At 50.5% G+C, this 56375-nt stretch carries 63 protein-coding genes and 1 riboswitch (2 of these 64 cut by a window edge); of the genes, 21 read left to right on the top strand and 42 right to left on the bottom strand.

The genetic code is table 11. The features are described from left to right. Window positions 1-179, bottom strand: partial view of an ATP-binding protein gene (locus P40081_RS35290; protein WP_042140490.1) — the 5' end (the start) only. 1060 nt of this gene lie to the left of the window's left edge; 179 of the gene's 1239 nt are visible here — the first part of the coding sequence; its start codon is at window positions 177-179; its stop codon lies beyond the left edge, outside the window. A gap of 216 nt (window positions 180-395) precedes the next feature. Here P40081_RS35290 and P40081_RS35295 point away from each other — a divergent pair, with 216 nt between their 5' ends. The 3 genes from P40081_RS35295 to P40081_RS35305 all read left to right on the top strand — a co-directional run bounded on the left by P40081_RS35295 (window position 396) and on the right by P40081_RS35305 (window position 3360). After that, a complete protein-coding gene (locus P40081_RS35295; RefSeq protein WP_039296152.1) occupies window positions 396-1193 on the top strand; it encodes an AIM24 family protein in 798 nt (265 codons plus the stop codon). Window positions 1194-1257: 64 nt separating this feature from the next. Next, window positions 1258-2757, top strand: a complete 1500-nt coding sequence (locus P40081_RS37125; RefSeq protein ID WP_063779815.1) for a GNAT family N-acetyltransferase — start codon at window positions 1258-1260, stop codon at window positions 2755-2757. Window positions 2758-2781: 24 nt separating this feature from the next. Continuing rightward, complete coding sequence (locus P40081_RS35305) at window positions 2782-3360, top strand: class I SAM-dependent methyltransferase (protein WP_042140491.1); 579 nt, start codon at window positions 2782-2784, stop codon at window positions 3358-3360. Between the two features lie 75 nt (window positions 3361-3435). On the opposite strand, the gene P40081_RS35310 is transcribed toward P40081_RS35305, so the two are convergent. Both P40081_RS35310 and hprK read right to left on the bottom strand, forming a co-directional pair. Further along, window positions 3436-3720, bottom strand: a complete 285-nt coding sequence (locus P40081_RS35310) for an alpha/beta-type small acid-soluble spore protein (RefSeq protein WP_039296148.1) — start codon at window positions 3718-3720, stop codon at window positions 3436-3438. 64 nt (window positions 3721-3784) lie between these two features. After that, the gene (gene hprK / locus P40081_RS35315) at window positions 3785-4702 is read right to left on the bottom strand and encodes an HPr(Ser) kinase/phosphatase (RefSeq protein WP_039296145.1); all 918 of its coding nucleotides are present in this window, start codon (window positions 4700-4702) and stop codon (window positions 3785-3787) included. Between the two features lie 149 nt (window positions 4703-4851). On the opposite strand from hprK, the gene P40081_RS35320 reads away from it, so the two are divergent. From P40081_RS35320 to P40081_RS37130, 3 genes are all read left to right on the top strand, one after another. Continuing rightward, window positions 4852-6516 (top strand): histidine kinase N-terminal 7TM domain-containing diguanylate cyclase, encoded by a 1665-nt coding sequence (locus P40081_RS35320; RefSeq protein ID WP_052422163.1) that lies wholly within the window; start codon window positions 4852-4854, stop codon window positions 6514-6516. Between the two features lie 169 nt (window positions 6517-6685). Continuing rightward, complete coding sequence (locus P40081_RS35325) at window positions 6686-7609, top strand: phosphotransferase enzyme family protein (RefSeq protein ID WP_042140492.1); 924 nt, start codon at window positions 6686-6688, stop codon at window positions 7607-7609. Window positions 7610-7712: 103 nt separating this feature from the next. Then, window positions 7713-9119 (top strand): S-layer homology domain-containing protein, encoded by a 1407-nt coding sequence (locus P40081_RS37130; RefSeq protein WP_063779816.1) that lies wholly within the window; start codon window positions 7713-7715, stop codon window positions 9117-9119. Window positions 9120-9237: 118 nt separating this feature from the next. On the opposite strand, the gene P40081_RS35340 is transcribed toward P40081_RS37130, so the two are convergent. Beyond that, a complete protein-coding gene (locus P40081_RS35340) occupies window positions 9238-9741 on the bottom strand; it encodes a GNAT family N-acetyltransferase (RefSeq protein ID WP_042140493.1) in 504 nt (167 codons plus the stop codon). Window positions 9742-9886: 145 nt separating this feature from the next. Between P40081_RS35340 and P40081_RS35345 the strand changes: the two genes are divergently transcribed. Then, window positions 9887-10255 carry a DUF1304 domain-containing protein gene (locus P40081_RS35345; RefSeq protein WP_042140494.1) on the top strand — a complete coding sequence of 123 codons (369 nt, stop codon included), beginning with the start codon at window positions 9887-9889 and terminating at the stop codon, window positions 10253-10255. A gap of 23 nt (window positions 10256-10278) precedes the next feature. On the opposite strand, the gene P40081_RS35350 is transcribed toward P40081_RS35345, so the two are convergent. After that, window positions 10279-11100, bottom strand: a complete 822-nt coding sequence (locus P40081_RS35350) for a methyl-accepting chemotaxis protein (protein WP_042140495.1) — start codon at window positions 11098-11100, stop codon at window positions 10279-10281. Between the two features lie 219 nt (window positions 11101-11319). Here P40081_RS35350 and P40081_RS35355 point away from each other — a divergent pair, with 219 nt between their 5' ends. Next, entirely contained in the window at window positions 11320-12027 is a 708-nt protein-coding gene (locus P40081_RS35355) for a DUF4386 domain-containing protein (RefSeq protein WP_042140496.1), read from the top strand. Here the strand turns inward: P40081_RS35355 and P40081_RS35360 are convergent. The 5 genes from P40081_RS35360 to P40081_RS35380 form a co-directional block, all read right to left on the bottom strand. Beyond that, window positions 11984-12580: a Crp/Fnr family transcriptional regulator gene (locus P40081_RS35360; protein WP_042140497.1), complete on the bottom strand. Its 597-nt coding sequence runs from the start codon at window positions 12578-12580 to the stop codon at window positions 11984-11986. The genes P40081_RS35355 and P40081_RS35360 overlap by 44 nt on opposite strands. 63 nt (window positions 12581-12643) lie before the next feature. After that, window positions 12644-14020 (bottom strand): amino acid permease, encoded by a 1377-nt coding sequence (locus P40081_RS35365; protein WP_042140498.1) that lies wholly within the window; start codon window positions 14018-14020, stop codon window positions 12644-12646. A gap of 150 nt (window positions 14021-14170) precedes the next feature. Beyond that, a riboswitch (glycine riboswitch) is annotated at window positions 14171-14250 on the bottom strand. A 465-nt stretch (window positions 14251-14715) separates the two neighbouring features. Beyond that, window positions 14716-16140 carry an L-arabinose isomerase gene (gene araA / locus P40081_RS35370; protein WP_039296120.1) on the bottom strand — a complete coding sequence of 475 codons (1425 nt, stop codon included), beginning with the start codon at window positions 16138-16140 and terminating at the stop codon, window positions 14716-14718. Between the two features lie 40 nt (window positions 16141-16180). Further along, window positions 16181-16876, bottom strand: a complete 696-nt coding sequence (locus P40081_RS35375; RefSeq protein ID WP_042140499.1) for an L-ribulose-5-phosphate 4-epimerase — start codon at window positions 16874-16876, stop codon at window positions 16181-16183. Between the two features lie 3 nt (window positions 16877-16879). After that, window positions 16880-18493, bottom strand: a complete 1614-nt coding sequence (locus P40081_RS35380; protein WP_042140500.1) for a xylulokinase — start codon at window positions 18491-18493, stop codon at window positions 16880-16882. A 281-nt stretch (window positions 18494-18774) separates the two neighbouring features. Here P40081_RS35380 and P40081_RS35385 point away from each other — a divergent pair, with 281 nt between their 5' ends. Further along, window positions 18775-19860, top strand: a complete 1086-nt coding sequence (locus tag P40081_RS35385) for a GntR family transcriptional regulator (RefSeq protein ID WP_042140501.1) — start codon at window positions 18775-18777, stop codon at window positions 19858-19860. A 2-nt stretch (window positions 19861-19862) separates the two neighbouring features. Here P40081_RS35385 and P40081_RS35390 read toward each other — a convergent pair whose 3' ends face one another. From P40081_RS35390 to P40081_RS35400, 3 genes are all read right to left on the bottom strand, one after another. Further along, entirely contained in the window at window positions 19863-20585 is a 723-nt protein-coding gene (locus tag P40081_RS35390) for a hypothetical protein (RefSeq protein ID WP_042140502.1), read from the bottom strand. A 95-nt stretch (window positions 20586-20680) separates the two neighbouring features. After that, entirely contained in the window at window positions 20681-22060 is a 1380-nt protein-coding gene (locus P40081_RS35395) for a sensor histidine kinase (protein WP_231575255.1), read from the bottom strand. Window positions 22061-22077: 17 nt separating this feature from the next. Beyond that, window positions 22078-22776, bottom strand: a complete 699-nt coding sequence (locus P40081_RS35400; protein ID WP_042140503.1) for a response regulator transcription factor — start codon at window positions 22774-22776, stop codon at window positions 22078-22080. A 220-nt stretch (window positions 22777-22996) separates the two neighbouring features. Here P40081_RS35400 and P40081_RS35405 point away from each other — a divergent pair, with 220 nt between their 5' ends. The 6 genes from P40081_RS35405 to P40081_RS35430 all read left to right on the top strand — a co-directional run bounded on the left by P40081_RS35405 (window position 22997) and on the right by P40081_RS35430 (window position 27677). After that, the gene (locus tag P40081_RS35405) at window positions 22997-23254 is read left to right on the top strand and encodes a GlsB/YeaQ/YmgE family stress response membrane protein (RefSeq protein ID WP_039296107.1); all 258 of its coding nucleotides are present in this window, start codon (window positions 22997-22999) and stop codon (window positions 23252-23254) included. Window positions 23255-23420: 166 nt separating this feature from the next. Beyond that, window positions 23421-24146 (top strand): lantibiotic protection ABC transporter ATP-binding protein, encoded by a 726-nt coding sequence (locus P40081_RS35410; RefSeq protein ID WP_042140504.1) that lies wholly within the window; start codon window positions 23421-23423, stop codon window positions 24144-24146. Beyond that, entirely contained in the window at window positions 24130-24858 is a 729-nt protein-coding gene (locus P40081_RS35415; RefSeq protein WP_042140505.1) for a lantibiotic immunity ABC transporter MutE/EpiE family permease subunit, read from the top strand. The genes P40081_RS35410 and P40081_RS35415 overlap by 17 nt, the downstream gene beginning before the upstream one ends. A gap of 1 nt (window position 24859) precedes the next feature. After that, window positions 24860-25618, top strand: a complete 759-nt coding sequence (locus P40081_RS35420; protein WP_042140506.1) for a lantibiotic immunity ABC transporter MutG family permease subunit — start codon at window positions 24860-24862, stop codon at window positions 25616-25618. 29 nt (window positions 25619-25647) lie between these two features. After that, window positions 25648-26310, top strand: a complete 663-nt coding sequence (locus tag P40081_RS35425; RefSeq protein WP_042140507.1) for a response regulator transcription factor — start codon at window positions 25648-25650, stop codon at window positions 26308-26310. Continuing rightward, complete coding sequence (locus P40081_RS35430; RefSeq protein ID WP_042140508.1) at window positions 26298-27677, top strand: HAMP domain-containing sensor histidine kinase; 1380 nt, start codon at window positions 26298-26300, stop codon at window positions 27675-27677. The genes P40081_RS35425 and P40081_RS35430 overlap by 13 nt, the downstream gene beginning before the upstream one ends. A gap of 60 nt (window positions 27678-27737) precedes the next feature. On the opposite strand, the gene P40081_RS35435 is transcribed toward P40081_RS35430, so the two are convergent. Continuing rightward, window positions 27738-28292, bottom strand: coding sequence for a TetR/AcrR family transcriptional regulator (locus P40081_RS35435; RefSeq protein WP_042140509.1), 555 nt, complete (start codon window positions 28290-28292; stop codon window positions 27738-27740). A 165-nt stretch (window positions 28293-28457) separates the two neighbouring features. Between P40081_RS35435 and P40081_RS35440 the strand changes: the two genes are divergently transcribed. Beyond that, a complete protein-coding gene (locus tag P40081_RS35440) occupies window positions 28458-29933 on the top strand; it encodes a DHA2 family efflux MFS transporter permease subunit (RefSeq protein ID WP_042140510.1) in 1476 nt (491 codons plus the stop codon). A 64-nt stretch (window positions 29934-29997) separates the two neighbouring features. Here the strand turns inward: P40081_RS35440 and P40081_RS35445 are convergent, their stop codons facing one another. The 5 genes from P40081_RS35445 to P40081_RS35465 all read right to left on the bottom strand — a co-directional run bounded on the left by P40081_RS35445 (window position 29998) and on the right by P40081_RS35465 (window position 33685). Next, entirely contained in the window at window positions 29998-30888 is an 891-nt protein-coding gene (locus P40081_RS35445; protein ID WP_042140511.1) for an NUDIX domain-containing protein, read from the bottom strand. A 27-nt stretch (window positions 30889-30915) separates the two neighbouring features. Then, complete coding sequence (locus tag P40081_RS35450) at window positions 30916-31929, bottom strand: AAA family ATPase (protein ID WP_042140512.1); 1014 nt, start codon at window positions 31927-31929, stop codon at window positions 30916-30918. Beyond that, window positions 31926-32603, bottom strand: coding sequence for a nicotinamide riboside transporter PnuC (pnuC, locus tag P40081_RS35455; protein ID WP_042140513.1), 678 nt, complete (start codon window positions 32601-32603; stop codon window positions 31926-31928). The genes P40081_RS35450 and pnuC overlap by 4 nt, the downstream gene beginning before the upstream one ends. A 200-nt stretch (window positions 32604-32803) precedes the next feature. Further along, the gene (locus tag P40081_RS35460; protein ID WP_042140514.1) at window positions 32804-33217 is read right to left on the bottom strand and encodes a VOC family protein; all 414 of its coding nucleotides are present in this window, start codon (window positions 33215-33217) and stop codon (window positions 32804-32806) included. 45 nt (window positions 33218-33262) lie between these two features. Next, on the bottom strand, window positions 33263-33685 hold the full coding sequence (locus P40081_RS35465; RefSeq protein WP_042140515.1) for an Lrp/AsnC family transcriptional regulator: 423 nt from the start codon (window positions 33683-33685) through the stop codon (window positions 33263-33265). Between the two features lie 161 nt (window positions 33686-33846). On the opposite strand from P40081_RS35465, the gene P40081_RS35470 reads away from it, so the two are divergent. Beyond that, window positions 33847-34323, top strand: coding sequence for a VOC family protein (locus P40081_RS35470; RefSeq protein ID WP_042140516.1), 477 nt, complete (start codon window positions 33847-33849; stop codon window positions 34321-34323). Here the strand turns inward: P40081_RS35470 and P40081_RS35475 are convergent. After that, a complete protein-coding gene (locus P40081_RS35475; RefSeq protein WP_042140517.1) occupies window positions 34316-34822 on the bottom strand; it encodes a hypothetical protein in 507 nt (168 codons plus the stop codon). The two genes, P40081_RS35470 and P40081_RS35475, sit on opposite strands and share 8 nt — an antisense overlap. A gap of 153 nt (window positions 34823-34975) precedes the next feature. Between P40081_RS35475 and P40081_RS35480 the strand changes: the two genes are divergently transcribed. Then, on the top strand, window positions 34976-35623 hold the full coding sequence (locus P40081_RS35480) for a glycosyltransferase (protein ID WP_197074312.1): 648 nt from the start codon (window positions 34976-34978) through the stop codon (window positions 35621-35623). A 132-nt stretch (window positions 35624-35755) separates the two neighbouring features. On the opposite strand, the gene P40081_RS35485 is transcribed toward P40081_RS35480, so the two are convergent. Continuing rightward, window positions 35756-36763 (bottom strand): phosphotransferase, encoded by a 1008-nt coding sequence (locus tag P40081_RS35485; RefSeq protein WP_042140519.1) that lies wholly within the window; start codon window positions 36761-36763, stop codon window positions 35756-35758. A 41-nt stretch (window positions 36764-36804) separates the two neighbouring features. Next, a complete protein-coding gene (locus P40081_RS35490) occupies window positions 36805-37386 on the bottom strand; it encodes a TetR/AcrR family transcriptional regulator (protein WP_042140520.1) in 582 nt (193 codons plus the stop codon). A gap of 246 nt (window positions 37387-37632) precedes the next feature. Between P40081_RS35490 and P40081_RS35495 the strand changes: the two genes are divergently transcribed. Further along, a complete protein-coding gene (locus tag P40081_RS35495; protein ID WP_081970592.1) occupies window positions 37633-38787 on the top strand; it encodes an MFS transporter in 1155 nt (384 codons plus the stop codon). 63 nt (window positions 38788-38850) lie between these two features. On the opposite strand, the gene P40081_RS35500 is transcribed toward P40081_RS35495, so the two are convergent. Next, a complete protein-coding gene (locus P40081_RS35500) occupies window positions 38851-39795 on the bottom strand; it encodes a hypothetical protein (RefSeq protein WP_042140522.1) in 945 nt (314 codons plus the stop codon). After that, a complete protein-coding gene (locus tag P40081_RS35505; RefSeq protein ID WP_042140523.1) occupies window positions 39792-40349 on the bottom strand; it encodes an RNA polymerase sigma factor in 558 nt (185 codons plus the stop codon). The genes P40081_RS35500 and P40081_RS35505 overlap by 4 nt, the downstream gene beginning before the upstream one ends. A 461-nt stretch (window positions 40350-40810) precedes the next feature. On the opposite strand from P40081_RS35505, the gene P40081_RS35510 reads away from it, so the two are divergent. Further along, window positions 40811-41356 carry a MerR family transcriptional regulator gene (locus P40081_RS35510; RefSeq protein WP_042140524.1) on the top strand — a complete coding sequence of 182 codons (546 nt, stop codon included), beginning with the start codon at window positions 40811-40813 and terminating at the stop codon, window positions 41354-41356. 76 nt (window positions 41357-41432) lie between these two features. Here P40081_RS35510 and P40081_RS35515 read toward each other — a convergent pair whose 3' ends face one another. The 13 genes from P40081_RS35515 to P40081_RS35575 form a co-directional block, all read right to left on the bottom strand. Beyond that, on the bottom strand, window positions 41433-41813 hold the full coding sequence (locus P40081_RS35515) for a hypothetical protein (protein ID WP_042140525.1): 381 nt from the start codon (window positions 41811-41813) through the stop codon (window positions 41433-41435). Window positions 41814-42016: 203 nt separating this feature from the next. Then, complete coding sequence (locus P40081_RS35520) at window positions 42017-42727, bottom strand: ABC transporter permease (protein ID WP_042140526.1); 711 nt, start codon at window positions 42725-42727, stop codon at window positions 42017-42019. Beyond that, window positions 42724-43569: an ABC transporter ATP-binding protein gene (locus P40081_RS35525; protein WP_042141821.1), complete on the bottom strand. Its 846-nt coding sequence runs from the start codon at window positions 43567-43569 to the stop codon at window positions 42724-42726. Before P40081_RS35525 ends, P40081_RS35520 begins: the two co-directional genes overlap by 4 nt. Before the next feature lie 104 nt (window positions 43570-43673). Beyond that, the gene (locus P40081_RS35530; protein ID WP_042140527.1) at window positions 43674-44609 is read right to left on the bottom strand and encodes a LytTR family transcriptional regulator DNA-binding domain-containing protein; all 936 of its coding nucleotides are present in this window, start codon (window positions 44607-44609) and stop codon (window positions 43674-43676) included. A gap of 103 nt (window positions 44610-44712) precedes the next feature. Then, the gene (locus tag P40081_RS35535) at window positions 44713-45102 is read right to left on the bottom strand and encodes a hypothetical protein (RefSeq protein ID WP_042140528.1); all 390 of its coding nucleotides are present in this window, start codon (window positions 45100-45102) and stop codon (window positions 44713-44715) included. A gap of 177 nt (window positions 45103-45279) precedes the next feature. After that, a complete protein-coding gene (locus tag P40081_RS35540) occupies window positions 45280-45702 on the bottom strand; it encodes a VOC family protein (protein ID WP_042140530.1) in 423 nt (140 codons plus the stop codon). Window positions 45703-45778: 76 nt separating this feature from the next. Then, window positions 45779-46831, bottom strand: a complete 1053-nt coding sequence (locus tag P40081_RS35545; protein ID WP_269323286.1) for a sigma-70 family RNA polymerase sigma factor — start codon at window positions 46829-46831, stop codon at window positions 45779-45781. Next, window positions 46807-47367 carry a DUF4303 domain-containing protein gene (locus P40081_RS35550; protein WP_042140532.1) on the bottom strand — a complete coding sequence of 187 codons (561 nt, stop codon included), beginning with the start codon at window positions 47365-47367 and terminating at the stop codon, window positions 46807-46809. Before P40081_RS35550 ends, P40081_RS35545 begins: the two co-directional genes overlap by 25 nt. Window positions 47368-47409: 42 nt before the next feature. After that, the gene (locus tag P40081_RS35555; RefSeq protein ID WP_042140533.1) at window positions 47410-48156 is read right to left on the bottom strand and encodes a hypothetical protein; all 747 of its coding nucleotides are present in this window, start codon (window positions 48154-48156) and stop codon (window positions 47410-47412) included. A gap of 14 nt (window positions 48157-48170) precedes the next feature. Beyond that, complete coding sequence (locus tag P40081_RS35560; RefSeq protein WP_042140534.1) at window positions 48171-49181, bottom strand: hypothetical protein; 1011 nt, start codon at window positions 49179-49181, stop codon at window positions 48171-48173. 68 nt (window positions 49182-49249) lie between these two features. Beyond that, window positions 49250-49822, bottom strand: coding sequence for a hypothetical protein (locus tag P40081_RS35565; protein WP_042140535.1), 573 nt, complete (start codon window positions 49820-49822; stop codon window positions 49250-49252). A gap of 31 nt (window positions 49823-49853) precedes the next feature. Next, window positions 49854-51062, bottom strand: a complete 1209-nt coding sequence (locus P40081_RS35570; protein WP_042140536.1) for a hypothetical protein — start codon at window positions 51060-51062, stop codon at window positions 49854-49856. Continuing rightward, entirely contained in the window at window positions 51052-51495 is a 444-nt protein-coding gene (locus tag P40081_RS35575) for an SMI1/KNR4 family protein (RefSeq protein WP_042140537.1), read from the bottom strand. The genes P40081_RS35570 and P40081_RS35575 overlap by 11 nt, the downstream gene beginning before the upstream one ends. A gap of 151 nt (window positions 51496-51646) precedes the next feature. Between P40081_RS35575 and P40081_RS35580 the strand changes: the two genes are divergently transcribed. Beyond that, on the top strand, window positions 51647-52276 hold the full coding sequence (locus tag P40081_RS35580; RefSeq protein WP_231575256.1) for a pentapeptide repeat-containing protein: 630 nt from the start codon (window positions 51647-51649) through the stop codon (window positions 52274-52276). Window positions 52277-52457: 181 nt separating this feature from the next. On the opposite strand, the gene P40081_RS35585 is transcribed toward P40081_RS35580, so the two are convergent. The 5 genes from P40081_RS35585 to mqo all read right to left on the bottom strand — a co-directional run. Continuing rightward, the gene (locus P40081_RS35585) at window positions 52458-52823 is read right to left on the bottom strand and encodes a GntR family transcriptional regulator (protein ID WP_042140539.1); all 366 of its coding nucleotides are present in this window, start codon (window positions 52821-52823) and stop codon (window positions 52458-52460) included. Next, window positions 52820-53476, bottom strand: a complete 657-nt coding sequence (locus tag P40081_RS35590; RefSeq protein ID WP_042140540.1) for an ABC-2 transporter permease — start codon at window positions 53474-53476, stop codon at window positions 52820-52822. The genes P40081_RS35585 and P40081_RS35590 overlap by 4 nt, the downstream gene beginning before the upstream one ends. Next, entirely contained in the window at window positions 53469-54323 is an 855-nt protein-coding gene (locus P40081_RS35595; RefSeq protein ID WP_042140541.1) for an ABC transporter ATP-binding protein, read from the bottom strand. The genes P40081_RS35590 and P40081_RS35595 overlap by 8 nt, the downstream gene beginning before the upstream one ends. A gap of 104 nt (window positions 54324-54427) precedes the next feature. Next, a complete protein-coding gene (locus tag P40081_RS35600) occupies window positions 54428-55684 on the bottom strand; it encodes an acyltransferase family protein (RefSeq protein ID WP_042140542.1) in 1257 nt (418 codons plus the stop codon). 146 nt (window positions 55685-55830) lie between these two features. Then, window positions 55831-56375, bottom strand: the final stretch of a protein-coding gene (gene mqo / locus P40081_RS35605; RefSeq protein ID WP_042140543.1) for a malate dehydrogenase (quinone). Its footprint extends 979 nt past the window's final position; the window shows 545 of its 1524 coding nt (coding positions 980-1524); its start codon lies beyond the right edge, outside the window — the gene reads right to left on this strand; the stop codon is at window positions 55831-55833.

Genomic DNA, 56375 nt, shown 5'->3' on the forward strand with positions numbered 1-56375 from the left:
TCAAAGATAAACCCCGTCTCCAGCCGGATCGGCTTGGCGATACACAGGATCATGGTTATAGCTGTGAGCAGCACAAGAATCTTCCGGTTATAGGCGTGCGGCCTATTCTCAAAGAAGATCAGAAAGATAAGTACCGGAAACAGCATAAACAAGAAATTAAGAAGCAACGTCTCAAACAAGGTTAACTTCCTTTCGGCTCCAATACTGGTATGGTATCTGCATTTGTGTTCTGTGCACTATACTAAGAACATTACGCTAATCTATTATTATAAGTAAAGCTAAACCAGATTACTATTATAATCTTCTATGATTTTCCATTATTTTACCACATGTTATGGACTCTGCTATAATCAATGGACATGCCTAAATAACTGCATCTCAGGGGAGGAAGCATTATGGCTTTTACCATTAATAATCTGAAGGATAACCCTAATGTTGTGATTAAAGAACAGCTTGGCGGATTCTCGGTCATTGAATACAAGGAGGATCTTAGCAGCACCTCCATGCTGGAAGCCCAGGCCAACTTCTTCATGAGCAAGAGCAATATGCGCAACAAGCAGCTGATGATTGAGCTTACGAATAGCGAGGTTATGCTGAGCGCAGGCGCTATGCAGTATATGATCGGCAATATCGAGATGACGTCGGGTGTCAAAGGTGTCGGCGGCCTGATGCGCAATATAATATCCAGTGCAGCAACCGGCACGAGTGCCATCAAACCGCTCTATAAAGGAACTGGGACGATTATGCTCGAAACCACCTACAAATATCTCTGGCTGATTGATGTCGACAACGACCATATCGTGATTGATGACGGCATGTTCCTGGCCTGCGAGACTACGCTGGATATTGCTGTCGCTGCACGCAAGAATGTATCCTCAGCCGTCCTCGGCGGAGAAGGGCTGTTCAACCTGAGCGCACGGGGTAAAGGGATTATCGCCCTTGAGGCTCCTATTCCTTCCGAGGAAGCCGTGGTGGTCGAGCTGCAGAATGACGTGCTGAAGGTAGATGGCAATTTCGCGTTGATGTGGTCGAACTCGCTTGACTTTACCGTAGAGAAATCAGGGAAGACCCGCATGGGCTCTGCCGTTTCCGGCGAAGGCCTGGTCAATGTCTACCGGGGAACCGGTATGGTCTGGCTGGCACCGCTCATGAATTACAAGAACAGCCTGTTTCAGGCTGCACCTACCTCCTGATTCTGACGCCACTTGAGGCAATGCTCCATCCAACCTAAATTCATCTAAAGGACGGGCCATCCGTATGTCTATTCAAGCTGTACTATTTGATTTCGACGGAACACTCGCAGATACGCTGCCGTTATCCTTCCATGCGTTCCAGGCCGTATTTCAGCAATATGATCATAGAGAAGTCACCCGCGATGAACTTGTCGCCATGTTTGGCCCCACCGAGGAGGACATCATTGGCGGCAATTTCGCTGACCCGTCTTCCGTTCCGCAAGCTATAGAGGATTATTATTCGTTATATGAGCAGGGGCATTTCGGAGAATTCCAGAATGATGGGCACATTGTAGAATTACTTCAAGCGTTGAAGTCGCAAGGCATGAAGCTTGGAGTCATTACCGGCAAAAGCAGACGGGCCTATCAGATATCGGCCGGGGCGCTGGATCTGGAGCGCTTCTTCGATATCTCCATCACCGGAGATGATGTCGTTAAGCCTAAGCCTGATCCCGAAGGCATTCTCTCCGCGCTGCGTACACTTGGCATTGATTCATCCAATGCTGTATTCGTAGGGGACAGTAATGCGGATATTCTCGCGGGCAAGGCTGCCGGACTGCCGACCTACGGTGTCCGCTGGCTGTCCACCTTCCAGAGCCAGGCTTACGATGTCCCGCCGGATGGTGTGTTTGACAGTGTTGATGAGTTCCGGAAGCTTCTCAAGTTAAATAACATCATTGCAATGACGTACCATTCCAAGCAGCAAGCGGCGGACATTACTGTACTGGAGCAGCAGTGCAGCCACGCGGACTCGCTCCAATTAAGCTCAGATCTTGAGCATCTCGTCAAAGAGGATGGCGACCATGCCCTGCTCTGCTATCGCGGAAACCAGCTCATAGGTTTGCTGAGCTGGTTTGCTACCGAAGGCGATTATGCGCAGATTAATGCCATGGTCCATCCGGAATACCGCCGTGAGGGCGTATTCCGCAGTCTTGTGCAGCGGGCCAAGGAAGATATTGCGCCTCTCGCCGTACACAGGCTCAGCTACAGGGTTCCGAGCCGCTCACAGGCAGGACTCCGCGCGGCCCAGGCTATCGGTGCTGATTATGACCGCTCTGAATACTCGATGTCATATGCCCATACAGAGTCCGGCAGAGAACAGGCTCCGGCAGATTTGCGTCTGCTGCCTTCCTTGCCGGAGGACCTCGAATTCATGGTCTCCTGCTCGGCCCGGGCCTTCGGAGACTCCGAAGACGCCACCCGGGAGTATTTCCTGCAGACGAATGAACCGGAGCGTATCACCTATATTGCCTGGGCGGGCAACCAGCGGATCGGCCTGATCCGGGTGAATTACGTGAATGAGGCAACAGCGTTTATCCATAATTTCTGCATATTGCCCGCTTGCCAGGGCCAAGGGTATGGCGGGAAGGTGCTCCGGCAGACTGTTGATCTCCTGCTGCAGAAGAACTATTCTTCGATCCGTCTAGGTGTTGTGACCGAGAATGAGCGGGCTTTGACCCTCTACCTCAATGCCGGCTTCAAGATCAATTTCGAGTATAAATATTACAGCGGCAGCCTGGAGTAAGCACAGATTAAGAAGGAGCGATATATGCCCGTTACCGAGAGTATTCCCTGGATTGCCGCATTTCTCATTCTGCTATCCGTAGTCTGGATTGTGCTCGTAAGCTGGAAGAACGGAATATCGCCGATGCCCGCGTCTAGGGCTGCAAGAGCGGCAGTAGCCGGGGAGGTGAACCGTATCCCGGGATATGCCAATGTTCTGGAGGCAGGGTCGGGCTGGGGAACGCTGGGCCTGGAAGTGATCCGCCGCTGCCCCGGCAAACGGCTGACCGGCATAGAGAACTCAAGGCTTCCCCTATGGTTCTCACAGCTGTTTGCGGTAGTATGCACACGATTCCTGCCAGTGAAGGGCGAACGGGAGCGGCTGCGGGGCAAGGTCATTTTTAGGCGGGGCGATATATATAGAAGCTCTTATAGCGATGCCGATATTGTGCTCTGTTATCTGTTCCCCGGTGCCATGGAACGGCTTGCTCCCAAGTTCAGGCAGGAGCTGCCGCCGGGCGCAGCCGTGATCAGTGTCTGTTTCGCTCTGCCGGACAAGCAGCCGGTCCGCATCATCACCTGCCCGGACCGGCTCCGGACGAAGGTGTATGTCTACATTTTCTGAATATCAGCTGCGTAGAAACTGCAAATAGCCCAAAAGCATGCCGCTGCCTTGGGCCAATGGAGGGACCGCGTATTTCTAGGATTTGCCCTTATCCGCTAACTGCTCCTGTGCCAGGCGGACCATCTCCCGGACCATGGAGCCTCCGATTCTGCCGCCAATCTGCCCCGCAGATTCCGTGGTCAAATTGCCGTTATTGCCCGCCTGCAGCGGGATACCGAGCTCCTTAGCCACCTCGTATTTCACATCGTCCGGATGATTCGGATCCACATGGTATCCTTCCTGCTTCATGACCTCTGCTTTGAAGGTCTGCATGCCCTGGGCTGACCCGGGCACCGCATATTTCCTGTTTCTTCTCGCCATTTCGGATACACTCCTCTGCTGTCTTTTATCTAAGTTGCCCTGGAGTGTATGGGATTATCCCGCCTTAAGACTGCATCCCGTCTTCAATCCGCTTCATGAAGTCTTCTACCGCGCTGTATCCAAGCTGCTTGAGATACCAATTATTCGCAGCAGCTTCGATCAGGCCGGCCACATCGCGCCCCGGCTGAAGCTGAACCTCGATATGCGGGATTTGAACGCCGAGATATTCCGTGAACTGGGGAACCAGCTCCAGGTCATTGTTGAGTGAATTCTCCTGCCACGGTGCCAGCTCGATATCTAATACAATCCGCGTCTCATCCTGGAAGGCCCTGCGCCCGTACTGGCGTACGACATTGATCAGGCCGATGCTGCGCAGCGCCAGGAATTCGCGGGTCGTCTCATTATGCGTCCCGAGCAGCGTTGCCGGCCCCAGCTTCTTGAGCACTACAATATCATCGGCCACGAACCGGTGGCCCCGCCGGATGAGCGTATGCGCCGTTTCGCTTTTACCGATCCCGGACTTGCCCCGAAGCAGAATCCCGATGCCCGACACATTGACACATACCCCGTGAATCGACAGCTCCGGCGCCAGCGTTTTTACCAGATAGCTGTCCAGCTTGGCAATAAACTCCGTGGTCACCTCTGGTGTCCGCAGCAGCGGAATGCCCTCCTGATTACAGTATAAGGTGAGGTAAGGGATCTCTTGCTGGCCGCTCGTTACAATGAAACAAGGCGGATGATATTTGACGATATTGCCGATGTGCAGCATGCGTTCCTCTACACTCAGCGTCAATAAATAGTTGATCTCCTTGCGGCCGAGTACCTGCACCCGCGCCATCGGAAAGAAATCGAAATAACCGACGAACTCAAGCCCGGGTCTGTGCGTCCGTGGACGGGTAATGACGCGGTCCATGCGTTCCGCCCCTGCCAGCACTTCCAAATGAAACTTGTCCGTAAGATTCTGAACGGTGATAGATTTCATATTGTTCTCCTCCCAACCATATTCTTCCGATAGAATCACTTAAAAATCTTGTAATCTGCACACGCTAATTATATATTAAAATCAATATATAAGACCTTTGACCCAGAAAAATCAATAAAACACTAAATATATCAAGAAGGTGTAGTATATTGGCCTTGGAGTCTTGGATTGATCTGATGATGTGCTTTGTCTTGTTCCTTTTGTTTATATACATATTTGCTTCTGTAGGTACGATAACCAATTTGCACAAAGTCTACCTTGGTTTTCATTTCTCCATGATGATCTGGCCTTACTGCCAGTTTGCCATCCGGACCGTTGATGATCCAATCTATCAGCTATTCTATGTGAAGCTTGCCTTTATCGATGCCTCCCTGCTGACTACGGGCTGGATCTTCTTCACCATTCTGCTCTCTGGCCAATCGCAATTTCTTAACCGCAAAATATTAATCGCCCTGCTCGTTCCGGCATTCCTGTCGTCGCTGGGTGTGGTGCTGAATCCGAACGGCTGGTTTGTTCTTCCGGTAAACGGCGGATATGTTGAGCGGATCTACGGACCTATTTTCTGGATCAACATGTCTATTGTTATTCTACACGCCATCGTATCGCTGTATATCATTTATGTAGCTCTGGTCTCCGATCAGGCGCCGCGAATCAAGAATCAGATCATGTATATGCTAAAAGGGATTCTTGCCGTCTGTGTCTTCCTGATGATCGATGTGTTCCTGAACGTAGTGCTGGACAATTATCTGCCGGTCATTCCGGGCTTTACTTCGCTAGGCATTGTCGTGTCAGCTACCTTCTTCGTGATTACCATTCACCAGGACAAAGTGTTTGATATTGTAACTATCGCCCACCAGGATATTATCAATACGATGGAATACGGAATTCTTGTCCTCGACGATCAAGAACAGGTGGTCGAGATCAACCAGGCTCTGCTTCCCCAGATCCGGCTGAATCCCGGGCAGAGGTTCGATATGGCCCGCCACCTGCCCGGCGCCAATATCGTGAAGACTGAACAGTTCCTGCAAACCTACCATGACCATCCGCTTGAGGTAGCCGAGACAGAACTAATGTATCCCGCACTCCAAATGTACATCAGCATTCATGCCGCACCGATTATGGTGAGCGGTGTGAGGGTGGGCCGGATTGTCACCTTCCAGAATATAACCGAGCTTCGGCGCCTCATTGATGAGACGAACCAGCAGAACACCATTCTGCAGGAGCGCAATTCCGCCTTAATCAAAGTCCAGGAAGAGCTATTCCAGACGAACGCCAAGCTCCGGAAGATGGCCATCACCGACAGCCTGACCGGCTGCTACAACCGCCATTATCTCATGCAGCAGCTGGAGAATGAATTAATGAAGGACCGGGATCCCAGGGTCCCTTCGACCATTATACTGATCGACATCGATTATTTCAAAATGGTCAATGACCGCTACGGCCACCTGGCCGGAGATGAGGTCATTTGCAGTACGGTAGAGGTCCTGCAGCGTAATCTGCGCCACTCTGATATTCTGTCCCGTTATGGCGGCGAGGAGTTCCTTATCTACCTGCCCGATACGGAAGAGGATGAGGCGTATGTGCTGGCAGAGCAGCTTAAATCAAGCATTGAGTCCAACCAGATCAGAATTGATCATATAGACGAGCCTATATCCATCACCATCAGCATAGGAATGCTCAGCATCGGGGAATTCAAGGTCACACCGCCCATGAGCACAACAACTTACTTGAACGATTTGTTCAGATCGGCAGACAAAGCCTTGTACGCAGCCAAGCATCAGGGCCGCAATCAGATTGTTTCCGTGAAAAGATAGCGAATGCACATAAGCCACCCGGCTCAGGAAACGGGTGGCTTAACTTTTGTCCGCGGGGCTGTTCCCTACTGTAACTTTAATTATAGCTAAGCTTTCTCTATACATCCGGTTTCGCCAAGCAGGATAATGAATAACAGTTAGAACAATTCGTTAAAAGGGGATACAGCCGATGGATTATGATCATCTTATCCGCGAGATTAACCGCTCCTACCCGCTCCATATTGAGCAGATCCGGCTTCACCGGGAGATGATCGGCGGGGTGTATTTCGCAGAGGGCGAAGGTAAGCGTTATGTACTCAAAATATACCGCAGCTTCAAGACAGCCGATGCCCTGCAGTCCGTTCGTATTCTTGATTATTTAGAGGCTCATTCTTATCCTGCCGTTACTGTTCTGCGGACGGCGGGGCAGGAGAGTCATATCCTTCTTGAAGCTCAGGATGGCTTGCAGGCAGCGGTGCTCTTCCGCTATGCCGAGGGGGCTACGCCCGATGGGATAGCCGAAGCAGAGGTTATCGGTCAACAAACCGGAGAATTGCATCAGCTCATGCAGGGCTACCCGGATGAACTGATCCACCGGACAAAAACCGACTACATCGGTGACTATCTCTCCATTATGCGCGAACTGGACTGTGCTTCCGAGTCCGTTGCTGCGCTCGAACACTATGGCAATGAACTATGGAGCCGTATGTCAGATTTGCCTAGACACTTTTGTCATGGCGATCTGCATACAGGCAACATGCTCAGGGACAGCCGCGGGCAATACGTGCTTATGGACTTCGATGACGCTTCAGGTGATTATCCGGCCATGGATGTTGCCTATATGTCTGATAACACTCACTTTAATCTATTTCACGAGTCCATGTATGATGATACCCGGCGTCTGTTTGAGCAGTTCTATTCCGGATATAGTAAGGTACGGACCTTGAGTGACAAGGAGTACTCAGCCGTATTCGATTTCATTGCGGTCAGGCATTATCAGATCATCTCCAGAATTGTCCGCTGCCAGGGTTTGCAGTCGGTATCCAAGGCGTTCTGCGATGAGCAGTATGGCTGGCTTATGAAATGGCGGGAGCTTTGTCTGAGCAAACCCTAATAAACCGGAATTCCGGATAATTCAAACCTGCTGTAACCTTTTTGCAGGACGGCACGTCTAAGATCACAAATAAACCACAAACTACTCTATGAGGTGACTGACAATGAAGAATACATTCAAGATCATTACTATATCTGCTGCTGCTGCTCTGGCGCTCAGCTTCGCGGGACAACAGTTCGCTTCCGCGGCAGCCTTCAAGGATATTAACAATGTGCAGGACAAAGACAAGATCATCGCTCTGCAGAATAGCGGCCTGATCAAAGGGATCAGCCAAGACCTGTTCGGTCCGAATATCAGTATCTCGGAGGCTGAAGGAGTGCAGATGATCGTAAATGCACTAGACCTGAACCTTGATCTGATCCGGTTTGTGAAGGAGCCGCATGCTACCGACTATTTCAAGAATGCCAATGATTCCGCTTGGTACGCTGAAGCGCTCATTATTGCCGGTGTCCACGGGCTGGATCTGCCCGCCGACCTGAAGCCCAACCAGAAGCTGACGCGTGAAGAATTCACGCACCAGCTCATTGATGCGATTGAAGCCAGCGGCCAGCTGCCGATGATCAAGCCGGTTGTTATTGATTATAAGGACCAGGATCAAGTTAAGGCAGAGTATTCCGGTTCGATCCAGCGCGCCCTGAACTACGGTGTCCTGAAGCTGGATGAAAGTAGCAAGCTTAAGCCTAAGCAGGAAATCACCCGGGCTGAAGCAGCTGTAGCGATCAGCAATGCGCTGGCGTATCTGAAGGCACATCCGGCACCGGCTGCGCTGAGTGAGACGCTTACTGCCGAAGAGGCCGTTCAATTGATTAAGGAGGCTGTAGGTCCGGAAGCAGACCTGCAGATCAAGATCGACCCGGCTGCCAGCATGTCCCGCGAATCATTCACCTACCTGCTGGTGCATACCCTCCAGACCAGCGGCCAGCTGCCGATGTTCAAGCTTATTCCAGTTGAAGTTGCAGATGAGAGTCAGATGGATATCTCCAATTCAGGCGCTATTCAAACCGCACTGGCGCTTGGCTTCGTTACACTGGATGAGTCCGGCAATTTCAATCCGAAGGGTGATATTACACGTACCGCCGGTACGGATATCGTGAATAAAGCGCTGGAATACTTGAAGGCTCATCAAGCACCCGCAGCAGAGAGCGAAGTTCTTACGGCTGAGCAAGCTGTTCAGTTGATCAAGGAAGCCGCAGGACCGAAGGCTGATCTGCAGATCAAGATTGATCCGGCAGCCAGCATGACCCGCGAATCTTTCACCTACCTGCTGGTGCATACCCTCCAGACCAGCGGCCAGCTGCCGCTGCTTAATCTGATTCCGGTAGAGATCAAGGATAATGACAAGATCAATATCCTGAACTCGGGAGCCATTCAGACGGCCATCGCCTTGAAGATCGTGAAGCTGGATGCTGACGGCAAGTTCAATCCGCAGGCTGGAATCACCCGTACAGACGCGGCCGCTATGGTTAGCCAGGTTCAGGAGATCCTGAAGCGGGCTGCTGCGAATCAATAATACCCGGAACATTCCAATTTTCCGCAAGCAATTATCAGCTCAAAAAGCACATGTCAGCGGCTTGTGCTTTTTGGCATGTTCTATGATCGCCGCCGGGAAGCTTGTCAACACGATAGAGCTACAGCATCAGAATCATCAGAGCCTCATCCAGATATTCATCCCCAAGCTTCATCGCCTTCGGCTCTGTGCCATAGCAGATGAATCCAAGAGATTCGTATAGTCTTTTGGCAGCTACATTATTCGAGGTTACCGTTAAATTTAGAATTTCGAGCCCCGGCAACAGCCTCGCCCGGGCAATCAGCTCCACCATCAAGCGGCGGCCCACTCCTTGTTTACGGACATCTGAATCCACATATACTGAATATATATTAGCTTTATGATCAATTTTGGGCCGGCTCTCCCGGAAAAAAGTGACGATGCCCACCAGCCTCTCCTCACCATCAAAAGCTCCCAGCGTGAAATTATTCTCCGAGGGCTCCAGCCTGATGCGTGTGGTGACTATAGACAGCTTCTTTTCCGATTCATAGGAGCTGAGATAGGCTTCCGGATGCAGCCGCAGCGACTGTAGCCGAAGCTCGCGGTAAGCCTCCGCATCCACGGATGTCAGCATTCTTAGGTACAACAGGTTTGCCTCCTCAAGGAATTTAGGGATTCCAAATTGACAAAATTGCAGAATTTGGCTATATTATACAGTGTAAAATTATATTTTGAACAATTTAATTTCTCTGTTAATCAATCTTACATAATTATGAAAAGAGGGATTTACTATGATGATCGTGAGTTTAATACTCGTGGCCTTGGTTGCAATGGAGCATGTGTATATTCTAGTGCTGGAAATGTTCCTGTGGACTACCCCGCGGGCGCAAAAATCGTTCGGCACCACTCCGCAGTTCGCCCGGGAAACGAAATCGCTGGCGGCCAACCAGGGATTATATAACGGCTTTCTGGCGGCCGGTCTAGTCTGGAGCCTGCTGCATCCGAATGATACCTTCAGTGTTCAGCTTCAATTGTTCTTCCTGATCTGCGTTGCGGTTGCAGCCATCTATGGCGGCATCACGGCCAAGAAATCCATTCTATTGGTTCAGGGCCTCCCGGCCTTCATTGCTCTGCTTGCCGTTATTCTGGCGAATCTGTAATTATGAGAATAGCCGCTCTTCCCTCACAGCTTCTGCGCGAACTGGTTCAGCTGCTCGGACATCGTCCGGATCTCCTCAATGAAGCTGGAGATTTCATTCGTTGAAGCAGCCTGCTCCTGCCCGACTGACGCAATCTGATGGATGGATTGGCTGATCTGCTTCATCGCGGCTTGGATCTCCCCCAGGGTATCCCGGATCCGCTGCGCAGACTGCTCGGTTTCCTTCGAGAATTTGCGGATTTCTTTCGCTACAACATCGAATCCCCGCCCCTTCTCTCCTGCGTGGGCAGCCTCAATGGCTGCATTAATCCCGAGCAGATTCGTCTGGTCGGCGACCTTTCTGAGGACAGCCAGCACTTCATCGCTTTTTTTGACACTTTCGGCGGTCGTTTCTGACTGGAGCAGCAGCTTCTGCGAGAAATCGGCAAGCAGCCCCGAGCCCTCTGCCACATGCCCAATCCGGGCGTTAGCCTGATTTAGGGAGACCGAGATCTGATCAGCGATTTCGCGCAGCTCGGTCTGTCTGCGGACCTGGATGCAGACCGCCCCGCAGACGCTTCCATCCTCTCCGTGTACCGGAAGAACCGTACCGACGAATTCATACCCATAGTAGTCCTTAGGGACATTAGCTTTCGAGAATTCATCATTTCTCAGCGCATGATACAGAGGTTCGTCCGCAAGAATTATCTGTCCTGCCCGAATTCCCAGATCAATGGACGTTCCAGGGAAATAAGCGATGAACTTCTCCACATCACAGACAGCAATAGATACATCATAGGGAAAAGCAGCTTTCAGGACCGGTGCCAGGTTCACTATATCTTCAAGGGAGCGGATAATGTTCTTCATGGATGTGGGTTCTCCTTCATTAAATCACTTCATTAAATCGCTTCATTGCACAGTACAGAAATATCTAGATTAAGGTTCGACATTTTTCAATGACTATCCTTTATTCAAAAACTTAATATTTAAAATTTAATCATGTCCTCTTAACTTAAGTCAATGAAGCCCTGCAGGCGCCTTAGTACAATATAACCACAATCAATAATCAATCAGGGGGTTATGCTAATGTCTGCTGCAGTGGCTCGAACCGGGGGAATATCGCTCATTGTAATGGCGGTTGCCGCCGCGCTCTCGTACGGATATGTCCAAGGGAGTCTGGTAGTGGATGGAGATGCCGCTGGTACCTTCGCCAATCTTCAGGCCTCTCCGTCGCTGTTCAGGGCCGGGATTCTGGGCTGGGTACTGATTATGGCCTGTGATGCGGCAGCTGCCTGGGCCTTATATCTGGTGCTGAAGCCTGTGCATCCGGGCCTGTCCCTGCTGGGAGCATGGCTGCGCCTGGCTTATACGGCAGTGTTGGGGGTTGCTGTCTCCAGTCTGATCGTGGTATCACTTCTTACCGGTAACAGGGAGGTTGCGCTTTCCGGCTTCACACGAGGGGAGCTGCAGGCGGAGGTCATGCTTCATCTTCATGCTTTTGAAGCGGTATGGTCGGCTGGTTTGATTCTGTTCGGGGGGCATCTGCTGATTATAGGTGTGCTGGCGGTATGTTCGGAGAATATTCCGAAGCCCGTCAGTGTGCTGCTGCTGCTGGCAGGCTTCGGCTATATTATGGTTCATCTGTGCGGCACACTTGTGCCCGGGTATGGAGAATTCCTCCAAATCATCAAATGGGTGTTCATGCTGCCGATGACCGCAGGGGAGCTGGGGCTTGGCATCTGGCTGCTGTTCAAAGTCCCGGCTGCGCGTGTTCGCGCTCAAGCCGCTTCTTAATCCGGCTGAGCGACTCCGGTGTCATCCCGAGATAGCTGGCCAGCTGATGCTGGGGGACGCGGCTGATCAGGCCGGGCCTCCGATGCAGCAGTGCCTTGAGGCGGTCTTCGGGGGATGCCGCAATGAAGGCGGCGAATTCCGCCTGCACCTGTCCGAAATTCTCCTCGATCATCCGGCGTGTCATCAGCTCCAGCTGCGTGTGTCTGGCGTACATTTCCCTCTCGGTATTCAGCGCACCGACAACCAGTACGCAGTCCTCCAGACAAGTCAGGCTGTATTCCGACGAGGCATCCTCTTTATGCGCATTGAAGATAGCGATCGCCTGCTCCTCTGTGTAGAAATTCGAGGTGATGTCGCGGCCTGTGACGTCAACACTATGCTGCCGTACGCATCCTTTTAACACGAAATAGCAATGACCGGGAACCTCCCCCTGCCTAAGCAGCGTGGCTCCCTTGCTGTATTCCTCAACAAGAATCTCCTCCAGAATGGCCTGCTGCTGCTCTTCACTGAGGGAGGTCAGCCGGGTCATATATTGGAGTAATCTATGCTTCATGTTTCGGATTCCTCCTTATAACGCTACTGACAACATGTCAGTAGCGTTTGAACATTCTTGCACTCATGTATTGATTATACTAACATCGGCATCACTTTTCTCCTTCTTGCTCCGCATGGAGTACAGGACGAACAACAGAATGAACCATAGGGGCGTAAACAGCAGCGCCGGACGGGTATCATCTGCGAACAGCATAATGATCAGAATAGCAGCAAACAACGTTAATACCGCATAATTAATGACCGGTGTGAACGGTGCTTTGAATTTGGACGAGGCATGTAAGTCCGGGCGGTTCCTCTTATATTTGATATGACATACGAGCACAACCCCCCACACCCAGATGAAGCAAATGGCACTGATCGTTGTAACGATGCCGAAGGCCTGGCCCGGAATAAGCTTGCTAAGCAGCGCCCCGGCCGATATAACTATTGTAGAAATAAATAAAGAGTTAGCAGGCACATGATTTCGGTTCAGCTTGCCGAGCTGCGGGGAGGCCTGATTCCTTCTGCTCAGATTATACAGAATCCGGCTGGTTGAGAACATCCCGCTGTTGCAGGCGGAAGCTGCTGAGGTTAAGACGACGAAATTGATAATGCCCGCAGCAACCGGAATCCCGACCAGGCTGAAGGTTCGCACAAAAGGACTTTCAGCTGCACTGAGCTGGGTCCACGGGTTAATGCACAGCAGGACGAAGAGCGCGCCCACATAGAAGAAGAGAATCCGCAGAGGAATCTTGTTAATCGCCGAGGGGATATTTTTCTCCGGATCTGCTGTTTCTGCGGCTGATACACCCACAAGCTCCACACCGACATAAGCGAACACAACCATCTGGAAGGAAAATAAGAAGCCCTTGACACCATTCGGGAACACACCCCCGTGCTCCCAGAGATTGCGGACGCTCACCGATCCCGCATCCGTCTTGAACCCGATGACCAGCAGAATGATTCCCAGGCCAATTAAGGCAAGAATCGTGACGACTTTGATTAGCGCAAACCAGAATTCGAGTTCGCCGAAGCTTTTGACCGTTAACAAATTGAGTCCTAACAGGATAATCAGGCAGATGACAGCCGGCACCCACTGCGGGATATCGAACCAGTACTGCACATAGACGCCCACTGCAATCACATCCGCCATCGCCGTCATAATCCAGCAGAACCAGTAGGTCCAGCCTGTAATGAACGCAGCCCGCGGCCCCAGATAGTCTTCAGCAATGTCCGTAAAAGATTGATATCCCGCTTTGGAGAGCAGCAGCTCACCCAGCGCCCTCATCACAAAAAACACGGCAATTCCCACGAGTAAATACGTGATCATAATGGACGGGCCGGCCTGCTGAATCGCTCTGCCTGATCCCAGGAATAACCCCGTACCAATCGTGCCGCCGATAGCGATCAGCTGTACATGACGGTTCGCCAAATCTCTCTTTAATTCTGTCTGTGCCATTGCCTTTTTCCCCCTTAATGTGTACAACGCTATGCTGCCAAATAACATAAAAAAGAGATTGGATATCATCCAATCTCCCGGTTCATAAGAATATCAAAATAAGCTACCTGCGCCGCTGACCGTAATTAATCAGCATAACAAATACAAATTCCGTACTCTTCTGTCCTTTTGCCTGAGATTGTGAACCCTTCGGCGCTGCGGTCTCCCGCAGTCTCTCCAGAAGCTGCTCCTGCTATAGTGTGATCCATAGCAATCATAGCCCGTGTGATGTATTAAATTGGTGAAGCGTTAATGCATTCTGATATTCTAACATATTACTCGGCATGTGAGTATTGAACAGTGATAAAAGTCTCCTACCTATGGCTAGATGTCTAGGGTGCGCTCCTGCACTACAGCGGCATAAATGTTGTACGTTTTGCAACTTGGATGCGCAGATACCCGGTTGTTTAGATAGATTGTTGTATGAAATACAACAATTTCCACGCTAAACCGTATGAAGGAGGAGAAATGCTGCCTTTTGTACAACAATTTTCGATTTAGTCCAATTTAATGAAGCGAATGTTGTATTTTGTACAGGATTTTAGAAAATCACGGGCACGGAGGATGAGTTTGCCGGTAATACCTTGGCTCTGCATTAAAAAAAAGCAGACAGGCAAAAGCCCATCCGCTCATTTGATCCAACATTATTCCGCTATTTATTTAATGATTACATAATCCAGGCCAACCAGCTTGGCGTAGGTTACGATCTGATCTGTAGTCAAGTTGAGCGACACCACGGTATGGTGACCGCCGCCGTTCTCGATCCATGCCTTAATTCCATCCTGGAAGTTAGGCTTCACCTGCCAGAGCACGCGGGCCACCGGAAGATTCGGAGCCGGAACCGTCGGCTCGAAGGCAGTAACTTCATTGATCAGCAGCTTGTAATGAGTGCCGAAGTCAGCCATCGATACCACGACGCCTTCGCCAGCCTTGCCGTCGAATACGAGACGGGCCGGATCTTCGCGGTCGCCGATACCCAGCGGAGACACAAGCACCTTCGGCTTGTTGCTGGCCAGGCTCGGGTCAACCTCAAGCATGTGGGACTGCAGAATCGCTTCCTGTCCGGCAGCCATTTCGTAGGTGTAATCTTCCATGAATCCGGTGTTCAGGTTGTGGCTCATCACCTTCATCAGGCGGTCCAGGGCCGCTGTCTTCCAGTCCCCTTCGCCGGCGAAGCCGTAGCCTTGTGCCATCAGACGCTGAACGGCAAGACCCGGAAGCTGCTTCATGCCGTGCAGGTCTTCGAAGTTCGAAGTGAACGCATTGTAGTTGCCGGCATCCAGGAAGCGTTTGAGGGCAATTTCATAGCTGGCCTGTACCTTCACGCTGGCTTCCCATGCTTCTTTGCTGTATGAACCGTAATCGAAATCATATTGCTCTGCATATTCAGCGAACAGCGCATCAATTTCTTCTTCCTTCACTTCGTTTACATACGCAACCAGGTCGCCGATCCCGAAGTAATCCACGGTCCAGCCGAACTGAATCTGGGCTTCTACCTTGTCGCCTTCGGTAACGCCCACGTTACGCATGTTGTCGCCGAAGCGGGCCACTTTGATGTTGAAGCTTTCGTTATACGCAACGGCAACGTCCATCCATTCGGCAATTTGCTTCTGGACTTCGGCGCGTTCCCAGTACCCTACCACCACTTTGTTCTGTTTCTTCAGGCGGGCATTGATGAACCCGTATTCACGGTCGCCATGGGCAGCCTGGTTCAGGTTCATGAAGTCCATATCCAGTGTAGCCCAAGGAATGCTCTCATTGTACTGTGTAGCCAGGTGCAGAAGCGGCTTCTGCAGCAGCTTCGTGCCGCGGATCCACATTTTGGCCGGGGAGAAGGTATGCATCCAGGTAATCACACCGGCAACCTCGTCACGGTAGTTGACTTCTTTCATGATCGAAGTGATTTTGTCTGCACTGACCGCCAGATCCTGCAGCACCAGCGGATAAGGCAGCACACCGCTGTTATTGAGGGCATCCGTCATCTCCTGTGCATGAGCTTTAACTTCACCGAGGGCTTCTTCTCCGTACAGATGCTGTGATCCTACAACAAACCAGAATTGCTTAGCGCTTACTGTTGACATATTATTTCATCCTCTTCTCTTGGATAATATATAAATCAGATTATTTCTGACCGTAATAAGCGCCTTTACCATGCTTGCGCAGATAGTGTTTATCCAGAATCCGCTGCGGCAATTCTTCAGCGAAATGGTTCAGCTCGCGGGCAAAATGGTTCAGCTTGGACACTTCCTCCAGCACCACGCTGTTCATCACTGCATCATGGGCATTCTTCCCCCAGGTGAACGGGCCATGGCCTTTCAGCAAGACGCCGGGAACTGCCATAATATCAAGGCCCCGCTGTTCAAAAGTCTCAATGATCACGCGTCCGGTCTCCGCTTCATACCCGCGGTCAACCTCCTCCTGCGTCAGGAAGCGTGCGCAGGGTACCGCGCCATAGAAGGTGTCGGCATGTGTCGTGCCCATTACAGCAACATCCAGCCCGGCCTGCGCCCAGATGGTCGCCCAGGTCGAATGCGTGTGCACGATGCCGCCGATTTCTGCATAATGCTTGTAGAGTACGGCATGGGTCGGTGTATCCGAGGATGGTCTCATCTCCCCTTCAACCACGTTACCGTCGAAATCCACTACGACCATATCGCTAGGCTTCATTTTGTCATAGCTGACGCCGCTTGGTTTGATGACGAATACGCCTTTCTCACGGTCAACTGCGCTCACATTGCCCCAGGTGTATTTGACGAGTCCATGCTTAGGCAGGTCCAGATTGGCCTCGAATACCTCTTCTTTCAGTTGCTCCAACATAGGTTAACCCCTCCCGTTTTCTACCAGATGATCTACAGCAGCCTGCTCGATCGCGATCCCTGCAGTATAACGTTCCATGAACAGCTCGAAGCCCTTCACATCAGCCGCATCCGGATGGATGATTTGTCCTTCCACATCCTTAAATACCTTGTGGTCAAGGAAGTCATCAAGACGCTCCTGCTGTGCTTTGTTCTGCATGTAAGAGGCCAGAATCGCCATCCCCCATGCGCCGCCTTCTCCGGCTGTTGCCATGACCGAGACAGGGACGTTCATTGCAGCGGCCACGATTTTTTGCCCGACAACAGGAGTTTTGAATAATCCGCCGTGAGCCAGAATGCTGTCGATCGACACTTGCTCCTGCTTGGTCAGAATATCCATTCCGATCTTCAGCGCGCCAAAAGCGGAGAATAAATGCGTCCGCATGAAGTTGGCCAGATTGAAGCGGCTCTCCGGTGAGCGTACAAACAACGGCCGGCCTTTCTCAATCCCGGTAATATTCTCCCCGGAGAAATACCCGTAGCTCAGCAGACCGCCGCCATCGGCATCCGCCTCCAGTGCCTTATTGAACAGGACACTGAACAGCTGGCCGGGATCAGACTTAAAGCCCATTGCCTCCGAGAATTCACGGAACAACCCGATCCAGGCGTTGAGATCACTGGAACAGTTGTTGGCATGAACCATGCCGACCGGACTGCCGTCTGGAGTAGTAACCATATCAATCTCCGGATATACGGCTGTAAGATCCTTCTCCAGCACGATCATTGCAAACACGGAAGTGCCTACGGAGATGTTACCGGTCCGTTTGCGGACACTGTTCGTAGCAACCATACCTGTTCCGGCGTCGCCTTCCGGAGGACACAGCGGAATACCCGGCTGCAGCTCCCCGGACGTATCCAGAATTAACGCACCCGTTTCTGTTAATAGCCCCGCCTGCTCGCCCGCAGTATACACTTTAGGGAGAATATCTTTCAGCTTCCAAGGGTAGCCCTTATCTGCAATAAGTTCATCGAACTGTGCAACCATCGCTGCATTGTAATCCTGCGTGGCCTCATCTATCGGGAAAACCCCCGAAGCATCGCCGATCCCGATCGCCTTGCTGCCGGTCAGCAGCCAGTGAATATACCCGCCCAGCGTTGTTACGAACTCCGCCTGAGGCACATGCTCTTCCCCGTTCAGTATCGCCTGATACAGGTGCGCTATGGTCCAGCGTTCAGGGATGTTGAACTGGAAGACCTCCGTTAATTCTTTGGCCGCAGCACCGGTTGTTGCATTACGCCAGGTCCGGAACGGAACCAGCAGCTCACCTGCGCTGTCAAAAGCCATATATCCGTGCATCATTGCCGAGAACCCGATAGAACCGACGATCTTAAGCGTAATACCGTATTTCTGCTGGACTACCTGCTTCAGTTCACGGTAAGCCTCCTGCAGGCCCTTGATAATGTCTGTCAAATGATACGTCCAGTACCCGCCCTCAAGCAGATTCTCCCACTCGAAGCTTCCGGATGCGATGGTCTCGAAACGCTGATCAATCAGTACTGCCTTGATACGTGTGGATCCAAATTCGATACCCAGTGAAGTTTCTCCCTTAAGTATCGCTTGCCCGATGTTCTGATCCATGCCCACGTTACTCCTCTCTGAACCAAACTGTTATAATAGAAATGGAAAGAAGGCGCTTCCTTTATTAACAGACTTAGTATATTTTTTGTTCGTACATTTGTCAACACAACACACAAGATATACATACAAATTTTACAGTGAGAAATCCATATTTCCCTTGAAACGCTTATACATAGTAGACATTGGATTATAATAACGATATATTCATACTATAATGTGTACGTACAACTATCGCAGATATACCGATTCGTATATGAACAACCATGAAAGAAGTGAGCCGGGTGAAAACCAAATACCAGATTATTTTTGATGATATAAAAAGCAATATACTGTCAGGAACCTATAGTGTGGGCGAGCAGATTCCTACAGAATTAGCCTTGCAGGACACCTATGGTGTGAGCCGGCAAACCGTCCGGAAGGCTATCCTGGAGCTATCCAATGAGGGCTTTCTAAGAAGCGAGAAGGGATCAGGCACCTATGTGAGCAACCAGTTCCGGTCCAAATCGGGGGGCAATCAGAGCAATAAAACCATCGGTGTCATCACGACCTATCTCTCAGATTACATCTTCCCTTCCATCATCCGCGGGATCGAGAGCAGACTGAATGAGGATAATTATTCGCTACTGCTCGCCAGTACCAATAATGATGTCGCCCAGGAGAAGAAAGCGCTGGAGATGATGCTGTCCTTTGGCGTCGAAGGTCTCATTATTGAGCCTACGAAGAGCAATCTGTACAACCCTAATATTGCATACTATCTGTCGTTCAAAGAACAGGATGTCCCGTTTATCATGATTAATGCTTATTATGAAGAACTGGAGGTACCTTTCTTCTGCCTTGATGATGTGCAGTCCAGTTACCTGGCGACCAGAGAGCTGATCTCCAAGGGCCATACCCAGATCGGTATTATTGCCAAAATGGATGACCTGCAAGGCAAATACCGCATGAAGGGTTATATCAAAGCGCTTGGAGAAGCCAAATTACGCTTTCACCCTGAGCAGGTGCTGTCCTTCGATACTGAGTCCAAGCAAGCCCTGTCCGAGAACCTGAAGCAGTTCCTGACCGATAACAAAGAGGTATTAACAGCTATTGTCTGCTATAACGATGAGGTTGGCCTGGAAGTCGTAAATGTGTGCAGACAGCTGGAGATTTCGATTCCGGGGGATTTATCAATTATTGGCCAGGATAATTCTTATATCGCCAAGAATGCGGGCATCAAGCTCACGACCTTAACCCATCCGCAGGAGCAGATGGGCCGTGATGCCGCTGAGTGGGTTATTAAAAAGCTGCAGGGGAAGAAGGATTTGCGGAACAGCACCTATTATCAGCCTGTGCTGATTGAGGGGGAGACGGTAAGGGCGCTGGAGTGAGTTCAGTCCAGAAGTGTGGAGATGAGGATACTCTCAATCTTTGCGTCCTTGATGTGAAATGACATGAAATCCACATAGTTAGCCGGTGCAAACCGGTAGTCATCCTCTTCATTGGGTGCTCCATCTCCGACCAGCTTGCCCTCGGGATAAGCTTTTTTAAGAGTCTCTACACTGTCGCCAACCTTGATATTGCGGACCGTGGCATATTTGGGATCGGTAATTTTAATACTGAAGATATAGAACCGCTTGCCTTCAGCCGCTTCATCAATCGTTTTGATCTCAAGCCCCGGGAATTTGTACTGCTTCTCCGTGAAGCCGAGCAGTGTATCCATATTCAACCCGTCATCTGCGGAATAGGTATGGGATTTCTTCTCCGCCGCCTTCCCCAGCATGCTTTCCAGCTTGGTATCGTCCACGAAGTCGGAAATGGCAATGGTATGGTCTTTATGGACAAAAGCCAGCTCTTTTAATATCACATTCCCGTCCTTTTGAATGGTGCCCTCCTTGATTACCCCGGAACCGGAGTTGTTACCGGCTGAAGCAGCGGGTGAAGGTTCAACCGGAGCCGGAGTTGCAGCTTCTTCAGTAGCCTTGGTACTTGCAGCAGGCGCCGTTGCAGGTGCTGCCGATGGTGAATCCGCCTCATTTGCCTGGCATCCTGCCAGAAGTGTCATAAGCAATATTGCGGACAGCATTAGGGCTGCCGGTTTTTTTAATGCGTTCATTATTAACCCTCCATAATTAAGTTATTTATCTTATGAGGTTAGTATAGGGAAACAATTTATTAGTGTAATAACAGACTTGTATCATTCATGTAACATCACATTAGCGGCAAAACGATGGACACTTGGGTTCCCGCGTCAATTTCGCTCTCAATGCTCAAATACCCGCCAAATTTCTCGGCGATTTCTTTACATATGGATAACCCCAGTCCGGATCCTTTGGCAGCATTTGAATTACTGGCCCGGTAGAATCTTTCCTGAACCCGTACAATCTCATCCTCGCCGATCCCGATCCCCTGATCCCTTATTTGCACGACTGCTTCATTCTGTCTGATATAGGCTTCAATGCTTATCTTCGTACGGGGATTGGAATACTTGATGGCGTTGTCCAGAATATTGGCGATGGCGTGTGACATCAGGATTTGATTTACATATACGAAGGCCGGTTTCCCCTGCCTGATGTCCAGCTCTATTTCTTTATTATCGGCTTTGGCTCTCATCCCTGCTGCCACTTGAACGGCTAATTGCGTTAAATCGGTCTTCTCAGTACCCATATCCTCCGGACCCGCCTTGTCAAACCGGGATAACATCAATAACTCATTGATCAGCAGGGTCAGGCGGTCTGATTCATTTACAAGATGAAAATATATCTTTTGCAAATCCTCATCCTCATTCTCACCCTCATATAAATATTGGGAGAATCCCCGGATAGCAGCGAGCGGTGTTTTCAGTTCATGGGATACGTTGGAGACAAACTGCTTCTGATACTGTATATAGTCGCTGAGCTGGATACCCATCCGGTTCAATCCTTCAGCCAGCATCCCCAGCTCATCCTTCCTGTTCAAGTGCACCTGCTGGAACTGCTGTTTGGAGAAGCTCTCCGTGGCACCAAGCAGATATTTGATCGGCTTGGTTGTATTACGGGCAATGAATAGACTGGAGAGCGTGATCAGTACAATAAATCCTCCTGCACCGGCAAACAGAATATACCTAATTTTTCCCATAATATCATAGAAATATGAAATGTCCTCCACGAACTCGAACACATAACTATTCTGATAATACTTATCCTGAATGGGTATGGCGAAATACAGCAGATGATTATCAGTAATCGTGTAAGAATAATTCCCCTTTAGCGCGTTCTGGATATTCCCCGCGAAGATCAGGGGCGTCTTGTTATTTATTATGATCCCATCCACAGCTAGTCCCAGCAGCTTCTGATTGCTGTCATAGATCCGCACTTCCTTACCTGAAGTCTTTAACGTTTCCAGAGCACTTCTCGGCACATCCGTGGGCTGGCCTTCCTCCGCTGCTTTATCATGCTTCGTGAGAATTTCCCTGAAGGACAGCTCACATAAATCCGCCTTTTCCATCATTTTCTTCTCTATGGTTACGAAGCTGAAGTATTCGATCGCTTTGTTGACTGAAATAATAATAACGGCAAAGGACAACACCGAGAACAATAAATAATTCAACAAAAGCCGGGTTGCATATTTCAGGCGGAGCCACCTCCAAGCTGATAACCAAATCCGTAAATCGTTCTAACGTATTTCGGATTCTCGGCATCATCCTCCAGCTTCTTCCTTAACCGCATAATGGTCATATCTACGCTGCGGCTGTCCCCCAAGAAATCATATCCCCACACGAGCTCCAGCAGTTCATCCCTTGTATAAATTTTCTCCGGCCTTTTCAGCAGCATTTCGAGAATTTTAAATTCTTTTGCCGTCAGCGAAATTGGCACACCGTTTTTCTGCACCACTCGGGTCTCCAGATCAAACGCCAGTTCTTCATGCTTCATCCGGGTATTCTCATCACTTTGCTTCGGATCACTATTGTCATATCTTCTAAGCACAACTTTGATCCGGGCAAGGAGTTCCCGGTTATCAAAAGGCTTGGTGACGTAGTCCTCTGCCCCCAGCTCAAGTCCTAATACCTTATCTATAATCTCATTCTTAGCCGATAACATAATCACAGGCATCGCCTGCTTCTTAGTGATTTCTTTGCATAGGTCATAGCCCGAGCAATCCGGCAGCATCAAATCCAGCAACACCAGGTCCGGCTGAAAAGAATCCAGGATCTGTAGTCCCGTGCTTCCGTTCTCTGCCGTCTTCACCTGGTAGTTTTCTCTCCTGAGTACAAGCTCAATCAAGTCTCTAAGGGCCGCCTCATCATCAATCACGAGAATTTTTTTCAATCGATCCTTCCTCCTCCAGTAGAAGCATTCACAGGTAGCTTCCCGCCAATAGTCAGGTTGGTGGCTTTCCCTTCTAATATTAACACTACATTATAGGGTTAACCGCACAAGCTATGAAGTTCATAGTCAGGGCGAAAACCAAAAAAATTATTCAATAAGCAGTTCACCTATTCCCTTTCCTAACATACCTTGAATAAACCACTGAAAAGGGGACAAATCAATGTATCTGCTCTGGGTGTTGATTATCGGCGGAATTATCGGCTGGCTAAGCGGCAATCTGATTGGACGCGATGTTCCAGGAGGCGTGCTGGGAAATATCATTGCCGGCTTTGTCGGCTCCTGGCTGGGTACCGAGCTGCTGGGGCCGAGGGGGCCCGTTGTTGGTGGATTCCATATCATTCCAGCCATTGTTGGTTCAATTATCGCCTTACTGATATTCTTTGCACTGGCCCGCGGGGGCGCATTCCGGAAACGTTAGAATCCCGCCGGCTCTAGCTTCAGCTTCATAACAGAGACCCTCCTGCAGTACCGGGGAGGGTCTCTGTCATGCATAACCCTTCATTCTTGCGGGGGAACCCTCCGTTATCCTTATAGAATCCTTAGAATCTCCTCTTAGACTGTGGAGATAGAAAGGATGATATACTATGCAAGACATTATTCTGGAAACCGAGAATCTGTGCAAAAGCTTCAAGCATCAAACCGTTGTGAGCAATGTATCACTTGCGGTACCGCGCAACTCGATCTATGGACTGCTTGGTCCGAATGGCGCCGGCAAATCAACAACACTCAAAATGTTCGCAGGCATGCTGCGCCCCAATTCCGGCAGCATCCGCATTCAAGGGCATGATTGGACCCGGAAGGACTTACGCAGAATTGGTGTACTGATTGAGGCGCCGCCGTTATATGAGAACCTGACCGCCCGTGAGAATCTCAAGGTACGTACACTTGCCCTCGGATTGCCGCAGTCCCGGATCGAAGAGGTGCTCACGACCGTGGATTTGGCCCGGACGGGGAAGAAGCGTGCCGGACAGTTCTCCATGGGGATGAAGCAGCGGCTCGGCATCGCGATTGCACTCCTGAACCAGCCGGAGCTGCTCATTCTGGACGAACCGACCAACGGGCTTGACCCTATCGGGATTCAGGAGCTGCGGGAGCTGATCCGTTCCTTCCCCGGGCAGGGAATCACTGTCATTCTCTCAAGTCATATGCTCTCCGAGGTCGAACAGGTAGCGGATCAGATCGGGATTATCGCCGGCGGAGTGCTGGGATATCAGGGTGCCATTCCCCACGGCCAAGAGCTGGAAGCCTTGTTCATGCAGGTGGCAGCAGCAGGCCGGAGGGAGGTTGCGCCTCATGCTCAATCATATTAGGGCTGAACGTTTAAAATGGCGGCGCACCTTCATCCCCAGTCTGGTCTGGATCGCCCCTGTATTCACGATGCTGCTGTGTGCCATTCTAATGGGCGGAAGCTATTTTCAGACCGGGGCTTATAACTGGTGGTACACCATGCTCTTGCCGGGGGCGTTGACACTCACTTGTTCACTGGCTCTGCATAAGGATGCCAAGATGAAATACCGCGGACTGCTGGCACTTCCCGTCGATCCGAAGATCCTCTGGGCCGGGAAAATCATCGCCTGTGCGCAGTGGCTGTCCGCTGCTCTCCTCCTGTTCCTGATTGGCATTACAGCAGGGGGAATGCTGTTTGGCCAGACCATTCCATTGCTGAACAGCCTGGCCGGCAGCGCGCTGATCTTCATTACGTTTCTGTGGCAGATTCCACTGTGTCTGTTCCTGGCCGCACGGCTCGGATTATTCGCCGCTGTTCTGCTTAATATGTTCGGTACTGTCGTGGGCGTGGTTACCTTCGATGCCGGAGGACTGTGGGATTACATCCCCTATACGATTACTTTCAGACTCATGTGCCCGGTGCTGTCCATTCTGCCGAATGGCCTCCCGGTACCGGCGGACAGTCCGCTGAGAAGCACAGACATGATTCTGGATGATGTGCTGGTCTCCCTGGTCTGGTTCGGATTACTGTTCCTGCTTACTGCACTATGGTTCCATAAGCAGGAGGCGAAGTAACATGGCCACACTACTGGGATTGCTGCGGGCGGATCTGCTCAAAACCCGGCACACACCGTTTCTGCTGATTCATCTGCTGGCCCCCTTAACCGGAGCTGCCGTGTTCCTGGCCTACTATTCTTACTCCCCATGGAGCGCCTCAGACAAGGCATTGGCATTCATGCAGTCTCTGGGCTGTGCCCTTCCTGCCCTGATCGGGCTCGTCTGCTCCATGGCGGCGGAACAGGAAGCGAATGCAGGACAGTATCAAAGAATGCTTGCTATGCCTGCGGCCAGAATCACAACCTATATAAGTAAGCTGCTGCTCCTATTGTGTTTTGGCTTCGGAGCCGTCCTGTTCGCTTACAGCCTCTTTGGCCTGGGCTTTAGCAGGATTCTGCAGCAGGACAGACTGGGATTACCTTTTTACCTCACCGGGGCAGTTATTCTGTTCGGGAGCAATATATTTCTATACCTGCTTCATCTGACAGCCAGCCTGCAATTTGGCCGGGGGGCTTCTATTGGAACGGGGCTGGCGGGAAGTCTGGTGTCCGCCTTAATGCTCACAGGACTGGGCGATTCGATCTGGCCCTATATCCCCTTCGCCTGGGGTGTCCGCTTCATCTCTTTATGGACAATCCACGCTTCCGGTATCACGTTATCCCCTGCCGTATCCGGCCTGAATACCGGAATTGCGGTCTGCATACCGGGAACAATCACCGCTTCCCTGCTATGCCTCTTATGGTTCAGGCGCTGGGAAGGACGATCAACGGAGAATTAGACCTACAACTTATAATTGAGGGAATGAATATGGCCAAAATACTCGTAGTAGACGATGAGCCCGCCATCCTGTCGCTGATTCGCAATGCACTCCGTACGGATCAGCATCTGGTGACGGTGATCTCTGATTCCACCCAGGTACGCCAGTCCGACCTTGGCGCGTATGATCTTATTATGCTGGATGTCATGATGCCGGGGGTGGACGGCTTTACCCTTTGCCGGGAGATCCGCGCGGCAGTGGACTGCCCCATTCTTTTTTTAACGGCCAAAACACAGGAAAGCGATCTGATGTACGGCCTGGGCCTCGGGGCAGATGACTATATTGTGAAGCCCTTTGGTATAGGGGCGCTGCGGGCACGGATTGATGCCCACCTCAGGCGGGAGGGCAGGGAGAAGCGGAAGGTGCTGTATCTGGAGAACATACATTTCAATCTCTCCGGCAAAGAGCTGTTTGTCCAGGCGGACAAGGTGCCTCTGACCAAAAGCGAATATGAAATCTGCGAATTCCTGGCCCGCAGCCGCGGACAGGTCTTCTCCAAGGAAAATATCTATGAAGCGGTCTTCGGGTATGACGGGGAAAGCGACAGCAGCGCTATTACGGAGCATATTAAGAATATCCGGGCCAAGCTGAGCAAATATGGAATGGATGTCATTGAGACCATCTGGGGGATCGGATATAAGTGGAAGCTGTAAAATTAACCAAAACTGTACGCCTTCGCACCTTTTTCCTGCAATACCTTCTGTTCTTAAGCCTGGGAACGATCTTGCTGCTGGGCGTGCTGCTCGGCCTGTTCACACTGGCTTTTGTCTGGGATGCCGTGCTGCCTGCAAACTATGCCGAGAAGGAGATTGCAGCGTTCAAGGAACGGCTGGCCTCAAGCGAAGCAGTAACGCCGCAGATGGTTCCGGACAGGGTGGATTATACCGTATTCACCGGAGATGGAGAGCTGCTCGCCGGTAACCTGAAACGCCAGGAAGCAATACATGCCTGGGAGATCGTGCAGCATGGGGATAGCCAGGGCTCTCATTTCTATACAACCGCCCGGCACGGGCAGGAAATCTGGATATTCCGGTATAGCTTAACGCCGCAGTACGCCTCTTCCCTGCTGCGCAGCTATCTGCCGAATCCCCAGCTGCTGGCCATCCTCCTCTTCATCTTCGGTGTTTTGCTCCAGGCCGCCCTGCTCGCCGCTCTGTTCGGCAGCAGACTGTCGAAGAAAATGGCCGGGCTGCAGGAAGCGACCGGGCACATCCAGCGTGAGAATCTGGAGTTCACCATTAAGCCCTCCGGAATCCGCGAGATCGATGAGGTGCTGGCCTCCCTGGACCGGATGAAGGAAGCCCTGAATACCTCGCTTATGCGGCAGTGGGAGCTGGAACGTTCCCGCAGAGAACAGATTTCCGCGCTGGCCCACGACATTAAGACACCGCTCACCATCATCCGGGGAAACGCAGAGCTGCTGCAGGAGACCTCACAGGATGATGCCCAGCAGGAGTATAACAGCTATATTCTCCGCAGCGCCGGGGACATCGAAGCCTTCGTACAGGAGGTTATTGATCTGTCCAGCCTGCAGGCTGGGGCGGAGCGCCGGGAATCTCTTGTGCCAACAGGGGAAATTATTGAAGAATTGGAGCTGCAGCTGAAGGCCCTCTCCTCCGGGAAGAATCTGCATACCTCTGTCCAGAAGAAGAACCTGCCCGAGTTCCTCTTCATTAATAAAGAGCTGCTGCTGCGGGGGATTGTTAACGTGCTCGCGAATGCGGCAGAGCATACACCTCCGCAGGGAAGCATCGGTCTGCTCGTGCAGGGCGGTGCTGATGCTGTTCATTTCATGATTACTGATACCGGCCGCGGCTTCTCGCAGGCCGATCTGAAAGAAGCAACCCATCAGTTCTACAGGGGCGACGGGAGCCGAAGCTCCGGCAACCATCACGGGATGGGGCTCTACATCGCCCGGTCTGTGGCCGAGCAGCACGGGGGCAGCCTTAGTCTGGATAATGTATCTCCCGCCGGCGGAGGGAAGGTGACCCTGAGCATTTCACAAACCAAGCGGCCCTGATTCTCCTTGAGAGAATTAGGGTTGCTTGGTTTAACCCCCTTTTTAGCCGCCAGCCGCCCGTCAAATATACCTTCTCTTATACACCAGAGTAATCTGCCCCGCTATGTACTCCGCGCTATACTCTGTACCCTCCTTAATCCACCACATGATAATCCCCAGCAAAGAAGCTGTAATAATATCAACGGAAGCCACTTCCCTGGCGGCGCTTATATTTCTGGCGTTCCGCCGTTTCTCGATCGTATTCTTGAGCAGGCTGCTCAAGTGGTTGGCGAAGCCCTTATGCTCCACCAATACAGCAAGAACCTTCCGGTACTCATAGAAATAATTCAAAAAGATAACCAGCTGCTGCTGTTCGTTGCTGCCTTTCACCTGTAATAACGGCTCCACCTTCTTGGACAGCTCATCAAAGATCTCATGAACCAGCTGGCGCAGCAGATCATTAATATCCTCATAATGCAAATAAAACGTTGCCCGGTTCAATTCGGCGCGGCTGGCGATTCTTTTGACAGTCAATTGAGATATCTCCACATTATCGGCCAACAATGAAAAAACAGCATCCTTCAGCATCTTTTTCGAACGGATGGTTCTTGGATCAACCCTTTTGTGTTCTGGCATTTCATCCCTCTAACTCGTTTATTTGGCACTTCATCAACGCATTCGCCCAGACTGTCGATTAGTCGACACTTCTATGGAAACTGCAAATAGGATTAACGCCTAAATCCTGATATGATTCATTTTATTGACACTGTGTTGAAAAAGCAATGAAGAGAGGCCTACACTATGCAAGAAGAATCCAAGACCATAAATAAAGGGATTTTACTGACCATCTTAATCTTTGGCTGTTTCTTATCTACCCTTAATCAGACGTTATTGAATGTCGCTTTAAGCAGTCTGATGGATGTATTCGATGTCACGGCAACCACCGTACAATGGATTTCAACAGGCTTCATGCTGGTCAACGGGATATTGATTCCGGCCACAGCCTATTTAATGAAACGTTTCACAACACGGCAATTATTTCTGAGTGCCATGTTGTTTCTGCTGATGGGCTCTATAACTTGTGCAGCAGCACCAAGCTTCAGTGTGCTCTTGATCGGCCGGATGATTCAGGCAGCCGGTGCTGGGATTATCATGCCGCTCCTGATGAGTGTTGTGCTCGCCATCTTCCCGGTTGAGAAGCGCGGCAGTGCGATGGGACTGCTCGGGCTGGCGATGATCTTCGCTCCTGCGATTGGTCCGACGCTCTCGGGATTTGTTGTAGAATATCACTCCTGGCGCTGGTTATTTATCGGTCTCATCCCGCTTGTCCTCATTGTTATCGTGCTGGCCTTCAAGTATCTGGTGAATGTATCCGATACGGCCAAGTCGAAGCTTGACGTAGTAAGTGTTCTTTTATCGACGATCGGGTTCGGTCTTATTCTATACGGCTTCAGCAGTGCAGGCAGTAAAGGCTGGGGCGATGCGGTGGTGATCCTGACTTTGGCGGTTGGAGTCGCTGTAACGGCCCTATTCTGTGTCCGGCAAATCAAGTCGGATGATCCGCTGCTGAACCTGTCGGTCTTCAAGAATAAAGTCTTTACCTTAACTTCCCTCATTAACGTATTAATTACCATGATGATGTACGCGGATATGATCCTGCTGCCTATTTATCTGCAGAAGGGACGCGGCTTCACCCCCTTTGATGCAGGACTGTTATTATTGCCGGGCGCGCTTGTCAATGCGTTCATGTCCCCCGTTACCGGCAAATTATATGACCGGTTCGGCGCGAAGCCGCTGTTCATCATTGGTTTACTGTTTATTATTCCGGCAATGTGGGCGGTAACCGATTTATCGGAATCTACAACATATACGTATCTGATGATTCGTACCATTGGACTGCGGATTGGCCTAAGCTTCATTACCATGCCGCTCAATACAGCCGGACTCAACGCACTGCCGAGGCAGCTGGGTACGCATGGCACCGCCGTGAATAATACCGTGCGCCAGATCGCCGGGGCCATTGGTACGGCTGTCGTCATTACGATCTATACCGCGCAGACTACAAGTCATGCAGCAACAGTCCTGCGCAGCAACCCTTCTACTACAGCTGAGCACCTTAAATCCCTGGCCTCGATGCTGGGGGCAAGTGACGCCTATTACTTCATGATGATTCTAGCTGCCGCCGCGTTTGTAATCACCTTATTCATGCCGGTGAAAAGCAAGCTGCTGCCCGATAAAAAAGCGAATGCAGCCAGCAAGGAAGATCCTCTGCTGTAACCGGGCTTGTGATCACAACGAATAGAGAAGCACCTCTTCAGTACGTTGAAGAAGTGCTTCTCTATCAGTCCTCTTCCCAATTCCTGTGGTACAAGCGGGAAGCATGCTGCAGCGTATTGTCCGTATAGTGGTCAGTCTCAGCCACCAGACCCGCCAGCTTGTCCCGGAGGACAGCCTCCGGCAGTTCTTTGTCCAGAATCACCTCATAAACCTGCTGCAGCTCCGTTAAGGTAAACAGCTTAGGCATTAAGTGCAGCGCGATGCCGGTCTGCTCCGTTTCTTGGCGCAGCCGTTCGATGGCGCGGGCAATAATTTTCCCGTGATCAAAAGCGAGCCCCTCATTGGACTGGATAGAGTAAGTGACTGATCTGGAGGCCGGCTTGGCTGTCACCCTCCGGTCTATAACCGCTGTCAGCTCTCCTTCTCCGGCACCCAGCTTAAGCTCGTAAGTAAAGGTTCTGACGTATCCTTCTTCCAGCAGCTCTTTGTGTTCTCCTAGAAGCCGGTAGCTTACCGTGAACCAGGCCGCGTCTTCGGCATCATCTCCCGCCTGCAGCTGGAACCGGCTGCTGTCAATCAAGGCCATATAGCTGCTGCTCATCACCCAGGTACGGGGGTCGCGGCCGGGATCGGTAACGGTATAGAGCTGCTCCAGGTATACATCAGCAACGCCGGTCTCCTCATACAGTTCACGCGCAGCCGCCTGCTCCCCGGTCTCATCCGGCTGGATGAAGCCGCCCGGCAGCGCCCAACATCCCAGGCAGGGATGCCCTCCCCGGCGGATGAGCAGAATGCGCAGCTCTTTGTCCGGGAGCTTGAGAGAGTCGTCTGCCTCCTTGTCCGTGACCGTAAAAACCACCATATCCGCCGCCACCGAAGGCCGCTCATAATCCTCCGCCCGGTATTGCTCCAGAAATTCACGTTCTGTAAGTCCATTACGATCTAACAATTCCAAGCGTCTCCGCCTCCCCGATTCTTTGTTCTAGTGCTGCAGCTCTCCGAAGTAGTTCCCATAAGGCTTGAACTTCGCAAGTACATCGTCTACCTTACGCATGCGTTCTTCCAGCGTCCCCCTAAGCGTAATGTAGGGAATCCGCCGCTCCTTCAAATCTGCTATGATCTGCTTGTGAAAAACATGCCGTTTCTGGTCCCCGCTGCGGTCCCAAGTATCGTCATAAGGAATATCGTCGTCACACAGGAAAAACAGATCGTACCGCTGTGCATTCTCCAGCGCCAGCCGGGTTAGCAGCTCCGGAGCCCGGCCGTGGTAATCCAGGGCGTACATGTAAGTGGTAATCGCATTCGTATCAACAAACAGATACCGGTCTGCTGTAAGCAGCGCCTGTTCCTCCCGCTTGATATGGCCCACGGCAATGTCGTCAAAAGCCTCTATGCCGATCCGGCGGTCCACCTGATGCTCCGTCCAATAATCCCGCCCGTACTCGCTGGCAAAAGCCGTCCTATACTGTTCCGCCAGCGCTTCAGTAATCGTCGATTTGCCGGTAGACATCGCTCCTACAAACACAACCTTCGTAATTAGATCCCGGTATACAATGCCGCTTACATATTGCCGGTATTTAAAAGGATCAGAGCGGATCATGGTGGCCGATACCGGCACCTGCTGACGTGCTTCATCCACCCGCCGGTCTATGGCGCCCAGGGCAATGCTCATATGCCTGCCATAGAACTCGCTGGAGTAAAAGTGAGTCACCTGCTCGCCCTTCAGCAGCCCGAGAATATACTGTTCTTCCCGGATCTCATGCTCACGGTCATCGGAGTACCCGTCCGGACCATCCCACGCTTCAATTACCCGCACCGATGAGGGATACAGCCTGCGTATCCAGTTCGCCCGGATATGCAGCGGGACCGGAGAGACGGACGTTTCATAGATCACCACGATCAATTCATCGACCTCCTGCAGCGCCGTTTCGATCATGAGCTGGTGCCCTTTATGCAGCGGAGCGAACTTCCCCAGGGTTAATCCAAGTGTCTTCATGCCAGCGCCTCCTTAACCCCTTTGTTCCAGTTATAGTAGCCGTATACCGCGTTAACCAGATAGGCACTCCACATGACGATCATCAGCAGACCTTCACCACTGCCCTCCACCGTCCGGATCACCCAGAGCAGCACCGTGAACAGATTCAGCACAATATAGACCAGCCACTGCTCCTTGAATCTCCGCACCATCAGAATCGTGGCCACTACGGATAACACGGTCGTGATGGCATCAATATAAGGCGAGTTCTGCGCCGGGATCAACGACAGGCTATACCCCAGCAGCAGCGCCCCGGAAATACAGACTGCCATCGTGAGGAGCATGCCTTTGGCCTCCATCTGACGCATGGACAGCTTGCCGCTCTGCATATTCTTCTTCCACATATAGAAGCCTACGACATTCATCGGCACGAAGAATAGCAGATTCAGCATAACCTCTCCGAATAATCCGTTAATATAAGCCAGGTAGGCGTAGCCGAAGGTGTTATACATCCCAAAGGCATAGCTCATCAGCTTTCCCTTCGCCGTAAGCACCACGCACAGCACCCCGGTAATAAAGACCGTGAACCCAAGAAACGAATCCTTGGAAACAATTGTAAAACCGATTGCAATCAAAGTAAATATAACCAGCCAGACGATTTCGAACCCATTCCAGTTCCCTGCAATCCTCTTCACGCTGCATCCCTCCGCTTTCTGCACCTATTCTTGATGGGATTAACTTATTAACATTTTGATAATTACATTTTGTTAATATCAAGATAACAGAAACTGCGGCAGGATGCAAGCCCGATTCTCCTCTCGCCAAAAAATAGAAATAGACCGCCCTCCTGTTTGGATAGCGGTCTGCTGTGCTATGGTTCTCCAAGCCGGGTCTCTCATGTATTCTCTGCTCTAACGGGGTTAACCGCAAAGAGGGAATGAATATTGCCTTCCGGATCTGCAAAGAATCCCGTAGTGTGCCCCCAGGACATCACCTTCGGTGCAGTTATCCCTGTAGCCCCTTTTGCAACAAATTCATCATACTTTACGCGGACCGTCTCGGGAGAATCACATTCGAAATTGAGCTCGAAGGCTTGTCCCTTTCGCTCTTCCAAGAAAGAATGATGGCCATTCGTGTTGTCTGCCATTAGGGGTGCCGAGAAGACCGCCAGACGAACTCCCTCATTCTCAAATTCAGCATAATGCTCCTCTTCCACAACAATCTTAAACCCCAGCACATCCCGATAAAAGCCGGTTAATACGGCAACATCCAGCGCCAATACAGTAATCCCCTCTAATTTCATCCTCATGCCATAATCCCACCTTTTCGTTTTATCCGGGAATATTAATAACTCTTACAGCAAAACCCTGTTCTCCAGTATATTCTTCAGACTGATATGCGACTTGGAAGGGCCGAACTTAATCAGCGAATCCTGAAATTCAGCAAGCTCTTCAATCGATGCAGTCTGCACCTTCATGAGATAATTATATTCTCCGCTGATACGGAATAAGTCCGTTACTTCAATAGCCTCCCGGCAAAAGTCAGTGAGCTCGTGGCAATGCTCCGTCTTTAATAGGATAAAGGTTGTCGTCCCCCGGTGCAGCTCCCGCAGACTAAACGTAGTGACATAGCCGGAAATGATATTCTTTTCCTCCAGCTTCATCATTCTTTCTTTCACCGAAGGTTGCGACATGGCCACCTCTTTACTGATTTGAGCTACTGACATTCGTGCGTTGTACTGCAGTAAGGTCATGATTTTTGTATCAATGTCATCCATAAGATTATCTATCCTGAACACCCCCTTAGTTAATAAACCAAATTATCTGAAATACCTCATAATATAAGCCCATATTACTATAAATCCCTTGTTATTTACATGTATTTCAAGCTTTGTTTTACCTATAATTAACCTATATCAGATAAGGGGGCGGTAATGAGATGGGCGTAAAAGGTCTGGCACATGTAGCGATCCAAGCTAGAGATTATACAGCGACTATTGCATTTTATACCGGAGTTCTGGGGTTTAAGCGGGGCCATCACTGGAGTCTGCCCTCATTTCACATCCAGGAAGCTTCGATGCTGATTTCACCGGACGGCAGAACCTGCCTTGAAATTTTTGATAACGATGCCGTGATTCCTGCTCAGGGAAAGAAAGCTTCATCCGAAGAAGAGATAGCTCACGGAGCGTTATTGCATTTTGCCTTTTATGTAGATAATGTGGAGGAAATATATCAAAAAGCCCTTGCTCACGGAGCAAGGACTTTCGTAGAACCGGATACCCTGTCACTTGGCGAACCGCCGTTGCTGGTGAAGAACGCGCTCGTTCACAGCCCTAACGGGGAAATTATCGAATTTATTGAAGAGGTTGATTTTGACAGGTCCGGATTTAACCCTACCCAGAGCAAGATCACTTGATCTCTATCCCGTACCAGCCATCCGCCAGTTGATCCAGCTTGTAGTTAGCAGGCTCCTCATTGTAAGCCTTCTCGACCAGATCCTGACTGTCACAATACACGATATGATAGGTGTTGCCGTTCTCGCCTTCCCAGTCAAACACGAACCTTAGGAGGCTCTTCCCATCCTGTCTGCTGTACCTAAGAAAGTTCAGCTTGTCCTCTGATACCGCAATAATCTGTCCTACCTTGTCCTGCAGATCCGCATTCGCACCATCCAGGAACTGATGGCCCACAGCATTTCCGTTATTCGAATAGATAAAGGTATTTCCTATATCACTCCGGTTATCCAGGCTGGTCATAAGAAGCTCAGTCTCATCTTTTACAGCCGCAAACAGCTCGCGATGATCCTGGTAAATCTCATACTTTGCCTTGGGGTTATTGTAGCTGATGATCAACCCTGCCGCCACAAGCATCAGTATAACTGCAATGCCAACAAAGACGTTTTTAGTGCGGCCCATAACTCCACCCGCCTGACCCTTCAGAATGAGACGCTTATGAATCTATACTATTTGCAAAAAGAGGAGTGGACAAGTCTTCTCTGCATATAACCCCACGCTTCAGCCATAATAATACAAGCCATTTCATTCGCACACATAAAGGAGCAGATGAATTTGAAAAACAAATGGCTGCTGGCGTTAACATTGGTGCTCATGCTCACCTTGACGCAAGCAGCAGGACCCCTACAGGCACAGGCTGGCGACAAGAAAGAAGCGGTTTGCTTCAGCCCCAAGATGGTTCAGCTGAAAAGCGATATGCAGAAGGTATGGATTGACCATACCATATGGACGCGAAGCTATATTGTCAGTGCCATCTCTAATAACCCGGACCAGAAGGACGTACTGAACCGGCTGCTGAGAAACCAGCAGGACATTGGCGATGTATTCAAACCGTATTACGGGGAGGCTGCCGGCAACAAGCTTGCGGAGCTGCTGAAAGAGCATATTGGGATTGCAGGCAAGATTGTAGCAGCCGCCAAAGCAGGCAATCAGGCTGATGTGAAGAAGCTGCAGGACGATTGGCATAAGAATGCCGATGAGATTGCAACTTTTTTAAGCGCATTGAATCCAAACTGGCCGTTTAAAGCGGTGCAAGAGATGCTGTATACACACCTTCAGTTAGTTACAGACATTGTGCTGAGCTGCCTCAAGGGAGACTGGCAAGCAGATATTGCCGCAACCGACAAGAATGAGGTCCATATGATTCATTTAGCGGATGTTCTATCATCAGGCATTATCAAGCAGTTCCCGGAGAAATTCTAGGGGAGTGTAATAAACACCGTATGTAAGACAGCTTTTCATAATCGCCCGGGAGGGGGTTGTGGAAAGCTTTTTTAATGGGGATGAAGGTCTGGCGTCAAATATGTCCTCCCCATATCAGACGAATGCAGCAGGCTAAATATCCCCAAGAAGTGTATCAAGCTGATCCCAATGCTCCGCAGTATGAATCATTTCTTCGGCAAAGCGGGCAGGGACCCTGCTCGATGAATCGAGCGGCGGCTTGATCCACCAGAGCGACTCGATGCACCAGACATACTTGACTGCCCGCAAAAGAGCGCCCGGCGGCAGCGGGTGTACACTACGGTAGCCTTCAGCGAAAGCAGCAACCGCATCCCTGCGGAATCCGCTCCCGCTGAGTGTGCCGGAGAGGACCGCCCGCCCGAGGTCCAGCGCCGGAAACGAGTAGCGTGCCCGGTCGAAGTCAACGATGGCTGTCAGCGCATCCCCTTCGAACAGCAGGTTGTCCGCCCACAGATCAAGGTGGGCCCAGCCCGCTGTCAGAGGCATAAAGTCATGATCTCCAAGTGAATCAGTAACCGCCTTCTGTAATTGCAGCGCGTCCCGGACACGCCCGGACGAGCCGCGGGCTGCCTCCCAGCTTACCTCCCAGGCGAGCTCCATCTCCTCGCGCGACAACTGCCAGGCCGGTTTACCCGCCGGCACTGCTGCCCCGACCCCCGATGCCGCCGCGGCACCCCAGACGGTATGCATATCCGCAGCAGCCCGTCCGAGTGAATGCATTCCCTGCTCACCGATTCTGCCGGCGGGTACCATAGCACCCGGACAGCATGTCATGACGGTCATGTATCTTCCGCAGGGCAGGATGTGCATGCAGCGCCCTTCCAGCGTTAACGGCTCGGGACACGGTCCTCCCGACTGATACCACAGGAGCTGCAGCTGCAGCGCATTCTCAATCTTGCCGCGAAACTCCGGATCCTCCATCTTGAACCGCCCGGGGTGATAGCTTTTGGCGAATAGCCGTCCCTTATTCGTCCCGATGATCCACTTCTCGTTCAATAGTCCGCGATTCACACGCCCGGCAGACAGCAGCTCAGCCTCAAAATGCTTCCTCAGCCAGCCTGCGATCTCGCCAATTAATTGGTCCTCAGTCGTCAGCAGCATTCTAAGCCAACCCCTCTAATCAGATTCCCCTATTCATGATTCTATCTCAACAATGTCAATATTTCTCTGACAGAATTATCAACAAAGGCCCGCTCAGGCCGGGATTTCATGAACACAGTCAGTCCGATTAATGATATGACCAGTGTCTGCGCCAGACTCTTTGCGTTAATGCCGGGATCAAGCTCACCTGAACGCAACCCCCGTTCAACCGTTTCCTGGAAGATTACCGAGAGATACATCTGATGTTCTCTGGTCAGGATCGCAAATTTCTCATCATGAGGCGCAAGCTCCACCATCGAGTTGAGGCAAAAGCATCCCCAGTTCGGATCTTTCCCATATTCCTTTGCCACCAGATTCTCAAAAAAACTGCGGAATGCCTCTTTAACAGAAGAATTAGTCTGGAGTTTACCCCGGATAGAGGCAGCGTGAGCACTCGTATATTTGCGCAGCGCAGCTTCGAATAGTCCTTTTTTATCTCCAAAGGCGGAGTATAGGCTGGGGCGCTGAATGCCCATTCTTGAAGTCAAATCGCTCAAAGAGGTAGCTTCGAATCCTTTCTCCCAGAATAGCTGCATCGCTGCATCCAACACCTTGTCTTCATCAAATTCACGTTGCCGGGCCAATATAACCCCTCTTTTCATATCGTTCAGTATATTATAATTCTATTGTTCACAGATTGCATTGTCAATCTAATTGAGATTATGCAATAGATCTTGACAGTTATCATTTATCAGAGTTACATTTATCAGGGATTATTTTATACCGTTCAGTATGAAATCTCTTGCCCACATAGAATTTAAGGAGGTGTCTCTTTGGAAAAGGTAGTCGAACAACCGCATGCAGCATCCGAATCTGCTCCAGTATCTCCAATGTCCCGGAGTGTTGCGCTCTTATTTGCCATCGCCTGCGGACTGGCAGTCGCCAATATTTATTATGCGCAGCCCCTGCTGGACGCTATCTCACAAGAATTCGGGATTACTCCTTCCTCCGTTGGCCTTGTTATTACCATTACTCAAGTCTGTTACGCGCTTGGACTGCTATTGCTGGTGCCCCTCGGTGATTTGTTGAACCGGCGCTGGCTGATCGCCGGACAGATGCTAATATCCGTCCTGGCTCTGATTGTGGTTGGCACCGCCCCTACCAGCAGGGTGTTATTCATAAGCATAGCTGCGGTTGGATTGCTTGCCGTAGTCACACAGACACTGGTTGCCTTCGCGGCAACTTTGGCAGACCCGGCTGAGCGCGGACGTACCGTGGGCGTGGTAACCAGCGGAATCGTTATTGGAATTCTGCTTGCACGGACGTTCGCCGGTGTATTGACGGATGTAGCCGGTTGGCGCTCTGTCTACCTGGTCTCTGCGGGATTAACACTAATCATGGCTGGCGTATTGTTTCGGGTGCTGCCCAAGGATGAGCCCTCAAGAGAAGCCTTGTCCTATCTGCAGCTGCTGCGTTCGCTGTTCACGTTATTCGCACAGGAGCGAATTCTGCGCATCCGCGCTGTACTGGCTCTGCTGATTTTTACCGCGTTCAGCATATTATGGACTTCCCTGGTGCTGCCGCTCAGCGCTCCGCCGCTGTCTCTATCCCACACTGCAATTGGCGCGTTTGGACTCGCCGGAGTGGCTGGAGCATTGGCAGCAGCGCGGGCAGGCCGTCTTGCCGATCGGGGTTTAGGGCAGAGGACTACTGGCGCTGCATTGATTCTGCTGCTTCTGTCATGGCTGCCCATAAGTTATACGGAGCATTCGCTTCCCTCATTAGTCGCAGGTATTATCCTTCTTGATCTGGCAGTACAAGCTGTGCATGTCACCAACCAGAGCATGATTCTTAATTTGCACCCGGAGGCACGCAGCAGGCTTACTGCCGGTTACATGATTTTCTATTCCATTGGCAGCGCCACCGGGTCCATCGCATCTACCAGCATCTATGCTTACTCAGGCTGGAACGGAGTATGCTTGTTAGGTGCAATGGTCAGTGCCCTGGCTTTGCTGTTCTGGGCATTAACCCGCCGCCTTAAATAGATAAATATAAGGCCGCCCTTACAGGCGGCTCACGGCTCTCTTATATTCAGTGCATTGCGCAGACTAGTTAAGTTTGGTCACTTCCATTACCTTGCTGCTAAACTGGTACGTTACACTGACATTCTCTATAATCTCCGTATCCTGATAGGCCAGGGAACCCTTGAACTCCAAGGTATCATTGTCCTTCCAGACGATGTTACTGGCATCACTATAATTTTCATAATCCGGGCGGATCCATGTGTCTATTTCTTGCTCCGCCCCATATTTGACTCTTGCGGATTCTATTAATTCCGGACTGGTTCTTCCTGCTTCCACATTAATAATCTGCACAAATTCACTTTTATTAGAGCAGGTGACGACCGCAACTAACCTCTTATCGGGGGAAGGAATCATCTCTGTGATATACATAGAGGGTGCAGAGAAGCTTGAATATTCCTCCAGCTTATTGTCTTTGATCCTCCATAGGACATTCTGGCTTCCATAATCCGAATAATGATTAAATAACGTAAATAACATACTGCCGTCTGCCAGTTTAACAATATACGGACTCCGGTAACTTTGTGAGAGAATATCTATGGCAAAAGCAGCCGCATCGGCGATTTTGGGATTCTCATTTCGTGCAAACGGCTGAAGTTTATTCAACGCCTTTGCTCTTAAGCTTGGATCATTGAAGCCTTCCACCAGCCGGTTGATAGCAATATATACATGTTCTTCATTATCACTTGTGAGGGCCTGCAGAAATTTCATCCCATCATACTTGGGAGCGGGCAGTAACTCCATGTCTTCAGCTCTCAGATAACGGATATACGGCTCTGCGTTCTGCTTCTTATAATATTCGGTTGCTAATAACGCAGAAGCGGTTGAACTATAGAGTACAAGACAGGCAACCAGAGCCACCCATTTTTTAGAAAAGCCCTTCTTCCTTTTCTCCGCTCCGCCCGATCCGGCTGCTTCGATTAAATCTTCATCAATGAGTCCGATCTCGCGGTATAACTCTTCTCTTTTCACAGGTGAACTCCCCCCTTGGCTAAATGAACTCTAAGCCTATTTCTTGTTCTGAAAAGAATGGACTTCACCTTACTGCTGCTCATCTGAAATCTCATAGCAAGTTCCTCTATGGAATCTGAATACCAGTACCGCCTAATAAATATATTTCTGGCTTGCTCCTCTATGCCATATAGAAATTCATTGATCAGGCTTGCGGTTTCACCCGCTTCATATTCACCTTCAACCGTATCCGGGGAAGCTATGCATCCTTCCAGTTCGGTTAGAATGGCATCAAACTGACGGTTGCGTTTCTTGGCTGTATTATAACTATATCTATCAAGCGCTATATTACGGGTGATTCTTCCTAGAAATACAGATAGCTTCCTGGGCATCGTTGGCGGAATTGCATTCCACGCAGCCAAATATGTATCATTCTCACATTCATCAATATCTGAGAGATTCGAAAGGATGTTTCGGGCAATTACTCTGCAGTAAGCCCCGTATTTATTCTTGGTCTCTACAATGGCCTGCTGTGAACGCTGTAAGTATAGGTGGACTATTGCCTGATCTTCCATCTGCTATTCTCCTTATAAAAGCTCTTATCTATATAGTAGACAGTTCGTAAAATGGGTTGCACGAATACTATAATTCTCTCATAAAAAACCCTGGCATATAAGAAGTGATAAGCTTCTTACTGTCCAGGATTGTGAAGTTATCTATAGGTTGCAGCCTCTTTAGAGCAATTTAAAAGGTGATCATTCGGCGTCCAGCGCCTGCCACAGAGGGAAGGTACTCGGCCTCATATCCCACATCAGTAATGGTAAACGTTCCCGGCTTGCCCGCCTCCGTGGAGCTCCACGCTAACGGTTGATACCGCTCGTCGCTGATGATTGGCGGGATGTTGCTCTCTGGAGAGCAGGAAAAGTCGTAATAACACTTTGCTTAGCGAATCAGCACTTCCTTTGTCACCTGTGCAGGGGGCCGCCAAAGAACAACGAATTACTCATAGAAGGACTACTAAACTGGAGGGATTGAAATGGAAATTCTGAAAACAAAGGAAGCTGCGGAGCTGCTGTCCGTTAGCCAGACTACGATCAAACGCTGGGCGGCCATGTTCCCCGATTTCTTTCCAAAGGACCGTCTTGGACACTATACCTTCTCGAAGCGGGAGATCAGCCAGCTCAATCATATTAAAGACCGTATTAATCAGGGGGAAGCGCTGGAAGGCATCCATCTGGATCTCACGAAGGACAACCTGCCAAGGGGTCCGCTGCAAGAGAAGCTAAGCCCGGATACAGACGATGACCCTATGAATAAAATATGGTCCCGGATCGGGTATATTGAACACGCACTGGATCAGAAAGCAAACGAGGTGGTTTCGATTCAGTTGCTCCAGCAGCGTGCTGAACTTGAAGATATGCGTGTAATGATTAAGCAATTATCCGCAACGCTGGAAACGATGCAGAAGCCCGGCAGTAAATCCCTCTCCACGTATGAAGAGCTTCATCCGGTTGCCGCCGGCAGGCTGACGTCTCCGCCAAGGAAGCGCGGTCTATTGCGCTCTTTTTTCCCATTCCTATAGGCCCGCCTCTTCACACAAAAAAGGTGCGACAAGCCCGGTTCATCACCAGACGCTCGCCGCACCTTCACTCTCTAGCTTAAATTAAGGCGTTGAAATGGCCATCCGCATCCACCGTCGCTGTCCGGGGATCGGTGAGACCGATACCCTTGAAGCCTCCCGTTCCTTCATTGCGCCAGAGGGGGAGGTGATCCTGAAGCGGAGATGCCGGTACGAAATTGGCAGGGGTGCTGCTTCCGCTCTTCAGTACGAGCTGGGACTCCAGCAGCCGGATTTGCCGCTGCAGCTGCTCCCGCCGGTACGGAGTCTGCATCTGACTTCCCTGTGCCGCATTCACTTTATCCAGTTCCATCATCAGCTGGTTGCGCTGTTTCTCCAGGGAACTGACATCACTCTGTGTACCGCCATAGGCCGCTATGGGCTGTACGGAGCTAATGCCTGATACTGTCTGTGCCGCCATGATCTTTCCCTCCGTTTCCTTGGCTCTTGCTCCAAATTCAGCCAAATTCGTAAGTTCTAATCATCTTTATTACCCAGCGTGCCCCGTTATGACAACATCAGAACTGCAACTGGACAATAATCGTCGTATAGTCTCAGCCGGCCGCTTGTTTCGGCCCTACCAAAGACCCACCGGAGGCTGGCTAAAGTCCCTTCAGAGCTCCCTTACTCGTCCTTCAACCGCCGCACATACAGAACAACCGACACAACCGTTAATACAACCGTCCATGCCAAAATAATGAGAAGGGGTTTCAAGACATCTCCCGTTGTATATCCTGTATCGCTTAGACCCAGCAAATGCACAAGCTGGCTGCTTGGCATGTAATCCAGCACCTTGAAGACCGGGTAATCCTTGGCCAGTACTGCTCCCCAGGGTGCACCGGTGAATATGAACGCCACCGGGAGTACAGATAATGAGGCTTCAAGCACCGTCTTGGAGAATAAACCGCAGATTGTACCGGCTGCTGTGTATAGAATAATCGAAAGAATGATTGCTGCCGTAAACGTTCCTATATTAGCTGGCTCATAGCCCAATATATACGTTGAAATAGCCAGAACAACAGCGGACATGACAAAAACCAGGCTGCTTTTTCCGATCAGAACATCCATGGTCGTGGCCGGAGTCAGCATTAATGACCTTAAAGTGTTACGCTCCTTCTCCTCTGCGATCAGGCAGGCTTGTGCCAGACTCGTCAGGATCACTAACGATGTATTCAGAAGAAAACCGATCGCTCCAGGTAAGGCTGAGCCTGCACTTCGAAAAAGAAATGCGAAGACTATGGGAAATACCAGAATAATGGAGATCGCATAATTGCGCGAGAACTCTTTGTAATCCTTCACAAATATCGCCCGGGCCCGTTTCAATGAGATACTCATAGCAGCTCACTTCCTGTCATTTTAATGAAAATATCACCCAGACTGGGCTCTTTCGTCTCGATCCGGTCAATGAGCCCCCGCTTCATCCAATCCGCGATCCGATCAGCTGTTTCCCCACCGATTGGAAGCTCATAAGCTTCCCCGTTGGTTAAGTCAACACTAACTGCATGCTTCCGGTGCTGCCGTTTAAGCTCCTTCGGTGAGCCGATAACCTGAATTTGTCCCTGATACAGAATGGCTACACGGTTGCACATCAATTCTGCTTCCGCCATATCATGCGTAGTCAGAAAAATCGTTGTCCCTTTCTCATTCAGGTAGCGCAAGCCTTTATAAATATGCGCGGAGTTCACCGGGTCCAACGCCGAGGTAGGTTCATCTAAGAATAATAATTCCGGCTCATGGATAATCGCGCAGGCCAGCATAACACGCTGACGCATCCCCTTCGATAGGAGATTAACTTTCTTTTTGCGCTCCCCGCTTAAGTTCACAAACTGCAGTACCTTATCGACCGCAGCTTTGGGAAGATCGTATAACTTACGGTACAGCTCCAGATTCTCCTCAACCGATAACCGCTCATAGAGGCCGCTGTTATCCGTCAGAATGCCGAAGCGCATCTTCTGGGCAGACTGCCGCATCTTCTCCGCCGGCTGGTTAAATACACTTGCCTGTCCGCTTGTCGGATTTAGCTGTGCCGTGAGAATCTTGATTAATGTTGTTTTGCCTGCGCCACTCGGACCGAGAAACCCAAAAATTTCTCCCTTAGGAATAGAAAAGGATACATCTGCTAACGCATCCTTTGGTCCAAAGCTCTTGCGGACACGTTCTACCTGGATAACCTCCATGAACTCCACATCCTTAGCGTTGATGGCATAAATATATAAAGAATGCACGCTTCCTGCCATCAAAACCCGCCGAAATGTAGCTGTAACCGGCTGAATGGTACCATTTAAATGTTCAGCAGTGCCTTTAATTCCTGCAATTTCGAGCGGGATAACGGAACTACGGCATCCTGGCTTGTGTTTAACCGCAGGCTGTAGCTATTCTTCGTCCAGGTAATAATCTCTCTTACCTTTTGCAGATTAACGATGTAGGAGCGGTGACACCTGAAGAACCCGAAATTCAATAACCTCTGCTCCAGCTCGGTCAGCGTCAGCGCACAATCGTAATTCTCCCCGCCCACATGAACAAGAATCGAACCCTCTACACTTTCTATAAAATCAATTTCAGGCGGATTAAATAAAATCACCTTGTCATTGCGTTTGGTAGAGATCTTCTGCAAGGTGATATTAGGCTCGTCCTGTTTATGTACATCCTGCTTGTCCTCTTCGGAGTCCCGGATATCGAGCGGATGGAATCCGGACTCATTCAACCGGTAAATGACATCACAGGAAATCAGAGCATCCTCTAAATTCGAAGTTAGGATTATAATCTGCTTGTCTGCCGATAGGTCATCCAGAACCCGTTTGAATTGACGGCGGTCCTGCTCTTCCAGATAAAAGTACGGTTCCTCCAGGACAAGTGCAGGCTGATGTGCAAAAAAGACGCGCAGCAAGGTCACATACATCCTTTTGGATGAGCTTAGATCCTTGATCTTTACCTTCCGTTCTTCTTTTAATGCAAAATACTCCATGAGCGAAGCGGCATGCTCCTGCCTCTCCGACACATGAATTAAAAATGTGATTAGCTCCTCTACCGTTAAACGCATGTACTCGCCTTGCTGCACCCGAAATAAATAAAACCCGGCATGCTCCGCTAATTGATTCATTACAAGCTGCTTCCGCTTCAAGTCCGTTATAATGCCAACCGGCTGGCCCGGTGTCATATTGAATTCGATCTCCGGCAGGAATAATTCCCCGCCTTCATACATGGGTTGAAATTGCATACCGTCCTCCTGGTCAGTGCTGCTATAGATATATATGCCAATTATATAAGTACCGCAACAAAGAGAACAGCCCTTATGCTGTTCTCTTCCGCTGTCTGCCTTATTAGAAGCAGGTGAACGAGCTGACCCGGTTCAGATCAATGCCGAAGTACGTCCAGAAGAAACCGGTCCATCGGAACCCTGCAATTGAACTGCGCCCGACGAATATCGGGAAGAACCAGAATTGCTCGCCATTGTTCAGCCAAATGTATGTGTTGCGGAACAGGCATCGTCTGATTCCTCCGGGGTCGATGGCGAATGTGGTAACCGGCATTTGCGGCACGAATTGCGGCGGAGGGGACGTCGGCGCCTGAACGCCTCCCGGTCCGCCTCCCGGAGGTCCCGGAGTGCCCGGAAATCCGCCGGGACCTCCACCTGGAAACCCAGGTCCTCCTGGTCCTCCCGGAATCCCCGGAAATCCGCCGCCGGTTCCCGGTGTTGGAAAAAATCCCATATGTGATCGCTCCTTTCAAGTGAGTAGGCATAATCATCATATGCATTCGCGGAGAAGGCGCTTGGGCGGATGCCCAGTGTACATGCGCCTGACGTAAATTCAGACTTCACAAAGAATAACCCCACAACTATCAAAAAAGAGCCGCACCCTCATCGGGTGCAGCTCATTATCCGTAATTTAATCTTCAAGCTCCGTATATATTTGAAAGGTCACGCCGAATTTATCCGTTACATCACCAAACCCCGGGCTGAAGGGTTCTTCTTTAAACGGCATATTGACCTCGCCCTCCTGCCGTAAGGCTTCATAGATCCGCTTGGATTCTTCTACATCATTCGTTGTAATGCAGATGGTAACCCGTTTTCCGTTTCCAGCAGGCGAACCGCCTGGAGCATCGGATAACATAAGCTCCGTACCTCCAACCTTGAGCTTGGCGTGTGCTACAAGACTCCTCAGATCGTCTGTGAACGTGCCGGGTATGTCCGGCATGTCACCGTAAGTCATCATAGAGAGGACTTGTGCGCCGATGGCTTGTTCATAGAACTGAATGGCTTCCTTTACCCGGCCCTCCAAAGTAATGTAAGGGGTAAGTTTTACCGTCATAAGATTATTCCTCCTTGAGTTTGGATTGAACCCGCATTTGTGATTCATTAGTATAGACGATCCGGCCGCCGCAAACTCATCGGCCGATTGAAAAATTCTGCCTCGCGTCCAAATCTGCCGGTAATCCAAATCGCACAAATAACTCAGGATCAATGAAATGATGGATATGAGCGATCTTCCCCTGTTTCAGCTCCGGAATATGAATGCTCCACGGAACCAGCCGTCCATCCGGACCGGCGGGTACATACTGGGCAAAAGCAGGGCAATCCCCGTTAGCCCGGACCGGCAGCAATCTGGAGCCCAAACAATGGCTGCGTGTAATAGTGTAGAATGACGACAAATTAGAGGTGCCGCGAACCCACATCGTAAATGGCGGCATCGACAAGCTGCCGTTCTCGTGGAATAAAACCAACAATGCATCAATATCATACTGTTCGAAGGCTTCCATATAACTTGCAAGCACTTGTTGATCTGCCTGGGCATCTCCCCCTTGTAACTCCTCGGACCGGAGATTGGACCGGGCGATACCCGACCGGGCCCGTTGCACAGCACTGTTGACGGCTGCCGTGGTCATTCCCATCGCATGTGCTGCCTCGTTAGCCGACCACCGGAAGACATCAAGCAGGATCAGTACAGCGCGTTGCCGGGGCGGAAGTATTTGCAGGATCGCAATAAAAGATAACCGGACGGTTTCCCTGCTGACCACGATGTTGGCCGGGTCGGTAGCGTTATCGGGGGCCGGCCATATCCAGGAATTCCGGGGCAAGCTGTCACTGGGCTCCCTAATAATAGCCGCGGGTTCAGAGAGATCCATCGGAAGTGCCCGCCGCTTGGCATTCCTCAGCCTGTCCAAGCAAACATTAGTGGCAATCCGGTACACCCAGGACTTACGCGAAGAATCCTGCCGGATCTGGTCCCAGCTCTGCCAGGCGCGGAGCAAGGTATCCTGCACTGCATCCTCCGCTTCAAAGATGGACCCCATCATCCGGTAACAATATCCGGTTAGTTCGGAGCGCAGCTCCTCAAGCATGTCTATTCCATGCTTTTGGCTCATATCATGTTTCCTCCTTTGGGATCGGCTAGAGTTGCCGGAAGCGGATGCTGCTACTCGGCGGCTTCCGCCAGCCAGGCTTGTATAGCCGGAGAATCCGCATGGTTCAAGCGCAGGGCGATTTCAGTATTGATCTTATCCGGCGGCATGACCTCGACAAGGACGCATATGGACTCCCGCGGTTGATTCAAGGTAAAAACACCTTGATCATCGAGCATTTTCATAGCCAGCTCCATCGCCTTCAGCCTCATATCAAACTCGCGGTTACCTTCGTCCTCTTCAAGCTCCCAGATGGAAGGGCGCTCCATAAACAATTGTTTGACGCCGACAAAGTTCTCATCCCCGTAGCTGCAATAGGGTGAATCGGCGTAGGACCATTTGATGAGCTCCGCAATCGTTGCTTCCGGCGCGCCGCTTTCTTCTCCTTGTCTGGCTGCTTCCCGCTCCAAAGCCTCCCATGACCAGGCGGAGAGGCTTGGCGCATGTCCCTCGCCGGTAGTATATAGCGTACAGTAATAGTAACGTTCACCATTTTCAAAAAGAGTCCGAAAAGACGTTCTGGCAGCATCGGCAATCGCTAACGCCAGCGACTCCATTTCTTGCATCGGCTTCATGACATGACTCTCCTTTCCGTTAGCCGGGCAGCACCCGGATGATCAGTTATTGTCTGAAACCGCTTCGCATCCATTCGACAAGAGCCACTGCTCCATAACGGCAAACGCCTGCTCTGCATCCTGTTCATAGAAGACGGCCACCTCTTGCTGGTAGGCATAATTTAATCGTACATAGCCGCCCAGCTGCCGGTAGAACAGGAAGCAGGCATAGGCATTCTCAATGGACAGATCCGGCGGAAATTCCTTTTGGCATAATCCGGCCAGTCCGGGCAGCGTAAGCAGTCCCTGCCCTTGCGGTAAACGCAGAAAGTGATGGCTCCGGGTACCCGTCCACGGTTCATAATAGACGGGCTCCTCCTGGCTTCTCCCATACACCTGACGATATATTTCGTCCAGCACCAAGACGTACATCGCTTCATCTTCCGGCCCCCGTGCCTGCAGGGAAATCGCCTCTACGCGCTCCGCATGCCGGGGCAGCCAGAGCAGACCGGCCATCCGGGGATGCACGGCCAGAAAATCACCATCCACCGTTGTGCCTATAACAATACACTCGCCAATCTGCTCTTCAGTAATAGGACTGTCATCGTCATGCTCCCATAACCCGTACTCCGCAAAAGGCTTAAGCACCTCCGCATCCGGAAACTGGACATTCATCCACCCTCTATAAGTCCCTTCACCGAATCGCTGCAAGAACCGAAGGTAGGCTGGTGGATACACATTAGCAGCTTCCTTTGCAAGCACCTGGTTCTGGCCCTCAGACAGCGGTTTAGGCCGGGATACGATGTACATAAATACTTCCCCCTTTATTGATAACCCAGTGCCGCTAGGGATTGCTGTATTTCCCGGTCTGCTTTACTTTTGAACGTTGCAAACTCCACTGAAGATAAAGAATTCGGAAGTTTCTGTTGGATAAAGGAATCATAATTGATCGCTGTTCCGAGAATGCGAAGGGTGTGCAGCGAAGGTAGCTGGTCCATTCCCGTCAGACGGGTTAAGCCTTTACAATTCCTGATCGACAGCTCCTCCAGTTCATTCATTTGCCGGTCAAAGCTGATTGTCTGCAGCTGAATTTGATCCTCAATCACAAGTCTCTCCAGCCCCTGAAAGGCTGCAATATTAGTCAGATCATGAAATCCCCGGACCCGGGTGATCTCCAGGTTCCCGATGGTATTCTCTTCGATTTCCTGAATATTCTCCCGGCCTCCAAGCAGAATGCGCAGATGCTCCAGCTTCCTCAGCCGGTTAACGAAATGCAAGGGCTGCTTGCTGACTGAATGCAGCGCGAGATAATTCAAGTCCTCCAGATCACCTATAGCCTCAAGGTTTTTAACCTTGCCCCCTACATGAAGCTCCTCCAGATCGGAGTACTCTTTGAAATGCTGGAGGTTGAGCGTTTTTTTATCTGACATAATGGTTAATTTATTCAGAGTGCGCAACGTATCAAGCCCCAGAATTTCCGGGTTCTCCAGCTCGTATATGCCTATACTTAGACTGCGCAGGTGCTCCAAGTGGTCCAAGGCATCGGTGTGATGGGCCTGAGTGAGGCTATCGAGGTGCAGCATTTTGACATTAGGGACCCGCAAGAGCGTATGACAATCAAAAGACAGCGAATAGTGGGCATAGAAGCGAACTCCGAAATTCTCATCCCAGCGCGCACAAAGCTCATCCACTTCTTCCAATATAGTGCCATAGAACTCGGGGTGTGAGAACTGTACAATGACCTGATTGCCACTGCGCAAATCCTGCTCCATCTGTATCCGGTCCAGCGTAGCCGGATTATTGATCAGAATCCGTTTTTTCCATATTTTCCGCACACGTGATCCTCCTATTTATATAATCCGCTATGCTTTCATTTGTCCATATCTGATTCACCGGCACTCCTTCAAAATTCATATTTCTTGAAGCGTTCTCCGAGCGTTTCTTCGTACGGGACCCACTCCCAATCGCACCACAAAGACATGCCTACAAGCTCTGACAGCTTATCTACGGCTTGTTCCGGGCTGGTAATCCCAATAAAGCCGTCAAAATCCTCATGGCGGATATCCAGCGCCCGCTGCAAGTAGTCATCATCGATGCGCTCTTCCTGAAGTTGTTCATATTCATCCCTCGTCCACTGCTCACAAAAGATTCTTTCAGCCTGAATGTCTCCATTCTCGAACAACGACAACTCGAATATCTCCTCATTTATATATCCGGCAGTCATTACTGGCTCTCGGGTAAGCCGGGACAGCGTTCTGCCGATCTCCTTGACCGTACCCCATACAAAATAGTCATGGAGCACGCTGATCCAGTTCTCATTACTTTTGCTTACATACATGACAACTTTGCTCTCTGGAGCCTCGTCCTTTGACTTGCCTAACACTGAAGCATGCCCTTCGCTTAGCTCCCTTAAAGCCTCGACAGTCTTCTCAAGATTGTTCGACTTGATATGCAAATTTGCAAATGATCTCCCCACGGGGTGAACCCCTCCTTCATTTCCTCATTCTTCAGTAATCGCGCGCTGCATCGAACCAGCGCTGGGCCATCTCCTCTGTTACAGGCTGGCCAATTTGATGTTCAGACTGGCTGAGTTGCCATACCGCTTCGCTAAGGTCTTCGCGTTCTGTAGTTTCGATACCCTTGAGGGTATTGAAGCGTACGGTAAAAGCAGTAATGGCAGCCTCTGCATCGTGGAAGCTGCGGGCCTTCGCCAACGCTGCCTGGGCAGTGCTGTAAGCTTCGTTAGCCAGCTTGGCCAGACGTTTAGGCCAGGACGAGAACGGGCGGCCATACTCGGCCGTCCACCACTCCGGCTTTCGCAATTGGCTCACCGAAGCATGCTCGGTCCACGGGCGGGTGTTAGCGCGTGCTTTCATTTGCTGCTTGAGGCGCTTGCCCGTAATCTCTTCCACATTGTAGGCTATAAACCTGCTAAGCTGCGGCCAGGCACTCAAGGGCGGCAAATCCCCCAAATCCGGCATGAAACGCAGCTCCAGATTTCTTAACCGGACATGACGGGCCAACAGGTCCAGGCCGCAGAAGTTCCCCCACAAACTCAGTGAGTCAAGGCCCGGGAACCGGTCCAGACACTCCAGCGAGATGGGCTGTCCCAGCGGCGCATTCTGTAGCGTCAGGCTTGTCACTTGGTGCAATTCACCCAGGCCGGGCAGCAAGAATGGAGCATCATTCTTGCGCCTGCTAGTGCGTGGCGCCAGTGTCAGAGAAGATGGCACACCGCCCGTAGCCGACAAGTGTGATAGATTACCGGACACACTCAGGCGGAAATCACGCTCCGGAAGCCGCAGGGTCAGGTGCCCCCCGGACGGTTTCAGCACGATATGCAAGCCGTGAATAGAGGATTTGCTGGCGTCTGCTGCCATGTCTGCAGACAGGATGGGTGTCCATGTCAGCTCTTCAACGGGACGTTCCTGCGCCCAGTCAAAGAAGCCCGTATTATCTCCTGTATAGTGTAGAAATCGCGGCCAGGGCGAGCCGGCCGGTGTGGCGAAGGCATCGAATACGGTCCAATCGATCTGCGCGTCAGGCTCAACATGAAGCTCGGCCTTCTTCCCCAATTCCGCAGGTCCGATGGAAAGACTGCCCACCCCAGGCTGAATGGCGAGAGTGTGACTGCGGGGGCCTGTCAGGTCGATGGGATAACTGCCAGCTTCTCTAACCGAACCAGCAGGAGGACGAGCTTGGTTATCACCATTCATAGAAATTATCCTCGATCAATTCCTCGAAAGAGTCTGCTAATAGCTTGCTCTCCCCGCTATCGTGATAACAGATAGTAACCTGTCCTGCCGGGTCAATGAGTATCGGATCGCCGGAGCCATCCATGGAAATAACATAACAGGTTGCTAGAAGCTCTGCAAAAGGATGGTTCTTAAATTGCTCCCGGAACCCCAGCGTCAAATCAACAACTGTTTCGTTCCCGAGGCTAGAGCCATTCGAAAATGCATGTATTGCAAGACCTGCATATGCTCCCCCAAACATTTTGATAAAGTCTATGTAGTCCTCATGAAAGCTTACATTCAGCTGCTGCTGTGCTTTAACGATTTCCTCTGGGCTCGCCGGAATACCTAGTAATGATCTGTTATCCTCCCGGTGGAGAAAAACTTCCAATCGCTTCATTAACGCATCCTTCATAGATAATCTCCTTCCAGCCACAGGTAATCCTGCGCCTCTGGCTACAGTCATACTAATTATATAAACTGTATGGCGCTCTTTTTACCTTTTTTGGCAAAGTCAGCATTATTACGTATAATCGCCATAAGAGCTATGCATCAGAGGAGGATCTATGTTGAACAAGAAGTCACTCATTGCAAGATGGAACGATGACCAGCTTAATGAAGTGAACCGGTTGCTCTCCGCTGTTACAGGCAAACCTAATCTGCATCAAAAAGACCGCTCTTTTCCATCCTCCCCCTATGGACAAAATGAGGCAGGGCTTGATGATTACCGGGGAGTTACCCTGACTGAGACCATACAATACCTTACAGTACAGGATGCCGATCTGTCTTATGCACGTTTCGATGATTCTGCAAGCTTGAACACCTCAACCTTTACAAATTGTTGCTTTGACGGGGTTAAACTGGATAGCAGATATGTGACTCATACCTTCAGCCACTGTTCTTTCCGGGGAGCCAAGCTGAATAATGCCAGGATCAGCAAGGAGTTTAACAATTGCGATTTTACAGGCTGCAACTTAAGTAAAGTGATAGCGAACGATGTATCCTTTACACGCTGCCGTTTTGCCAACGCTAATTTTCGCGGTGCCTTATTGTTGTATTGCCGGTTCGAGGAATGCAGCTTTGATGGAGCTTTCTTTCAGGACGGCTCGGTAGCCGGAAGCCGCTTTACGGGAGAGGCAGGCCTGCTCCCTGTTTGGGGAAATACGATACTGGACAATGTCAAAATCCATGAATGATGTCTGCTTGAAGCAATGAGCAGCCTGCTATTTCAGCGTCATCCCATACCAGTTACCCTTCAGCTTATCCAGCACGTAATCAGTAGAATAACTGTGAATTCACCTCCGTTACAATAGCTCCAGCCTACAGCAAAACGCACAAGCGAATGGCTTGTGCGTTTGCTTATACCGGCTTTAGCTGTCAATAAATCTTCTTCAGCAGCCCCATCACTTCATCCAGGGTGAGGCCGAAGGACTTGTAGTAGGAGGTGTCGCTCTCCATTTGCTTCAGGATCATTTCGTTGCGTATCCGCAGCATCTCCTCCTGCGAGAATTCGGCTACAAAACATCCTTTACCTGTTACCGTGTTGATCAGACTGCTTCGCTCAAGCTCTTCCCAGGCTTTCTTAACGGTGATCACACTAACATGCAGCTCCAGGGCTGCCTGCCGGATGGGCGGCAGACAATAGCCGCTTTCCAGCTCTCCCTTCAGAATTTGTGCGCTAATCTGTTCGTACAGCTGCTGATAAATCGGTTTCTCCGATGTGTTCGAAATTGTTACATTCATAATATCTCCACTTTCAGAAATCTCTTTACCGCTATCTTATAGGCAATCAGCGTGAATGCAATGAAAATGATAATACCCGCGATCAGAATGGATAATTGCAGCGCCGTATTATCAGTCCCTGAGCCATAGAAAATGTCATTTACCCAGGGACTTTGGATTCCGGCCCATTGGGCCAATCCGGCAAATAGTATGGCAGCCGTGGTGGATGCGGTCGTTGCCGCGCCATACTTATACGCCGTCTTGTAATACATGGATATAAATAGGATGTTGAAGATCGCCAGCATGATGAAACATAAGCCCCAAAAACCCATATGCGGCGGATAGAAAATATAAGTCAGATGAGGGTACAAGCGAAACGTAAATATACTGAAGACCATGGCAGCGAGAAGATGCATGAGTTCAAGAATGACGACAACGATTATCCGGGAACTCACGATGTCTGTTTTGGTCACGGGCATCATCGTGCTGAACATCAGATCATTCTGGCTTTTGAATCCGCCAAACATGTTCGGTATCGTTATGAAGCAGAAATACAATGGGACGATAAAGTAGACCCAACCCGGAATAAGCATCAATCCCCCCATAATTAAGGGTAATACGAAGAACCACGGGTTTACGCCTAATTTCAAATCCTTCATCACCAAATTATACATATACATTCTCCTTTTTCGCAAAGTAGATCATGATTTCATCAAGACTCGGCGTGGTTGCCCTCAGGCTGGAGGATGGATCAATGTCTTTGGTATGAATCAGTCCGGTAAAGCCGAACGAGTTGATTTTGTAGGAAATCAACTGCTCCTTCACTTCGCTTAATTGGGCTTCACTGCCGCTGAGCAAACGGTAGGACTCCTTTAATTCATTTTTCTCGGAGCTGGCAATAATTTGTCCTTGTTCAATGAAGGTTATATAATCCGCACATCGTTCTAAGTCGGAGGTAATATGAGTAGAGAAAAGAATGCTGATCTCGCCGCCGATGATGAGCTCCTGAAAGATATCAAGCAGATCGTCTCTGGAGACCGGATCGAGTCCGCTGGTCGGTTCATCCAGGATGAGCAGCTTTGCGCCATGCGATAAAGCAAGGGCCAAGCTGTACTTCACCTTCATTCCCCGGGACAGCTCCGCTATTTTTTTGTTCTCATCCAGCTTGAACCGCTTGAGATAATTGTAGTACGTTTCATCATTCCAATTCTTATAGAACTTCCTGGTAATATCGGTCAGCGTCTTGATCTTGCTGCGTGTATAGAAATCGATATCACCGAATGCGCATCCGATTTCCTGCTTCAATTCAATCTCGTGATCAGCGATATTCTTGCCAAGAATGTATATCTCGCCGCTATCGACATGAACCATGTTCAAGATCGATTTGATCGTGGTCGTTTTACCGGCGCCATTGGCCCCGATGAACCCCATAATGTAGCCCTTCTCCAATTGAAAAGATACATCCTTGATCTGAAAGTGCGGATATTTTTTATTTAAATTGCGAATATCTAATGCCAGCATACCCTACCTCCTCAATAAATTGTGTATTCCGTACATACACAATGTATCACGAGGCTTCGACAAAAGTCAACGGGCACAATAAGCAGCACAGCATGAGAGCTGACTTATGCTGCACTAACCGATGGTGCATCCTTGGGCTTGCGCCGGAAGAACGGCATGCCTTTGGACCAATGGATGAACGGCCGCTCTATGACATAATAAGAGACTGCCGCCGCCGCATACGAGATGACGAGTACGGTTACACTGATGCCGAGCCAGCGCCACACATCCCTAATCCCGGAATAGTGATAATCGGCTATGCCGTACTTCTCGATTAGTGTGATGAACAAGTAATGCCAAATATACAGGCCGAACGAAATCTTCGCGGTAAACCGGAAAAAGCGGTTATCCAGCAAACGCCCTACGATCACGCTGAACGGTGCTGACAGCAGTACGATTCCGAACAAAATGGCATAAGCCGGGAAGTAATAGGGCTGGTGCTGGAGGCTGAAGTCAAATTCGCCCTGGTGGCGCATACGCCAGATCAACAGACCGGCAAGACCCAAAGCGGCGGCTCCGGCTGCGTCGAACACCCCAAGCTTGCGTAGCCGCTCCACCTTAACACCAAGCTGCATGAACGCGGTCGTTATACCAGCAGCCAGGATGCCGATAGCGAAGTGGCCGAAGAATCCGACCGGATTGTAATTCGGCATCCAGTATTTTGCACCGCCAATCTGGCCATAATCCCAGCCCCGGCCCTGCCCGCTTGGCGTAAACCACTGATGGACGAGGGAGTTTATGGCAAGCACCAACCCAAACGCGGCTACCCAGAACAAGATCGCTTTTCCGAACGAACGCCGCTTGCCGAGCACAAACAATACAGCCATAAACACAGGCATAAGCAAGTAGCTAAACACCTCGAAGCTGATCGACCAGAACGGCCCATTCAAGTCAGACGGGAAAAAGGTTGTATAGTGGAAGCCTGACGTAAATGTGAACCCCGTTATGATTCTCCGCCACAGGTACTCCGTAGGAATGTCCAGCCTCCATACGAGCAACAGACAAACCAGGAATGATACATAGAAGCCGGGCATAATTCTTGCAGCGCGGCGTACGGCATACGTCCGGATGGACGGATACGGCTTATTTTCCAGGTAAGCGCTCCAAAAGGGGAACGACAGCAAAAATCCGCTTAACAGGAAAAACAAGCTGACCCCGCTGTTCCCAAGCAAGAGAACCGACTGTACTTCTTGAAGCCAGGGCTTTTGTGCGGGCATCGCCAGCTTTTGTGACAGATGATGCAGGATGACGGACAGGCAGGCGATCGCACGAATGCCATCCGCTCCTGCTAACCGGGTACGGCCTAACTGAATCTTGGACATCAGCTACATTCCCTCTTTCCCTCAATAACTTGATTCCAGGCACTCACATATTTCCATAAATAATAGAAAAACCCTGCAACGCTTCGAGGGAATAATTCCGCGCACAAAAAAAGAACCTTCCGCACCGGGAAAGTTCTCACCTGCTCCTATGAATGCTTTACCTTAATCTGCTGCACAGACTCCCCTGGTCCATTCGTCAGCCCTAGCGACTCTGCTGCTAAAGTATTGATTTTGTTCAAGAGCTCTGTGTTGCCCTGCAGAGACAGGCCGTAGGAAGGGATCATTCGTTTGATCTTCGGCTCCCAGGCTTCAATATGCTGCGGGAAACATTTGCTGATGACCTCCAGCATGACAGAAACGGCGGTAGAGGCCCCAGGAGAAGCGCCCAGCAATGCGGCTATCGAGCCATCGGCACTGCTGATCACCTCCGTACCGAATTGAAGCGTACCTTTGCCGGCAGCCGTATCTTTAATAATCTGCACACGCTGGCCTGCCACGACCAGATCCCAATCCCCGCTTTTGGCGTTCGGGACAAATTCCCGTAAGGCTTCCATCCGCTGCTCTTTCGACAGCATGACTTGCCCGATTAAATATTTGGTCAATTGCATATTCTTGGCGCCTGCCGCCAGCATCGTGACGAGATTACCCGGCTTAACGGAGGTGACCAGATCAAACATCGAGCCGTACTTCA

Source organism: Paenibacillus sp. FSL P4-0081, from assembly GCF_000758565.1.
Lineage (GTDB): Bacteria > Bacillota > Bacilli > Paenibacillales > Paenibacillaceae > Paenibacillus_AQ > Paenibacillus_AQ phytohabitans.

Bases quoted from the DNA above. Each gene is read 5' to 3' on its own strand.
- P40081_RS35295 (WP_039296152.1), top strand. From the start codon at position 396: ATGGCTTTTACCATTAATAATCTGAAGGATAACCCTAATGTTGTGATT.
- P40081_RS37125 (WP_063779815.1), top strand. From the start codon at position 1,258: ATGTCTATTCAAGCTGTACTATTTGATTTCGACGGAACACTCGCAGAT.
- P40081_RS35305 (WP_042140491.1), top strand. From the start codon at position 2,782: ATGCCCGTTACCGAGAGTATTCCCTGGATTGCCGCATTTCTCATTCTG.
- P40081_RS35310 (WP_039296148.1), bottom strand. From the start codon at position 3,720: ATGGCGAGAAGAAACAGGAAATATGCGGTGCCCGGGTCAGCCCAGGGC.
- hprK (WP_039296145.1), bottom strand. From the start codon at position 4,702: ATGAAATCTATCACCGTTCAGAATCTTACGGACAAGTTTCATTTGGAA.
- P40081_RS35325 (WP_042140492.1), top strand. From the start codon at position 6,686: ATGGATTATGATCATCTTATCCGCGAGATTAACCGCTCCTACCCGCTC.
- P40081_RS37130 (WP_063779816.1), top strand. From the start codon at position 7,713: ATGAAGAATACATTCAAGATCATTACTATATCTGCTGCTGCTGCTCTG.
- P40081_RS35345 (WP_042140494.1), top strand. From the start codon at position 9,887: ATGATGATCGTGAGTTTAATACTCGTGGCCTTGGTTGCAATGGAGCAT.
- P40081_RS35350 (WP_042140495.1), bottom strand. From the start codon at position 11,100: ATGAAGAACATTATCCGCTCCCTTGAAGATATAGTGAACCTGGCACCG.
- P40081_RS35355 (WP_042140496.1), top strand. From the start codon at position 11,320: ATGTCTGCTGCAGTGGCTCGAACCGGGGGAATATCGCTCATTGTAATG.
- P40081_RS35360 (WP_042140497.1), bottom strand. From the start codon at position 12,580: ATGAAGCATAGATTACTCCAATATATGACCCGGCTGACCTCCCTCAGT.
- P40081_RS35365 (WP_042140498.1), bottom strand. From the start codon at position 14,020: ATGGCACAGACAGAATTAAAGAGAGATTTGGCGAACCGTCATGTACAG.
- araA (WP_039296120.1), bottom strand. From the start codon at position 16,140: ATGTCAACAGTAAGCGCTAAGCAATTCTGGTTTGTTGTAGGATCACAG.
- P40081_RS35375 (WP_042140499.1), bottom strand. From the start codon at position 16,876: ATGTTGGAGCAACTGAAAGAAGAGGTATTCGAGGCCAATCTGGACCTG.
- P40081_RS35380 (WP_042140500.1), bottom strand. From the start codon at position 18,493: ATGGATCAGAACATCGGGCAAGCGATACTTAAGGGAGAAACTTCACTG.
- P40081_RS35390 (WP_042140502.1), bottom strand. From the start codon at position 20,585: ATGAACGCATTAAAAAAACCGGCAGCCCTAATGCTGTCCGCAATATTG.
- P40081_RS35405 (WP_039296107.1), top strand. From the start codon at position 22,997: ATGTATCTGCTCTGGGTGTTGATTATCGGCGGAATTATCGGCTGGCTA.
- P40081_RS35410 (WP_042140504.1), top strand. From the start codon at position 23,421: ATGCAAGACATTATTCTGGAAACCGAGAATCTGTGCAAAAGCTTCAAG.
- P40081_RS35415 (WP_042140505.1), top strand. From the start codon at position 24,130: ATGCTCAATCATATTAGGGCTGAACGTTTAAAATGGCGGCGCACCTTC.
- P40081_RS35420 (WP_042140506.1), top strand. From the start codon at position 24,860: ATGGCCACACTACTGGGATTGCTGCGGGCGGATCTGCTCAAAACCCGG.
- P40081_RS35425 (WP_042140507.1), top strand. From the start codon at position 25,648: ATGGCCAAAATACTCGTAGTAGACGATGAGCCCGCCATCCTGTCGCTG.
- P40081_RS35435 (WP_042140509.1), bottom strand. From the start codon at position 28,292: ATGCCAGAACACAAAAGGGTTGATCCAAGAACCATCCGTTCGAAAAAG.
- P40081_RS35440 (WP_042140510.1), top strand. From the start codon at position 28,458: ATGCAAGAAGAATCCAAGACCATAAATAAAGGGATTTTACTGACCATC.
- P40081_RS35450 (WP_042140512.1), bottom strand. From the start codon at position 31,929: ATGAAGACACTTGGATTAACCCTGGGGAAGTTCGCTCCGCTGCATAAA.
- P40081_RS35460 (WP_042140514.1), bottom strand. From the start codon at position 33,217: ATGAGGATGAAATTAGAGGGGATTACTGTATTGGCGCTGGATGTTGCC.
- P40081_RS35465 (WP_042140515.1), bottom strand. From the start codon at position 33,685: ATGGATGACATTGATACAAAAATCATGACCTTACTGCAGTACAACGCA.
- P40081_RS35470 (WP_042140516.1), top strand. From the start codon at position 33,847: ATGGGCGTAAAAGGTCTGGCACATGTAGCGATCCAAGCTAGAGATTAT.
- P40081_RS35475 (WP_042140517.1), bottom strand. From the start codon at position 34,822: ATGGGCCGCACTAAAAACGTCTTTGTTGGCATTGCAGTTATACTGATG.
- P40081_RS35485 (WP_042140519.1), bottom strand. From the start codon at position 36,763: ATGCTGCTGACGACTGAGGACCAATTAATTGGCGAGATCGCAGGCTGG.
- P40081_RS35495 (WP_081970592.1), top strand. From the start codon at position 37,633: ATGTCCCGGAGTGTTGCGCTCTTATTTGCCATCGCCTGCGGACTGGCA.
- P40081_RS35505 (WP_042140523.1), bottom strand. From the start codon at position 40,349: ATGGAAGATCAGGCAATAGTCCACCTATACTTACAGCGTTCACAGCAG.
- P40081_RS35510 (WP_042140524.1), top strand. From the start codon at position 40,811: ATGGAAATTCTGAAAACAAAGGAAGCTGCGGAGCTGCTGTCCGTTAGC.
- P40081_RS35515 (WP_042140525.1), bottom strand. From the start codon at position 41,813: ATGGCGGCACAGACAGTATCAGGCATTAGCTCCGTACAGCCCATAGCG.
- P40081_RS35520 (WP_042140526.1), bottom strand. From the start codon at position 42,727: ATGAGTATCTCATTGAAACGGGCCCGGGCGATATTTGTGAAGGATTAC.
- P40081_RS35525 (WP_042141821.1), bottom strand. From the start codon at position 43,569: ATGGAGGTTATCCAGGTAGAACGTGTCCGCAAGAGCTTTGGACCAAAG.
- P40081_RS35530 (WP_042140527.1), bottom strand. From the start codon at position 44,609: ATGCAATTTCAACCCATGTATGAAGGCGGGGAATTATTCCTGCCGGAG.
- P40081_RS35535 (WP_042140528.1), bottom strand. From the start codon at position 45,102: ATGGGATTTTTTCCAACACCGGGAACCGGCGGCGGATTTCCGGGGATT.
- P40081_RS35540 (WP_042140530.1), bottom strand. From the start codon at position 45,702: ATGACGGTAAAACTTACCCCTTACATTACTTTGGAGGGCCGGGTAAAG.
- P40081_RS35550 (WP_042140532.1), bottom strand. From the start codon at position 47,367: ATGAAGCCGATGCAAGAAATGGAGTCGCTGGCGTTAGCGATTGCCGAT.
- P40081_RS35555 (WP_042140533.1), bottom strand. From the start codon at position 48,156: ATGTACATCGTATCCCGGCCTAAACCGCTGTCTGAGGGCCAGAACCAG.
- P40081_RS35570 (WP_042140536.1), bottom strand. From the start codon at position 51,062: ATGAATGGTGATAACCAAGCTCGTCCTCCTGCTGGTTCGGTTAGAGAA.
- P40081_RS35575 (WP_042140537.1), bottom strand. From the start codon at position 51,495: ATGAAGGATGCGTTAATGAAGCGATTGGAAGTTTTTCTCCACCGGGAG.
- P40081_RS35580 (WP_231575256.1), top strand. From the start codon at position 51,647: ATGTTGAACAAGAAGTCACTCATTGCAAGATGGAACGATGACCAGCTT.
- P40081_RS35585 (WP_042140539.1), bottom strand. From the start codon at position 52,823: ATGAATGTAACAATTTCGAACACATCGGAGAAACCGATTTATCAGCAG.
- P40081_RS35590 (WP_042140540.1), bottom strand. From the start codon at position 53,476: ATGTATAATTTGGTGATGAAGGATTTGAAATTAGGCGTAAACCCGTGG.
- P40081_RS35595 (WP_042140541.1), bottom strand. From the start codon at position 54,323: ATGCTGGCATTAGATATTCGCAATTTAAATAAAAAATATCCGCACTTT.
- P40081_RS35600 (WP_042140542.1), bottom strand. From the start codon at position 55,684: ATGTCCAAGATTCAGTTAGGCCGTACCCGGTTAGCAGGAGCGGATGGC.